Below are 55,988 nucleotides of genomic sequence, written 5' to 3'. Positions count from 1 at the left end.
TTCCCCCCTCACCCCGGCCCTCTCCCCCCGGTGGGGGGAGAGGGAGACAGAGGGCGGGCGGGCCTGCCGATGAGAGGCGATTCCCCCTCCCCTGGTGGGAGAGGGACAGGGGGAGGGGAGAGTGGTATCGGTCTCCTCCGGCCGTCTCCCCCCTGCTGGGGGAGAGGGAGCCAGAGGGCGTGGGGCCTGCCGGTGAGAAGGCGGTTCCCCCTCCCCTGGTGGGAAGGGGACACGGGGAGGGGTAGTGGCACCGGTGTCCCCCGGCCCTCTCCCCCCGGTGGGGGGAGAGGGAGCCAGAGGGCGGGCGGGCCTGCCGATGAGAGGCGATTTCCCCTCCCCTGGTGGGAGAGGGACAGGGGGAGGGGAGAGTGGTATCGGTGTCCTCCGGCCCTCTCGCTGGCTGGGGGGAGAGGGAGCCAGAGGGCGGCGGGCCTGCCGGTCAGAACGCGGTTCCCCCTCCCCCGGTGGGAAGGGGCAGGGGGAGGGGGCAGTAGCACCGGTGCCCCCCGGCTCTTTCCCCGGTTGGGGGAAAGGGAGTCAGACGGCGGGGGTCTGCCGGCGAGAAGGCGGTTCCCCCTCCCCCGGTGGGAGGGGGACAGGGGGAGGGGGAAAAGTGGCACCGGTTCGCTCCGGCCCTCTCGCTCGCGCTGGGGGGAGAGGGGGGCCCATGGCCTGCGGCGGTTGGGACGCGGGGACGTTAGGACGTTGGGACGGTAGGACGGTAGGACGGTAGGACGGCGCTTGAACTACGGGTGTTGCCTCCTGGCCTCCCAGCCTTCTAGCCTCCCAGCTTTCCAGCTTTCCATCCTCCTAGCTTCCCAGCCTCCCAGCCTCCGAGCCTACCTCATTCCCAGCCGTTCCAGCCGGTACCGCAGCGACCGGAAGGTGATCCCCAGGAGCTTGGCCGCCTCGGTCTTGTTCCCGTTGGTGCGGCGCAGGGCCTCCTCCAGGTACCGGCGCTCCACGTCGGCCAGGAACCCCTCCAGGTCGAACCCCTCCGACGGAAGGGGCGGCAGGCCGTCTGCTTCTCCCGTTCGGGGCGCGCCGAGCGCCGGCGGCAGGCTCTCCACCCCCACGTATTCCCCGGTTTCCAGCGCGGCGGCCCGCTCCACCAGGTTCTCGAGTTCCCGCACGTTTCCCGGGAACGGGTACGCCTCGAGCCGGTCCAGGGCCTCGCGGGTGAACCCCTTGAGCGGCCGGCCGAAGGCCCGGGCGTACTTCTGGAGAAAATGGAGCGCCAGGAGCGGGATGTCGTCTCGCCGCTCCCGCAGCGGAGGGATCTCAAGGGCCACCACGTTCAGGCGGTAGTAGAGGTCCTCCCGGAACCGCCCGTGGCGCACCGCATCGGCCAGGTCCCGGTTGGTGGCCGAGACGATCCGCACGTCCACCGGGATCTCCCGGTTCCCCCCCACCCGCTTGATCTTGCCCTCCTGGAGGGCCCGCAGGAGCTTGGGCTGGAGGTGGAGGGGCAGCTCCCCCACCTCATCGAGGAACAGGGTGCCGCCGGCCGCCTCCTCGAACAGACCCGGCTTGTCGGCCACGGCGCCGGTGAACGAGCCTTTTACATGGCCGAAGAGCTCGCTTTCGATCAGCCCCTCGGGGATGGCGGCGCAGTTCACGGCCACAAACGGTCCGGCCCGGCCCGAGAGGGCGTGGAGCCGCCGGGCCACGAGTTCCTTCCCCGTGCCGCTCTCGCCGTGGATGAGCACGGTCACCCCGGTGGGGGCCACCCGCTCCAGGAGCCGGAACACCTCCTGCATCCGGGGGCTTCGGCCGAGGATCTCGCCCCCCGCCTCCACGGCCTCGAGCCGGCGGCGCAGTTCCCGGTTCTCCCGGGCCAGGGCGGTGCGCTCCAGGGCCTTGGCCACGGTGAGCCGGATCTCGTCAGCCTTGAAGGGCTTGGTCAGGTAGTCGTAGGCGCCCCGCTTCATGGCCTCGACGGCGCTCTCGGCCGTGCCGAAGGCCGTGATGACCACCACCTGGGCGTCGGGGTCCCGCTCCCGGGCCGCACCAAGCACGTCGAGCCCGCTTCCGTCCGGGAGCTTGAGGTCGGTGATGACGAGGTCGAACCCGCCGCCGGCCAGGGCGTCCCGTGCCCCGGCCAGGTCGGCCCGCACCTCCACGGCGTGGCCCTCGCGCCGAAGGAGGATGGCGAGGAACTCCCGCATGGAGGGTTCGTCGTCCACCACCAGGATGCGCGCGGTGTCCTTGGGGTCGGTCATGGTCTTGGATCCCGTAGCGACGACGATCGCCGGTCGTCAGGCTTCGCCCGGTCGGTCGAGACCGGCGACCGGTGACCGTGGGCCGTTCCGAAGCGAAACGTGAACCTCGTTCCCCGGCCCGGGGCGGTGTCGAGTTCCACCGTGGCGCCATGGTTCTCGGCGATCCGGTGCACCGTGGCAAGCCCCAGGCCCGTGCCGCCGGGCTTCCCCGACTGGAAGGGCTCGAACGCCCGGGCCGCCACATCGGGCGGCATGCCCGGTCCGTCGTCGGCCACCCGGATCCACGGCGTTCCGGCCTCCTCCCCGGCCTCCACGGTCACCGTGACGCCCCGGGGCGCGGCCTCCACCGCGTTGCGGAAGAGGTTGAGGAGCACCTGCTCCCACTGGGCCGGGTCGGCCTCGATCCGGAACCCCTCGGGGACCCGGTTCTCCAGGCGAAAGGCCTCGTTCCCCTCGCCCTGGGCGAAGAAGAACCCCACCTCCCCCACCAGGTCCCGGAAGGCGACGCTCCTCGGCTCGGCCCGTCCCGGCCGGGCGTAGAGGAGGAAGTTGGCCACCAGGCGGTTCAGCCGGCCCGTCTCCCGGAGGACGATCTCGAAGAGCGCCGCGTCGTCGCCTTCCGGCCGCAGCGACTGGCGCAGCACCTCCACCGACCCGGCCAGGCTCCCCAGGGGGTTTCGGATCTCGTGGGCGAGGCCGGCCGCGAGCCGGCCCACGGCGGCCAGCCGGTCGGCCCGGCGCAGGTCCTCCTCCATCCGCTTCACGCGCGTGAGGTCCTGGAAGATCACCAGGTGCCCGATCGGTCGGTCGTCGCGGTCGGTCAGGGGCGACACCGAGTACCCGAGCACGAGCCCCCCTTCGAGGGTGACCTCGTTTCGGCTTCCGCCGGCCAGGTCGAACACGGGGGTCAGATCGGCTCCGGGGGCCAGGGGCACCCCCGCCCGGCCCAGGAGGTCTTGGGCCGCCCGGTTGTGGAACCGCACCCGGCCCGCCCGGTCGAGGGCCACGAGCCCCGAGCCCAGCCCCTCGAGGATCAGGTCCTTGAGGTGCTCGAGGTCCAGCACCTCGGCCTCGGCCTCCTCGAGCCGCTTGCCCGTGCGGCGAAGCTCCTCGGCCAGGTACCCGGCCAAGAGCGCCACGGCGAAGAACCCAACGATGCTCAGGGCGAGCTGGAAGAGGAGTTTCTCCCCGTCGACCTCGGGCAGCGGAAACGGGTTCAGGGGCCGGAGCCACCCGTAGTACTGGAGGTCCACGAGGAGGCCGTAGGCCAGGCTGGAGGCCGTGGCCGCCACGAGGGCCCCCCGGCGCTGCAGGAGGAGCGCCGCACCCACGATGACCAGGGGGTACAGGGTGACGAAGGGCGAAAACGCACCCCCCGAGAGAAACACGAGGGCCGTGGCGTAGGCCACGTCCCAGGCCGGCTGGATCCGAGCCCAAAGCGCCAGGCTCTTTCGGAGCCGCAGGGGCGCCAGGGACAGGAGCGTGATCCCGAACGAGAGGCCCGTGATTCCGAAGAACCACGAAAACGGCACCGGGGACCCCCCCCGGCGGGCCTGGAACGCCGCGGCCACCGCCAGGAGCACCCCCAGCACGGCGAACCGGCCGGCCAGGTAGCCCTGGTACCGGCCGGGGCTGGGGGCCCTCATGGCCCGCCTCCATCGGGCGTTCCCCTCCACGCCGGATTCCTCCGGCGCACCGGCCTAGCCCCCGCTCACCGCGCCCGCCATCTGGAACACCGGCAGGTACATGGCCACCACGAGCCCGCCGATGGTGCCGCCCAGGAACACCATGAGGAGCGGCTCGATCAGGCTGGTAAGCGCGCCCACGGCCTCGTCCACCTCGGTGTCGTAGAAGTCGGCGATCTTGGTGAGCATCTGGTCCAGGGCGCCGGTGGCCTCGCCCACCGCGATCATCTGGACCACCATGGGCGGGAACACCTTGGTCTCCTTGAGGGGCTCGGCGATGGTGCGGCCCTCGCTGATGGACTCCCGGGTTTTCATGATCGCCTGTTCGATCACGGCGTTCCCCGCGGTTTTGGCCACCACGTCGAGGCCCTCGAGGATCGGCACGCCGGAGCTCACGAGCGTGCCCAGGGTTCGGGTGAACTTGGCCACGGCCACCTTCCGGATGAGGTCGCCGAACACGGGAAGCCGCAGGAACAGCCGGTCGAAGAACATGCGCCCCTTCTCGGCGCGGTAGATCCGCTTGAAGGCGAACGCCAGCACAAAGAGGCAGATCAGGATGAACAGGAAGTACTTCTTGGTGAACTCCGAGAGGGCGATCACGAAGAGCGTGGGCCCCGGGAGGTTCTTGCCCACCCCGGCGAACATCTGCTGGAACACCGGGATCACCCAGATCAGGATGATCGCCACCACGAGCACCGCCACGGCCACCACGGTGGAGGGGTACACCATGGCCCCCTTGACCTTCTTCCGGAGGTTCATGGCCTTTTCGATGTACCCGGCCAGGCGGTTCAGGATGGTGTCCAGGATGCCGCCCACCTCGCCGGCGTTCACCAGGTTCACGTAGAGCCGGTCGAACACCTTGGGGTGCTTCGAGAGGGCGTCGGCGAAGGTGGCCCCGCTCTCCACGTCCTCCTTGACCTTGAGGATCACCTCCTTGAACGTGGGGTTCTCCTGCTGGCTGCCCAGGATCTCGAGGCACTGCACCAGGGGGAGCCCGGCGTCGATCATGGTGGCGAACTGCCGGGTGAACACCACGATGTCCTTGGTCTTCACCTTGGGCTTGAGCCCGGGGATCTTGATCTCGGCCTGGCCCAGGCTCTTCTTGACCTTGGTGGGCGTGATGCCCTGGGCCCGGAGCTGGGCCGTCACCACGGCTTCGCTCGGCGCCTCCATCGTGCCCTTCTGGATCTTGCCGCCCCGGGCCCTTCCTTCCCACTTGTACACCGGCATGGGAACCTCGCTTTAGACCTCGTTCGGTCAACCCTCGGGATGTCGCGCCGCCCTTGTCCTCACGCCCTGGCCCCGGACATGGCCGGCCGGGCCGCCCGGCGGGCGTCCACCACGTCGGGGGTGCCCTTGGCCAACATCTGGCGCAGTTCGGCCGGGTCGGGGCTTCGGATCATGGCGTCCTCGAGCCGGATGATCTTCTTCGTGACCAGGTGGTAGAGCGACTGGTTCATGGTCTGCTGGCCGTACTTCTCCTGCCCCATCTGCATCTGGGAGTAGATCTGGTGGACCTTGTCCTCCCGGATCAGGTTCCGGATGGCGGCGTTGGGCACCATGATCTCCACCGCCAGGGCCCGGCCCCGGCCGCTCGCCCGGGGGATGAGTTGCTGGCTCAGGATGCCCTCGAGCACGAACGAGAGTTGGGCGCGTACCTGGGGCTGCTGGTGGGGCGGGAACACGTCCACGATCCGGTTGATGGTCTGCACGGCGGTGTTCGTGTGCAGCGTGGCGAAGCACAGGTGCCCGGTCTCGGCGACGGTCAGCGCCGCCTCGATGGTTTCCAGGTCGCGCATCTCGCCGATCATCACCACGTCGGGGTCCTGGCGCAGGATGTACTTCAGGGCCTTGCGGAAGCTGTCGGTGTCGGAGTTCACCTCCCGCTGGTTCACCACGCAGTTCTTGTGGGGGTGGAGGTACTCGATCGGGTCCTCGATGGTCACGATGTGCTCGTGGCGCTCGGTGTTGATCTTGTCGATGATCGCCGCGAGGGTCGTCGATTTCCCGGACCCGGTGGGCCCGGTGACGAGCACGAGCCCCCGGGGTTTGGACGCGATCTCGTGGACCACGGGCGGCAGGCCCAGTTCCTCGAAGCTGAACACCTTGAACGGGATGGCCCGGAACGCCCCGGCCACCGAGCCGCGCTGCATGAAGATGTTGGCCCGGAACCGGGAGAGGTCCTTCACCCCGAACGAGAGGTCGAGCTCGTTCTCCTCCTCGAACCGGTGCTTCTGGGCCTCGGTCAGGACCGAGTAACACAGCCGCTTCGCGTCGGCCGGGGTGAGCGGGGGAAGGTCCAGGGGCACCATCCGGCCGTCGATCCTGAGCTGGGGCGGCGAGCCGGTGGTGATGTGCAGGTCGGACGCGCCCCGCTCGATCATGGTCTTGAGGAGTTGGTGCAGGCTGATCATGGCTTCCCTCTTCCGTGTGGGTTCGGCTGGGCGGCCGGGCTGCTCGGCAGCTAGGCGGCTAGGCAGCCAAGAGCACGCGGGATCCCGGCGTCATCGCCTGTGGCAACGGGTAAGACGGCCGCCGTACCAGGGGTCAGAGTTCAGAGGACGGATGCCAAAAGACCTCTGTCTTCTGTCCTCTGGTCCCTGCTCAGTCCTTCACGGTCACCCGGACCACCTCTTCCAGGGTGGTCACGCCCTCCATGAGTTTGGTGATCCCGCTCATCCGCAGGGTCTTCATGCCCTGGCGCACGGCCTCGGCCTTGAGCTCCATGGAGCTCGCCCCGTTCAGGATGAGCTCCTTGATCTCGTCGGTGATGACCATGACCTCGTAGAGGGCCACCCGGCCCTTGAATCCCGTGTCGGCGCAGTTGGCGCAGCCCGTGCCCCGGTAGCAGGTGAAGGTGCCGATCCGGTCCTCGGGCACCCCGATGTCCAGGAGCGCCTGGGCCGGCACCTCGACCTCCTCCTTGCAGTTGGGGCAGATCCGGCGGGCGAGCCGCTGGGCCACGATGAGGTTCGTGGCCGAGGCCACCAGGAACGGCTCCACCCCCATGTTCAGGAGCCGGTTGATCGTGCTCGGGGCGTCGTTGGTGTGCAGGGTGGAGAGCACCAGGTGGCCGGTGAGGGCGGCCTTGATCGCGATCTCGGCCGTCTCGAAGTCCCGGATCTCGCCCACCATGATGATGTCGGGGTCCTGCCGCAGGAAGCTTCGCAGAGCGGCCGCGAAATTGAGCCCGATCTCCTCGTGGATCTGCACCTGGTTGATGCCGGGCAGGTTGAACTCCACCGGGTCCTCGGCCGTGGAGATGTTGGTCTCGGGGGTGTTGAGCTCGGAGAGGGCCGAATACAGGGTGGTGGTCTTCCCCGAGCCCGTGGGCCCGGTCACGAGCACCATGCCGTAGGGCTTGTGGATCGCCTCCTTGAAGTCCTTGAGGGCCTTCTCCTCGAACCCCAGCTTCGTCATGTCGAGCTGGAGGTTCGACTTGTCGAGGAGCCGCAGGACGATCTTCTCCCCGAAGAGCGTCGGCAGCACCGACACCCGGAAGTCCATGTCCTTGTCTTTGGAGATCTTGAGCTTGATCCGGCCGTCCTGGGGGAGCCGCCGCTCGGCGATGTCCAGGCTGGCCATGATCTTGACGCGGCTCGTGATGGCGTTTTTGAGCTTCATCGGCGGCCGCATCTGCTCGTAGAGCACGCCGTCGATGCGGTAGCGGACCCGGAAGCTCTTCTCGTAGGGCTCGATGTGGATGTCGCTCGCGTTCTTCTTGATGGCGTCGGAGAGGATCAGGTTTACGAGCTTGACGACGGGGGCGTCCTCGACGGCGCGCTCGAGATCGGCCACGTCCACGTCCTCTTCGTCCTGGACGAGTTCCAGTTCGTCCAGGTCGAAGTTGCCCATCACGTCCAGCAGCGTGGCCGACGAGTCGTAGTACCGGTCGATCGCCTCCTTGATGGCCGACGGCGCCGCCAGCACCATCTCCACGTTGTAGCCCGTGAGGAACTTGATGTCGTCGAGGGCGAACATGTTGGAGGGGTCGTCCACGGCCACGATCAGGGTGGAGCCGACCCGGTTGATGGGGATGATCCGGTACTTCTGGACCAGATCCTCGGGCACGAGCTTCGTGACCTCGGGATCCACCTCGAAGTTGGCGAGGTCCACCGTGGGCACCCCGTACTGCTTCGAGAGGGTCCGGACGAGGTCCTTCTCGTCCACCAGGCCGAGCCGCACCAGCGCCTCGCTCAGGCGGCCCCCGTTCTTGCGCTGGTCCTCCTTGGCCTTTTCGAGGTCGGCCGGGGTGAGGACGTTTTCCCGGATCAGCAGTTCGCCGAGTCGTTTGGACATGAGATCGTCCTGTGGCTATCAGCTAGGCGGCTAGGCGGCCGCGACGTTTGGCCCCTGCGCGGGGTGGCCGCACCCTCACAGGTGGAAGGCCCCGGCGCGTCTGCCTCGGCGCAGGGGTCCTCCGGGGCCGAGGCTCCGCGCCCGTCACTCCCCCATGGCCCGGGCCATCACCGCCACCGGGGCTTCCCGGCCGGTCCAGAGTCGGAGCGCCTCGGCGCCCTGGTAGAGCAGCATCGACCGGCCGGAGGCGGCCCGGTGCCCGGCGACGCGGGCCTGGTCCACCAAAGCCGTCTCCAGGCCCCTCCGGTAGGCCATGTCGTACACGGCGAGCTCCGGGAGGCTCCCGAGATCCCACGGCCACCGGGCGCCGTCGTCGAGGCCCGCCGGGGTCGCCCCCACCAAGAGGTCCCCCGGCCCGGGCGCGAACGCCGTGATTTCCACGGCTTCCAGGCGACAAGGGGAGATCCGGGGCGCCAGGGCGCGGGCGAGGCCCTCGGCACGGATAGCGTTTCGGTTCATCACGAAGATTTCTTGAGCGCCCCCCGACGCCAGGGCCACCACGGCCGCCTTTGCGGCCCCTCCGGCGCCCCAGATCCAGGCCCGCCGCCCCTGGGGGTCATACCCCAGGTCCTCCGCCAGGGCCCGGGCGAACCCGGCCACGTCGGTGTTGAAGGCGCGCCAGCCCCCCTCCGCCGCCACCAGGGTGTTGGCGGCCCCCACCAGGCGGGCCGTGGGGTCGGCTTCGGCGGCGAGGCGAAGTGCCGCTTCCTTGTGGGGCACGGTGACGTTCAGGCCCGCGACCCCGAGGGCGAGGCAGCCGGCGAGCGCCGCCTCAAGGCCCTCGGGGGCGACGTCGAAGGCCAGGTACACGGCGTCCAGGCCCAGCGCCGCAAACGCCGCGTTGTGCATGGCCGGGGACAGGCTGTGGGCCACGGGGTGGCCGAGGAGGCCGTACAGGCGGGTGCGGGGGGTGGGGCGGGGGATCATGGGGCGGCGCGGGCCGCTTCCTTGGGCGTTCCCAGCAGGCGACGCACCTCCGTGACGTCGGAGCGGATGTGGGCGACGAGGTCGTCCACGGAGCGGAAGGCGATCTCGCCCCGGATCCGTGCCACGGGCTGGATCCGGAGTTCGGCGCCATAGAGATCCCCTGAGAAATCCAGGAGATAGGCCTCGACCCCGCTGGCCGAGGCGCCGAAGGTCGGGTTGGGGCCGATGTTCACCGCCGCGCCGTAGGTGCCCGACGGGGTTTCGGCCCACGCCGCGTACACGCCGGCTGGCGGGAGACACTCCTCCCGCGGCAGCACGTTCGCCGTGGGAAACCCGAGCCGCCGGCCCCGGGCAGCGCCGTGGATCACGGGGCCGTGGAGGGTGTAGGGCCGGCCGAGAAGCCGGGCGGCCGTTTCGAAGTCCGCCGATTGGACCGCCCTTCGGATCCGGGTGGAGCTCACCACCTCCCCGTCGAGGAGGAACTGGGGGAGCACGCGCACCCGGAATCCGGCCCGGCGGCCCTCCTCCTCGAGCAGGGCGATGGATCCCCTGCGCTCCCGGCCGAACCCGAAATCCGGCCCCACCCAGATCTCCCTCGCGCCGAGGGCGTCCACGAGGGTGCGGCGCACGAAGTCCGTGGGGTCCTGCGCCGCGTACTCCCGGTCGAACCGGGCCCACACGAGCACGTCCACCCCCAGTTCCTCGATCCGCGCCACCCGGTCCTCGAACGAGGTGAGCAGGGGGGGGCAGTACGCCGGGTTCAGAACCCGCAGGGGGTGGGGGTGGAACGTGTACACCACCGACGCGACCCCGAGCTCGCCCGCCCGGGCCACGACCCGGCCGATGAGCTCCCGGTGCCCCAGGTGGACCCCGTCGAAGTTCCCGATGGTGACGACCGAACCCCCCAGGGTGCCGGGGGCCAGTTGGTTGTGTTCGATGACGCGCATGGCAGCCGTTGAAGCGCTGGAAGGCGGGGGAGGCGAAACGGCGAAAACGCCGAAACCCCTCTCCACGCCGGGGATGACGGAATCGGGCGGCGATTCGCCGGAGCCTCCACGCCGCGAGGGGCGTGGGGGGCGATCTTCCGATGCCGCCGCAAAGCGCTAACGGTAGGTGGGCCGGGGCGGGGTGTCAAGGCGCGGAAACCCGGCGGCCAGGAGGCATCCGCCCACCACGAGCACCCCACCCACCCACTGGGCCGGGCCCGGGAGCTCCCCCAGGGCCAGGGCCGCCACGAACCCGGCGTAGAGGGGCAGGGTGTTGTAGAATGCCATGGCCCCCGAGGGGCCGAGCCGCCGTACCCCTTCGTTCCAGGCCAGGAAGGCCACGAACGAGGGGCCGGCGCCGATGTAGAGGAGGGCGGCCACGACCCCGGGCGACCAGCGGGGCGGCAGGGCGTCCCACTCCCAGGCGGCCGGGCCGAGGAGCACAAGGGCGCCGAGCACCGTGGACGTGGCGGTGACCCACACCGTGGGGTGGCGTTCGAGGAGCCTGCGCCCGGCGATGGAGTACAGGGCCCAGCACACGACGGCCCCGAGAACGAAGAGGTCGCCCGGGTTGAACCGCAGGGACGTCAGGATTTCCCAGGACCCCCGGGAAAGGATGATGGCGACCCCGACAAGGCTCACCAGCCCGCCGATCACGTGCTGCCGGGCAAGCGGGGTGCCGAGGAGTAGCCGGGCGAGAAACACGGTCACCAGCGGCCCCGCCGCGTTCACGAGCCCGGCGTTCACGGCGGTGGTGGACCGGAGCCCCGCGTAGAGGAGCACCTGGAACCCCACCACCCCGGTCAGGGCCATTGCCGCGATGAGCCCCCAGTCCCTCCGGGTGGCTCCTTTGGGGCCCGCCCGGGTCCGCCACAGGAGCAACCCGAAGAGCACCGAGGCGATCGCGCCCCGGATCGCGGCGAGGGTCCAGGGGCCCACCGCGTCCCGGAGGGCCCGGCCGAGCACGACGTTGCCGGCCCACAGGAGCGTGGCGGCGTTGACGAACAGGTAATCGGTCCACTTGATCACGGGTGCGCCTGAGGATCTATGCTGGGCCGCCGTGCAGTTGAGAGTGTTATTAGCCCGGCGCCAATAGAGGCGCGCAAGGGAGTCGCCAGGGCATGGGGCCTACTTCCGGCCGTGCGTGAGTGCAGCATCCGGCCACGGTAGGAGCCACGCCCGGCGCTCCAGCAGGCCCCATGCCCCGGGCCGTGCCTATTTAGCCGCCGGAGCAATAGCCCCGGCGGGACCATCCCGGGAACCCCCCGGGGCGACCCCTGCGGTTCCGAGCGGACCCTACCGGCGGCCGCGAGGTTGTGGAACCCTACCGGGTCGGTTCTGCCGGTTCAAGCCCGAGGCGGCTCGGGCCGAAAGGAGATGCCGGTGCCCCAGTTCCGGGTACAGCCTGCGGACGTGGACGAACGGGGGGGACGGGCGATCCTCCGGGGGGCCGAGGCGCACCACCTCACCCGGGTGTTGCGGCTGGGGGCGGGCGAGACCGTGCTCCTCTTCGACGGCGCCGGCCGGCGCTGGGCCGGGGTGGTCGAACGCACGGGCCCCGAGGTGGTGGTGGCGGGGCTTACCCCCCAGGCCGCCAACGAATCCCCGGTGCGCCTGGAGCTGGTGGTGGCCCTGCCCAAGGGGGAGCGGTGGGACCGGGTCCTGGAGAAGGGCACCGAGCTCGGGGTGAGCGCGTTTCGGCCGGTGTACACCGAGCGCACGGTGGTGCGCGTGCCGCCGGGCCAGGAGGCCCGGCGCCTCGAGCGGTGGAGGCGGATCGTGGAGGCCGCCGCGAAGCAGTGTGAACGGGGGGCGCTTCCGGAGGTGTTCCCGCCGGTCCCGATCGCGGATGCACTCGGGGTCCTGGGGGCGCCGGGCCCCGACGAGGCGCGGGTGGTGTGGGCCGAGAGGAGCCTCGAACGGTTCGCCCCGCCGCAGGACGTCCGGCGGGCGATTCTGGCATCGGGGCCCGAGGGGGGGTGGACCGAACACGAGCTGGGTCTGCTGCGGCAGGCGGGGTTTCGGCCGGCCGGGCTGGGTCCCCGGATCCTCCGGGCCGAAACCGCCGCGGTGGTGGGCGCGGCCCTGGCCCAGTTCTGGTGGGGGGATCTGAACGGCTAGGAAGCCCGGGAGTTGTGCCGGCTAGAGAAGCGTTTTGGGCGCGGCCGCGGGCGCCGCGGTCTTGTGGGGGGAGAACCCCGGTGATACGGTGACGAGCCGAGGCCCTGAATCCGGAGGTCGATCATGAAATGCCCCAAGTGCGGCTACACCAGTTTTGACCACCTCGACGAGTGCAAGCGGTGCGGCACGGACCTGCGGGACGTGCGGACCCTCCTGGGGTTGATCGTCGTGCGGCCGGAGGACCGGATCGCAGTACCCCAGGAGGCGGCCTTCGAGGAACCCGTGCCGTCGGAGGCCTTCGTCACCGCGGACGAAGAGATCCACGCGGTCGACCTCGGGGGTGGGGAAGACGGGCCCGAGGAGTTCCTGTCGGACATGGACTTTGAGGAATCCTTCGAAGACGTGGTGGAACGCACCAGTTACGAGGCGGTCGAAGAGGCGAACACGGGGACGCCGGTGGCGGACGTCCCGGAGGAGGACGACGGCCTGCTGGACCTGGACTTCTCCGATATCTTCGCCGAGGAGAAGAAAGAGAAGGAATGAATGAGTGCTCAATGTCCGGCCGTTCGTGGGATTCCCTTGACGGGGTGTGGGGCCTCGGGTAGCGTGGGCGCCCGGGGTCGTCCATCGGGCGGCCCCAGGTAGGTCGGGTTCCCACAATCCCCCTCGGGTGTGAAGGAGAGGTCGCCGACCTCTCCTTTTTTTGTTTGTAGGTGCCCCCTGGGGCACGCCAGAGAGCAAGGAGTCGTTCGTGAGCAAGTCGTTGTCCCCGTTTGCCGTGCGCCGTGTGTATTGCGACCGCCCCATCGTTCAGGGGGGCATGGGGGTGGGGGTGTCGTTGGCCGAGTTGGCGGGGGCCGTGGCCCGGGAAGGGGGCATGGGCACGGTGTCGAGCGCGTGCCTCGACCGGTTGGTGAGCCGTCGCCTCGGCCGGGACGTCGGTGCCAGGGAGGCCGCTGCCGCCGAGATCGCCCGGGCCAAGGCGTTGTCGGAGGGCCGGGGCGCCGTGGCCATGAACGTCATGGTGGCGATCCAGGAGTCCTACGCCGAGAGCGTTCTCGGGGCCCTCGACGGGGGGGCCGACGCCATCGTGTCGGGCGCGGGGTTGCCGCTTTCGCTCCCCTCGGTCGTGGCGGGGCATCCCCGGGCCGAGGACGTGGCGCTGATCCCCATCGTGTCCTCGGCTCGGGCGCTCCGGGTGCTGGGGAAACGGTGGGCGGCCGCCGGCCGCCGGCCCGACGCCGTCGTCGTCGAAGGCCCCATGGCGGGCGGACACCTGGGGTGGAAGAGCCGGGACGAGGTGGAGGATCCGGCCCATTCCCTGGAGAACCTGGTGGACGAGGTGCTCGCCGAGGCGGAGCGGCAGGGGGGCATTCCGGTGATCGCGGCCGGGGGGATTTACGACCACGAGGATGTGGCGGCCATGCTCCGGCGGGGTGCCGCGGCGGTCCAGCTCGGAACCCGATTTCTGGCCACCCAGGAAAGCGGGGCCTCCGAGGCCTACAAGCGGGCCGTGGTCGCAAGCACCCTTCAGGATATCGAGGTGGCGGTGGCGCCCGGTAGCCCCTGTGGGCTGCCGTTCCGGGTGCTGCGCTCGTCGAGCATGTACCGGAAGGCGGTCTCCGGGGTGCTGCGGGTCCGGTGCGACAAGGGGTACCTTAGGGGCCCCGCGGGTTGCCTGGCCGTGCGGGAGCAGGGCAAATACTTTTGCATCTGCAACGGGCTTTTGAGCTCGGCCGGGTACAACCCCGACGAGGAAGCGCCCCTGTACACGGTGGGGGCCAACGCCTGGCGGGTGGACCGGGTCGTGCCGGTGAGGGAGTTGATGGCGGAGCTCTCCGGGGAAACCCCTGCTACGCTGGCCCGTGCTGCCAACGCGTGAGCAGGCTGGAAAGCTGGAAGGCTGGAAAGCTGGAAAGCTAGAAGGCTAGAAGGCTAGAAGGCGGGGAGGCTCACCCCCCTGCTACCGGCTTGATAGCGAGACCCACAGGTCGCCGGGAAAAGGGAGAGGAAGCAGGATCCCACCTGCTGTCCCGGCAGGTTCGAGACCTGGGTAGGGCCCAGCGAGGCCGGTGCTCGGGTTCCCGTCGTCCGGTGCTCTGGAAGGGGATTGGGGGTCAGGGACTCCGCCTCCTCTCCGCGAAACCGGCCGCGCCGGCTCGATCCCCGAAGGCCGCTTCGCACTCCCTTCCGTTTCGCGCAACGATACGGATCCGCCGTCGGCGGGTTCTTCCCGCATCCATTTCCAACCCTATGCCATGAACCGACTGCAAGAACTCCTCTCCGTAGTGGCCGAGGCGTTGGGGCCCTACGACGCGGACGAGGCCGTGATCGAGGCCCTGCGCACCCTCCTCGACAACCGCTACGAAGGCCTGATCGTGGTGGATGCCGAGGGCCGGGTCGTGTACATGAACCGCGAGAACGAGCGGTTCCTGGGGCTCGAGCGGGGCGCGGCCAAGGGCCGCCACATCACCGAGCTTATCCCCTCGTCGCGGCTCCACGTGGTGTGCCAGACGGGCCGGGCCGAGGTGGGGCACCTCCAGGAGATCGAGGGGAAGACGAAGGTGGTGGCCCGCATCCCCCTGCGCCGCGACGGCCGGGTGGTGGGCGCCATGGGCTCGATCATGTTCCGGGATCTCCGGGAGGTCGCGCGCCTTAGCCGGAAGGTAAAGGTCCTCGAGGACCAGGTGGCGAGCTACCAGCGAAAGCTCCGGAATCTGCCCCATCGCAACCGGTACACCTTCGACCACATCTTGGGAACGGGGCGAAAGCTCCGGGAAGCCGTGGACCTGGCCAAGCGCGTGGCCCGCTCGGAGGCCGACGTGCTGCTGGTGGGCGAGACCGGCACCGGGAAGGAGCTCTTCGCCCACGCCATCCACAACGAGAGCCCCCGGGCCGACGGGCCCTTCGTCCGGCTCAACTGCGCGGCCATCCCCCGGGAGCTCGCCGAGTCCGAGCTGTTCGGGTACGAGCCCGGGTCGTTCTCGGGGGCCGACCGAAAGGGCCGGATCGGCAAATTCGAACAGGCCCACGGCGGCACCATCTTCCTCGACGAGATCGGGGATCTCCCGCTGGATATCCAGGCGAAGCTCTTGCGGGTGCTCCAGGAGCGGGAGGTGGAGCGCCTGGGGGGCACCGGCCCCCGGTACGTGGACTTCCGTCTCATCGCCGCCTCCAACGTGGACCTGAAGGAGCTGGTCGAGGCCGGGCGGTTCCGTGCGGACCTCTATTTCCGGCTGAACCGGCTCCTGGTGTACCTGCCTCCCCTGCGGGACCACCCGGAAGACATCCCCCTGTACGTGGACCACTTCCTGGACACACACTTTCCGTTTGAGGGGACCGGAAAGCGCCGTATGGCGCGGGAGGCCCTCGAGGCCCTCCGGCGGTACCCCTGGCCGGGGAACGTGCGGGAACTCCAGAACGCCGTGGAGCGGGCCGCCTGGAACGCGGCCGGGCCGGTGATTGAGGTGCGGGATCTGCCGGTCCAACTCTTGACGGCCGATCTCCCTGAGATGCCGGAAAGGGATCCTCCCCTCTTGCGCCAGGCCGTGGAGGAGGCCGAAAAGCGTCTCATCCGCCGGGTCCTGGAGATTACCGGGGGGAACAAGCGGCGGGCCTGCGAGCTGTTGGGAATTCACCGGGCCACTCTGTATCAGAAGCTCGCGCGGTACGGCCTGGGCTGATCCCTGTTGTCTTGTTTGTGCGACATGTCGATTTTTTGAGACACGCCGCGGGCCCTTCTCACCGCGGAGTTCCCCGACGATCTCCCCCGAAGTGTCGGATTTCGTAGACATTCGCCCTGCCGCCTCCCGATCGCATCCCCTGCCCTAGATCCACGAAACGCCTTAAGAAGAAAAGAAAAACAGATCTTCTCCCTGCCCTGGCATGGCCTTTGCTCTCCACTTGGGGCGCGATGGGAGGTGCCCCGCCCCGAGGGGTACGGCACGTGAGGAGGAAGGACCATGGTGGAAGCGGTGCGGATCTTTGCGGCCGGGACGGCCGCGGTGTTCGTCGGTATGGGGCTCGTCTATGTGGCCGTGCGCCTCGTGGCCGCCGGCGTGAGCCGCTGGGCCGAAAGGGAAGGGGGCGAGGCATGAGTGCCGGGGGATGGATCGGCGAACTGGTCCACCAGACGGGATTCCTCGGGCTCACCTGGGGCCACCCGGTGATGTGGCTCGTCGCCGGGTTTTTCCTGTACCTGGCCATCGTCAAAAAGTTCGAGCCCCTGCTGCTCCTGCCCATCGCCTTCGGGATGCTCGTGGTGAACCTGCCGGGCACCGGGCTCATGGAGCCGGGCGAGGGGCTCCTGTGGCGGTTCTTCCACTACGGCATCGAGTGGGAGGTCATTCCTCCCCTCATCTTCCTGGGGCTCGGGGCCCTCACCGACTTCGGGCCGCTCCTGAGCCAGCCGCGGCTCATCTTTCTGGGGGCCGGCGCCCAGGTGGGGGTGTACATCACCTTCTTCTGCGCCCACCTCATGGGCTTCGACCTCAGGGAGGCCGCCACCATCGGCATCATCGGGGGCGCGGACGGCCCGACCACGATCTACCTGGGGTCGAAGCTGGCGCCCCACATGCTCGGGACCGTGGCCGTGGCTGCGTACTCCTACATGGCCATGGTGCCCCTCATCCAGCCGCCCATCATGCGGTTGCTCACCTCCCAGGCCGAGCGGAAAATCCGCATGCGCAAGGCCCGCAAGGTCCATCCGGCCGAGAAGGTGCTGTTCCCTGTGATCGCGGCCTTGGTGGTGATCCTGCTCGTGCCGGCCTCGGCGCCCCTGATGGCCATGTTCATGCTCGGGAACCTGTTCCGTGAGTCGAAGGTGGTCGACCGGTTGGTGGGCGCGAGCCAGAACGAGCTCATGAACATCGTGACGATCCTCCTGGGGATCAGCGTGGGGGCCACGATGAGGGCCGAGACGTTCCTCCAGCCGAAGGTGATTTTCGTGTTCTTCCTAGGGCTTTTTGCATTCATGGTGAGCACCGCGTCCGGGATCCTGCTCGCGAAGTTGATGAATCTCCTGAGCCGGGACAAGGTCAATCCGCTCCTGGGCGCGGCCGGGGTGAGCGCCGTGCCCATGGCCGCCCGGGTAGTCCACAAGGTGGCCTCGGAGGAGGACCGGCAGAACTACCTCCTGATGTACGCTATGGGACCCAACGTGGCCGGGGTGCTCGGCACGTTGATCGCGGCCGGCGTGTTCTTGGCGATGGTGGGGGGATGAGCGTGTTAGGGCGCTGAGATGCGCCCTGCCGCCGGGACGCTGTACGAGGAGGGGGGAGGCGGATCGAGTCGAGAAAGGTGACCCCTCGGACCGCAGAGGGAGAACCTCCGACCGTGGGCCGCGGTTGATGGAATAAGAGTTGCTTCCCCGATCCACCCCGGGAGCCGGGGTGCCAACCCAAGGAGAGTTGTGCCATGATTGAGGTCAAAGCCCCGATGGCCGGAAACGTGTGGAAGGTGGAGTGCGCGCCCGGAGAGGCCGTGGCGGCCAACGACCCGGTGGTGATCCTGGAGGTCATGAAGATGGAGGCCGACGTGTTTGCGCCGGCCGCCGGGGTGGTGAAGGAGGTCCGGGTGAAACCCGGGGATGCCGTGGAGGAGGACCAGGTCCTCGTCGTGTTGGAACCCGCTTGAGGGAAAAGGAGGAGCCATGATCTTCGAACTGACGCCCGAACAGAAGATGGTGCAGGAGCAGGCCCGGCGGTTTGCGGAGAACGAGATCAAGCCGTTCGTCGAAAAGGAAGAGGCCGAGCACGCCTTTCCCCTGGAGCGGGTGCGCAAGATGGGGGAGCTCGGGTTCTTCGGCTGCGGCATCGACGAGAAGTACGGCGGAAACGGCATGGGGCTCCTGGAGAGCGTGCTCCTGGCCGAGCAGATCGCCAAGGTGAGCCCCTCCTGGCGGCTCCCGTTCAACATGCAGAACCTGGGACCGGCGCTGACGGTGCAGAAGTTCGGCACCGAGGAGCAGAAGGAGAAGTACATCCCCGGGTGGGTCAGCGGAGAGAAGATCGGGTTCTTCGCCATCACCGAGCCCAACAGCGGCTCGGACGTGGCCAGCATGAAGACCACGGCCACGGACAAGGGCGACCACTGGGAGCTTAACGGCACGAAGACCTGGATCTCCAACGCCCACGTGGGGGACGTGGGGCTCGTGTACGCCTACACCGATCGGTCGAAGAAGTACCAGGGCATGACCTGCTTCCTGGTGGATCTGAAGAACACCGAGGGCGTCACCACCCGGGCGATCGAGACGAAGCTCGGGCTCCACTGCGCCCCGACCGGTGAGATCTATTTCGACGGGGCCAAGATTCCGAAGGATTCCGTGCTCGGCCAGGTGGGCGAGGGCTTCAAGATCTGCATGTGGCAGCTCAACAACACCCGGCTCGGGTGTGCGGCCGGCGCCCTCGGGTGCGCCGGGGGGCTCATCGATCTCGCCATCCAGTACGCCAACGAGCGCACCCAGTTCGGGAAGCCGATCGGCGAGTTCCAGATGATCCAGTCCACCATTGCGGAGCTCGTGGCCGAGCACCACGCGGCCCAGCTCCTCGTCTACCGGGCGGCCTACCTCAAGGATAAGGGCCTGCCGAACCAGTTTGAGACCTCGATCGCGAAGTACTACTCGGCCGAGGCCGCGGTGCACGCGGCCAACGAGGTGATGAAGATCTACGGCTCCTGGGGGTACTCCACCGAGTACCCGGTGGAGCGCTACTTCCGGGATGCCAAGTCGTACCAGGTGGTGGAAGGCACCTCCAACATCCAGAAGCTCATCATTTCCGGGATCGCTCTGGGGAAGGCGCCCAACCGCTGATCCCCCGAGGGAGGAGGCGCGTTTGCGCGGGGCCCCCGCCGTTCGGTCGGCCGGGGCTCTTTTTTTTCGGCGGGAACCAGGGCCCGGGGGTTGCATACCGACCAAGCGTTTGGTAAACAAGGCGTGGATTTGACCCGGCGTTTTGCCGGGGCGGGCCGGGCCGACCGGGCCGGTTCCGCGGTGGAAAACGGCCGAGGACGTGTGAAACTTTACCGGCCGGAGTCGGGAGCCCCGGCCCGGTCCGGTGCCCTGACACGCGACGTAGGAGCGGACACCATGAACATCGCTGACACCCTGGACCGCAACAACATTTTCTTCCCGGAGCGCGAGGCGATCGTGTGCGGCGATCGCTCATGGACCTATGGACAGTTCTGGGCCGACGCGAACCGGATGGCGAACGCCCTCCAGGGGTTGGGGGTGGAGCAGGGGGACAAGGTGTGCCTGTTCCTCACCAACTGCCCCGAGTTCATCATCGCCTACTACGCCTGCCAGAAGGTGGGGGCCGTGGCCGTGTCCATCTCGAGCATGTGCAAGGCCGACGAGGTCGAGTACATGGTGAACGACTCCGAGGGCGTGGTGCTCATCACCGAGGAAGCCCTCATGGAGCACGTGCCGGCCCGGGACAGGATCCCGAACCTGCGCACGGTGGTTTCGATCGACGGGGAGTCCGGGGACCGGAAGTGGTCGGACCTGCTCGAGGCGGCGTCCCCCGAGTTCCGCACGGTGTACACCGACCGCCACGAGGGGGCGGCCATCATCTACACCTCGGGCACCACCGGCAAGCCGAAGGGGGTGGTGCTCACCCACGGGAACGTGGTCTCCAACACGAACGCCGCCAAGTACATGTGCCAGATGCGCCCCGACGACCGGGCCATCTGCTTCCTGCCGATCTACCACTCCTTCGCCCAGAACTTCATCTTCAACTCGGTGATCCAGGCCGCGTGCACCCTGGTGCTGCACAAGAAGTTCGACCTGGACCGGGTGATCGAAAGCCTTCGGAAGGACCGGATCACCCGGTGGTACGCCGTGCCGGCCATCTACATCATGGTCCTGAACGACCCGCGCTCGGCCGAGGCCATGAAGACGGTGCGGTACTGCTTCTCGGCGGCCTCGTCCATGCCCGGCGAGGTGGCCCGGCAGTGGAAGGAGAAGTTCGGCCTCGTGATCCACGAGGGGTACGGGCTCACCGAGACCACACCGTTCTCCACCTACAACCACGAGTTCCGCCACAAGGAGGGGTCGGTGGGCACGGCCGTCATGGACGTGGAGATCCGGATCGCCGACGCCGACGGCAACGAGGTGCCCCGCGGGGAGTTGGGCGAGATCTGGATCAAGGGGCCCAACGTGATGAAGGAGTACTACCGGAAACCCGAGGAGACCGCCGAGACCATCGTGAACGGGTGGCTGCGTTCGGGGGACATCGGGTACATGGACGACGAGGGGTACGTGTTCATCGTGGACCGCCTCAAGGACATGATCAACTCGGCCGGGCTCAAGATCTGGCCGCGGGAGGTGGAGGAGGTGATCTACAAACACCCCAATGTGCGAGAGTGCGCCGTGATCGGGGTGCCCCACGAGGTGTTCGGCGAGACCGTGAAGGCGGTGATCGCCCTCAAGGAGCCCGGCCGCACCACGGCCGAGGAGATCATCGAGCTCGTCAAGAAGCACCTGGCCGACTACAAAGCCCCGCGGATCGTGGAGTTCCTGGACGAGCTGCCCAAGAACCCCACCGGAAAGATCCTGAAGCGGGAGCTCAAGGAGCGCGAGAAAAAGCTCCGGGGCGGCGCGTAAACGCGAGCCCCCGTGCGATCGAAGACCGGTGACCGACGACCGCTGACCGACGTTTCGAGGGAGGAGGAGACGATGTTCACCAAGGCCTACATTCCGTTCCGCGGGTACTACTCGAGCCCCTTTTCGAAGTGGCAGGGGACCCTCTCGACCGAGCACTCGCTCGTGCTCGGGGCGCAGACGGCCAGCCGCTGGTTCGGCCAGAAGGGGTGGGACCCGAAGCAGTTCGACTACCTGTATCTCGGGTACACGATCCACCAGAAGCAGGCCTTCTACGGCGCTCCCTGGGTGGCCGGCATGATCGGGGCCGAGGAGACCCCAGGCTGCAATGTGAGCCAGGCCTGCTCCACCTCCACCACCTGTCTCTACTACGCCGCCACGGGGCTCGAGTCGGGGGCCATGGGCCACGTGCTCACCCTCATGACCGACCGGTGCTCCAACGGGCCCCACATCCTGTGGCCGAACCCCCTGGGTCCCGGCGGCCAGATGATCGCCGAGGACTGGGTCATGGAGAACTTTAACCGCGACCCCTTCGCCAAGAACGCCATGATCCAGACGGCCGAGAACGTGGCCAAGGCCATCGGCGTCACCAAGGAGGAGTGCGACGATCTCGCCGCGCTGCGGTACGAGCAGTACACCAGGGCCCTGGAGAATGACCGGGCGTTCCAGAAGCGCTACATGTTCCCGGTGGAGGTCCGGGTCAGCAAAAAGAAGACCCTGACCCTCGAGGCCGACGAGGGCATCATCCCCACGAGCCGCGAGGCTCTGGCCAAGCTGCCCCCGGTGCTGGAGGGCGGGGTCCACTCCTTCGGGGCCCAGACCCACCCGGCCGACGGGAACTGCGCCATCGTTGTGACCACCCGCGACCGGGCCCGGGAGCTCTCGGCCGACCCCGGGGTGGAGATCCAGATCCTCTCCTACGGGTTCGCCCGGGTGAAGAAAGGGTTCATGCCCATGGCCCCGGTGCCGGCGGCCCGCATGGCACTGGAGAAGGCGGGGATCACCATCGATCAGGTGGGGGCGATCAAGACCCACAACCCGTTCGTGGTGAACGACATCTACTTCGCCCGGGAGTTCGGGATCGACCCGGCCAAGGCCAACAACTACGGAAGCCCCCTCATCTTCGGCCATCCCCAGGGCCCCACGGCCGGCCGCTGCATCATCGAAATGATCGAGGAGTTGGTGGAGAAGGGCGGGGGCTACGGGCTCTTCACCGGGTGCGCGGCCGGGGACACCGGCGCCGCCCTGGTGGTCAAGGTGGATGCCACATCCTAATCGGTGCCCGAAGGGGCCCCCAACGCCTGAAGGAGTTGCCATGAAAGAGGTCCTGTCCGGAAACGAAGCGATCGCCCGGGGCGCCTGGGAGGCCGGGGTGCGTTACGCCGCGGCCTATCCCGGAACCCCTTCGACCGAGATCCTGGAGACCATCGGGAGCCGGTACAAGCCGGACATCTACAGCCAGTGGTCCCCCAACGAGAAAACGGCCCTGGAGACGGCCGTGGGGGCCTCGATGGCCGGGGTGCGGGCTTTGGCGGCCATGAAGCACGTGGGCGTCAACGTGGCGGCCGACCCCCTGTTCACGGCCTCGTACACCGGGGTGCGGGGCGGGCTCGTTCTCGTGTGCGCCGACGACCCCAATCTCCACTCCAGCCAGAACGAGCAGGACAACCGCAACTACGCCAAGTTCGCGAAGATCCCGCTGGTCGAGCCCTCCGACTCCCACGAGGCCAAGGAGTTCCTCAAGATCGCCTTCGAGATCTCGGAGGAGTTCGACACCCCGGTGCTGTTTCGCTCCACGACCAGGATCTCCCACTCCAAATCCATCGTGGAGTTGGGCGACCGGGCCGAGCGGCCGGCTCCGGACCACCTGGAGCGGGACATCAAGAAGTTCGTGATGCTCCCGGCCTTCGCCCGGCCCAAGCACCCCCAGATCGAGGAGCGGCTCCGGAAGCTCCGGGCCTACGGCGCCTCGAGCCCGCTCAACCGGATCGAGTGGGGGGACCGGTCGGTGGGGATCATCGCCTCGGGCATCGCCTACCAGTACGCCAAGGAGGCGATGCCGAACGCGAGCTTCCTCAAGCTGGGCCTCACCTACCCGATTCCTGACGACCTGGTGAGGGAATTCGCTTCCAAGGTGGACCAGGTGGTCGTGGTGGAGGAGCTCGACCCGTTTCTCGAGGAGCAGGTGCGGCTCCTGGGGATCGAGGTGGCCCACGGCAAGGACTGGTTCCCCATCGTGGGGGAACTCACCCCCGATTTCGTGGCCGAGAAGCTCACGGGTCGGGCCGCCGAGCGCCAGCCCGCGGCCCAGGGGCTTCCGGTGCGGCCGCCCGTGCTGTGCCCCGGCTGCTCCCACCGGGGGGTGTTCACGGTGCTCCGGAAGCTCAAGGTGTTCGTGTCGGGCGACATCGGCTGTTACACCCTGGGAGCGTTGCCGCCGTTCGACGCCATGCACGCCTGCCTGTGCATGGGCGGGTCCATCACCATGGCCCACGGCATCTCCAAGGCCATGGGGGAGGTGACCGACCGCAAGGACAAGACCGTGGCCGTGATCGGCGACTCCACCTTCTTCCACTCGGGGGTCACCGGGCTCATGGACATGATCTGGAACGGCGGCCATTCGGTGGTTCTGATCCAGGACAACCGGATCACGGCCATGACCGGGGGCCAGGTCACCCCGGGGATCGGGAAAACCCTGATGGGCGACGACGCCCCGGCCATCGAGATGGAGAAGCTCGTGCTGGCCCTGGGGGTGAAGCCCGAGAACGTGCGAGTGGTGAGCGCGTACGACCTGAAGGAGGTCGAGACCGTCCTGAAGGAGGAGCTCGACAAGCCCGAGCCCTCCGTGGTGATCACCAAGGACCCCTGTGTGCTCCAGTACAGGGTCCAGAACACCCCCATGGAGGTGGACCCCGAGGCCTGCACCGCCTGCGGCGTGTGCCTCAAAACGAGCTGCATCGCGCTTGGTATGGTGGGCGAGGGCGACGCCAAGCACGCCCAGATCGACCCCAACTTCTGTACCGGGTGCACCGTGTGCGCCCAGGTCTGCAAGTTCGACGCCATTCGGCCCCAGGCGTGAGGGCCGCCATCCTGACCGGAGGATCCAGATGAAGACGGTGAACCTGTTGTTGAGCGGGGTCGGCGGCCAGGGCGTGATCCTGGCGAGCGCGGTCCTTTCCAAGGCGGCCCTGCTCCAGGGGCTGGACATCAAGCAGAGCGAGGTCCACGGCATGAGCCAGCGGGGCGGGAGCGTGGTGAGCCACGTGCGCATCGGGGAGAAGGTGCACTCGCCCCTGGTGGCCGAGGGCGGCTGCGACATCCTCCTGGGGTTCGAGCCCCTGGAGGCCCTGCGGTTCGCCCACTGGGTGCGCCGCGACGGCACCATCGTGTACACCCCGGACCGGGTGAACCCCTCCACCGTATCGGCGGGGCTCGCGGAGTACCCCGACGACGTGGAGGAGCGGCTCAAGGCCTACCCCGTGAAACTCGTGCGGGTGGAGAGCGCGGCGCTCGCCGAGAAGGCCGGGAACCGCAAGGCCGCCAACGTGGTCCTGGTGGGGGCGGCCTCCCGGTTCCTGGATTTTCCCGAGGAGGTCTGGCGCAAGGCGGTGGAGGAGAGCGTGCCGCCCAAGGTGCGTGAGGTGAACCTCGAGGCGTTCCGGCTGGGACGCGAAGCCGGGGCCTGATCGTCTGAGTGGGCGGGGAGGGGCGCGGGTGGCCGCGCCCCTCTTTTTGGTCGCGGGGGTATGGTAGATCGGTGTTTGGCTGCGTACCGGCTGAACCCCGTTTTGTCCAAGCGAACGCCATTTTCCTTCTTGATCCCCAATCGAACGCATGGTAGGTTATCAACCGCGTTTGATTGGAGGGCCCCACAAGGGGCAGGCAAGCGGCGGTTTACCCCCACCCCAGGAAAGGAGAGGAAGCATGCGACACTGGAAGCACCTGACGGCGTTGGTCGTGGCGGTCGGCGTGGCCCTGAGTCTCGGGGTCGGCATGGCGGCCAAGAAAAAGAACCCGCTGGAGGCGTGGAAGCCCAAGTTCGACCCCTCGGGCGCCAAGTACGTGATGAAGGTGTCCAACGTGTCTCACCCGGTGATCGAGGGGATCGCGGTGGGGTACCGGATCCGCGACGAACTCTGGAAGCGCACCAACGGCCAGATCTATTTCGACTACTATCCGCTTTCCCAGCTCGGCGGCGAGGTGGAGGTCTTGAACCAGCTCGTCATGGGAGCGGTGCAGGGGATGCTGTGCTCCTCGGTGGCGGTGACGAACATCGCCCCCCGGATGGGGCTGGTGAACCTGCCGTTCCTGGTCAACTCCTTCGACAAGCTGGACAAGTTTGTGGAGAACAAGGAGCTTTTCGACCACTTCCTCGCCGGCGCCGAGGAAAAGGGCGTGATGGGGGTGGACATCACGGGTTACGGGAACTACGGCTGGGCCACCACCAAGCCCGTCCGCACCTACGAGGACGCCAAACCCCTGAAGTTCCGGATCGCGGAGGCGGCGGTGAACCAAAGCCTCTACAAGGCGTGGGGCCTGAACGCCGTGGTCATGCCTTGGCCCGACGTGCACATCGCGCTCAAGCAGGGCGTGATCGACGCGCTTGACCATACCCCCATGGTGTGCAACATCACCAAGAAGTTTGAGGTGGCCAAGTACTTCACCCAGATCAACTACGCCCAGGGCCTCTTCATCCACCTGATCAACAAGGCCTGGTTCCAGAGCCTGCCCAAGGATCTCCAGAAGACCCTCCTCGACGTGATCCACGAGGAGTGCGCCAAGACCCGCGTGCTCACCCGGCAGCAGGAGGAGCGGGAGATCGAGAAGGCCAAGGCCAACGGGATCCAGTTCTTCACGCTGCCCGAGGCCGACATGAAGATGCTCCGCCAGAAGGGCGACGTGGTCCACCAGGAGTGGGCGGACCGGATCGGGCCCGATTACCTGAAGAAGGTCCAGGACTTCATGGGCTACAAGCTGTAGGGTCATCCAGGGCCGGGGGCGTTCCCGAGTATGACCGGGGCCCCCGGCCCGTTTTGTTTCCTGCGGGAGGAGCCTCCATGGTTCGGAAGGTGCTGTACGGGATCGACCGGGTCCTGACGTTTTTCGAGGAGTGGACCCTGTTTCTCACGGTGATGGCCGCCCTTGTGGCACTGTTTGTGAGCGTGGTCACGCGTTACACCATCACCTACACCATGACCTGGCCCGAGGAACTGGTGCGGGAGGTCATCATGTACACCACGTTCATCGGGTCGGCCGCCGCCGTGAAAAACCGGGCCCTGATCCGGATCGACGCGGTCCCGAACCTCTTTCCCTGGATCCGAAAGCCCCTCGACTTTCTGAACCACGCCGCCGTGCTCGTTTTCGGGGTGTTCATGACCTACTACGGCTGGAAGCTCGTGAAGCTCCAGTACGTGACCAAGCAGACCACGATCATCCTGAAGATCCCCCAGTATTTGCTGTATCTTATGCTGCCGGCCATGGGGATCTTGATGCTCCTGCGGCTTGCCCACGTGCTCTACGAGGATATCACGGGCCGGCCCGTGGCGGGCGGCGACTCCGAATCCGAAGCGGCGGCCGAGTAGGGCGCGGGAGAGCGGACCATGGAAATGGACAACACTATCTACTACGTGCTGCTTCTTTTGCTTGGGGGCCTCGCCGCAACGATCCCGGTGTACATGTGCCTCTTCTTCACAGGGGTGGTGGGCATGGCGTTTTTCGCCATGACGGCGATGCCGTTCGACACCCAGTCGATGCTCTTGGCCCAGGCGTTTTACCGGAGCATGGACAAGTTCGCCTTGGTCGTGGTGCTCTTCTTCATTCTGTGCGGGAACATCATGACCTCGGGGTCCATCGTGGACAAGCTGATCAAGACGGCCAAGGCCGTGGTGGGCTTTTTCCCCGGCGGCCTCGGCATGGCCGGAGTCGTGGCCTGCGGCATGTTCGGGGCGATCTCGGGTTCCACCGTGGCCACCGTGGTGGCCATCGGCGGGTTCATGATCCCGGCGCTCATTGCCGAGGGGTACGACGAGAAGTATACCGTGGGGGTCATGACCTCGGCGCCGATCCTCGGGATCATCATCCCGCCCTCGATCTCGATGATCCTCTATTCGATGATCACCAACGACTCCCTGGCCGCGCTTTTCATGACCGGATTCGTGCCGGGGTTCCTGATTACCCTGGCCCTATGCTTGTACACGTACTACGTGTGCAAGCGCGACGGGTTCAAGATGCAAAAGCCCCCGCCGCTGCGGGAGTTCCTGGCCGTCATCAAGGAGAGTTTCTGGGCCCTGATGCTCCCGGTGATCATCTTCGGCGGAATCTTCTCGGGCATGTTCACCGCCAACGAGGCCGCCGTGGTGGCCTGTGTATACGCCTTCATCGTGGAGATCTTCATCCACAAGGACATGGGGTTCGCGGAGGTAAAAAAGGTCGTCGTCTCTTCGGCCGTGACCTCGGCCACCCTGCTCGTCATCGTGGCCGGGGCCACGGTGTTCGGCAAGTACCTCACCGTGGAGCGCCTGCCCCAGATCATCACCGAGGCGGTCACCGCGAACATCACGAACAAGTGGGTGTTCCTCGCGGTCGTGAACGTGTTCCTGCTGATCGTCGGCATGTTCATGGACATCATCTCGGCCACGCTGATCCTGACCCCGATCTTCCTGCCCATGCTCTACCAGTTCGGGATCAACAGCCTCCACTTTGGTCTCCTGATGACCGTGAACCTGGGCATCGGGTACATCACCCCGCCCATGGGGGTGAGCCTCTACATCACCGGGGCGGTGGCCAAGAAGGATCTGATCTACGTGACCCGGGCCGTGATGCCGTTCATTTTGCTGCAACTCCTCGTGCTCGCGATTCTCACTTACATCCCGGATCTCGTTCTGTTCCTCCCCAAGATCTTCTACCCGCAGAGCTTCTAGGAGGGTGACGCCATGGCGATCCCGACGCTCGTGTGCACGGACGGGTCGGAGCCCAGCGCCCGGACCCTCGACTACGTGATCCGGCTCGGAAAGCGGATTCCCCTGAAGCTCACCCTAGCCCACGCGGTGGACCTAAAAAAGCTCGAGTACCGAATGATCGCGGACATGTATCTCGACCTCATCCGCGAGAACGCGAAAAAGGTCGGGGCCGAGATCCTGGAGCGGGAGGCGGCGCGGGTGCGGGAGGCGGGCCTGGAGGTCGAGACCCGGCTTCTCGACGGCGCCCCCGGGCAGGCCATCTGCGACGCAGCCAGGGAACTGGGCGCCGCCCTGATCGTGATAGGCCGCAGGGGACAGGCGGACCTGGGGGACCTCCTGTTCGGGTCCACCTCGAGCCATGTGGTCCACCACACCGACCGGCCGACGCTTGTGGTGAAACGCACCGGCCGCTTCCCCAAGGGGCCGGAGGAGGAGCGGCCGATCCGATGCCTCGTGGGGCTCGACGGCTCGGACGCCTCGGAACGGTGCATCGACGCCCTGGTGGCCATCCAGGAAGCGGCGCCCGGGATCCACGTGACCCTGATTCACGTGGTGAACCCCAAAATCCACGGACTCGATCATCTGCCGGGGAAGGCCAAGTACGAGGCCCTCACGAAGCTGTTTGCCCAGGGGGAGGAGATCCTGGAGCGGGAGGCCGAGCGCCTCCGGAAGCTCGGGTTCCAGGTGGCCACACGGGTGGAGGAGGGGACCGTGGGCCGTACCCTGTGCCGCATCTACGAGGAGGACGAGCACGAGATCGTGCTCGTGGGCCGCCGGGGCCTCAAGGAGGCGGCCGAGAAGCTCGTGGGCTCGGTGTCCCACTTCGTTATGCACCACTGCCCGGGCCACGTATTGATCGTGCCGTAGAGGTCTCCCCCCTTGCGGCGCCGGGCGGAGCCGGGGCCCCCTGGCGCCGCCCGGCGCACGATCCCCTGCGCTACTAACACCAACGAAAGTATTGTTAGATTACCGACCTTCACAAGGGAACCAGCGGGTGGGGGGCTGGTGGAGAGCCGGGCGCGGCCCCTTACGTCGCCGCGCCCTCACCCGGCTTGGATTGCTTTGGACGTTCAGGAACTTCCGCCACCGGCGTCCTGGCCTACCGGGCTGACAACGGCATGCGAAGGCGCGGCGATCGGGTGCGCACTCGCGCCCGGCCGGAGCCAGCCCCCCACCCGCGGCCGGCACTACCTTCGTAGGCCTTAGTAACGCTGCCCGGGGTCTTCCATGTGGCGCCGCAGAAGGGCCGTCATCCCGACCGCCAGGGCACAGATCCCCCCGAACACTTTCGCCACCCCATCCCACCCGGCCGCCAGGCCGACGAGCTCCCCCAGCAGGATCGGGCCCACCATTACCCCGAGGTTCCGGCCGGTCATGAGGGCGCCGAAGCCCTGGGCCGCCGGGCCGGCGCCCTTGAGCCGGGCCGGAAGGGCGAAGATGCAGGTGGGGATGATCCCCGAGGCGACGCCGTAGATCGCGAGGAGCCCGAGGCCCATCCCCGTATCCGTGGTGGCGGGCGCGGCGAACCACACCGCGGCCTGGGCGACGAGGCCGGACGTGATCAGCGCCAACAGGGGGACCCCGCGGGAGAGCAGGGCGCCGGCAAGGAGGTTGAAGGCGATGATGAGAACCGGCGGCAGGCCGTACACGAGGGCCGCCTGGCCGGCGTCGAGACCGTGGGCGTCCACGAGGAAGAGCGGCAGCCAGGTCATGAACGCGATGAACTGCAGGGCCCAAAGGAGAAAAAGGCCCGAGGCGAGGAGAAGGGGGGCCCGAACCCGAGGGGCGGTTTCCGCTGAGGTCGGAGCCGCTGGCCCCTGGGGCTCGAGCCGAAGGCGGTCCGTTTGGCCCAGCGCGAGCCCCCAGACGGCGAGCGCCGCCGTGGCCACCAGGGAGGCCCACCACAGCCGGTCCCACCGCCCCCCGGCCGCGAGCGCCCTGGCGGCAAGGCTGCTCAACACCTGCCCCGCCGGGATCCAGGTGGCCCAGAGCGCCGTGGCGAGCATCCGCCGGGCCGGCGGGGCCCCCGCGGTGGTGAGCACCCCGCCCACCACCGCCAGCACGGCGAATCCCGTGCCCTCGAGAAAGCGGCCGAGGAGCATCCACCCGGCGCTCTCGGGCCAGCCGAGACCGATCCCGGTGCCGAGGGCCAGGAGGGCGAGTGCCAGGAACACCAGGGGTGCCGGGCCCGCGCGGCGGAACCACCGGCCCACGGGCCAGGAGAACAGGATGCCCGCCAAGGCATAGACCGACATGAGGGCACCCGAAACCAGGGGTGGGTACCCGTAAGCGCGCACCAGGTCGGGCAGGGCCGGGGGTACCTTGAACTGGTGCAGCGCGGCGAGGACGCCGAGGCCCAGGCCGAAGGCGGCGGTTCCCCAGGAGGGGCGGGTCAGCATGGCGGAGCCTCCGGGGCTAAAGGGGTGTTTCGGGATCCGGAGTCCCCCGATCCGTCAACCGTACATGATCCTGGGCAGGAAGGTGATGATCTGCGGCAAGGCGATCAATGAAAGGGTGCCCAGGATGAGCGCGATCAGAAACGGCATGACCCCCTTGAAGATCAGGTGCAGGGGGATGTCCCGGGCGACCCCGTTCACCACGTAGACGTTGATCCCGACGGGCGGGGTGATGACGCCCATCTGGCCCACGAGCACGATGATCACCCCGAACCAGATGAGGTCGTAGCCGAGGTTCGTCACGATCGGGGCGAAGATCGGGATCGTCAGCATCACCAGGGCCATGGCGTCGATAAAGCACCCGGCCACGAGGTAGATCCCCACGATGGCCGCCATGATGAGCCAGCCCGGCAGATCGAGCCCGCCGACCCAAGCGGCCAGTTCGAAGGGGAGTCGGGTCACCGCGAGAAAGTGGCCGAAGATCGTGGCACCGGCGATGAGAAGGAGCACCATGGCCGAAGTGCGCACCGTCTCATACAGGGATTTCACGATTCCGGTGAGGGAAATCTGGCGGCGGACCAGGGCGAGGAGCAGGATCAGGAACGCCCCGACCGCGCCCGCCTCGGTGGGGGTGAAAAAACCCCAGAAGAGTCCCCCCATAACGAGCGCGAACACGAGCAGGGTTTCCCAGAGTTCCAGGAGCGAAAACAGCCGTTCCTTCCAAGGGAGTTTCTCTCCCGGAGGGGCGTGGTCCGGGTGGCGCTTGCAGTACACCCAGATGGCACCGAGGAACCAGAGGGTCATGTAAATCGCCGGGACTACCCCCGCCACGAACAGCGCCCCGATCGACTGCTCGGTCAGGATGCCGTAAACGATGAGAAGGACGGAGGGGGGCATGAGCATCCCGAGTCCGCCGCCGGCCGCTACGCTCCCCGAGGCGAGGGCGGGGTCGTACCCGTACCGGCGCATCTCGGGCAGGCCGACTACCGCCATGGTGGCGGCGGTGGCCGGGCTCGAACCGCACACCGTGCCGAAGGCCGTGCAGGCGGCCACGGTGGCGGCGGCGAGCCCCCCCGGGGTGGCCCCCAGCACCTTGTAGGCGCAGTCGTAGAGCCTTCGGCTGATCCCCGCGTTGAACGCGATCTGGCCCATGAGCACGAAAAGCGGGATCACGGTGAGCCCCTCGGAGGTGAACACCCCCCAGATGTCTCGGGCTGTGAGGTTCAGGGCGGCCGCCGGATTCACCATGTAGGCGAACCCGGCCACGCCGACGAGGGTCATCACGTAGGCGACGGGCATCCCCGTGAAAAAAAACGCAACCAGGATCAGGATCCCGGCCACCCCGACGGCCATGGAGCTCATGACGTCTCCTTCCCGCGGCCGCGGACCACGGTGGCCGCGCGGTCGATCACGTCCAGGGCGTAGGCAGCGGCGAACAGGCAAAAGGCCACCGCGATCAGGTAGATCACCGGGTATGTGGGCATCCGTAGCGTCATCGAGACCTCCCCGGCTTGCTTCATCGTGGTCCCGTACTCCCACATCTCATACGCGACCACGGCAAAGAGGGCTGTCCCGAGGACCCCGGTCACCAGGTCCACGGCCGCCCGAGGCCGGTCGCCAAGGCGCATCACGAGGAGTTCCACGCCCACGTGGGCCCGTTTCTGGTGGGCGTAGGGGAGCGAGAACGCCAACGTGAGGGCCGCGAGCATGCCGGTCACCTCCACGGCTCCGAGAATCGGGTGGCCGACCGCCCGGCCGATCACGTCGGCGCAGGTCAGAAGCATCATGCCCGCGAGGCAAGCGGCGCTAAGGCCGTTCGCCACCGCCGTGGCGCGGTCAAAGAGGGGAAAACGCATGATGGCCGAACTCCGGGAGAAACGGGGGCGGGTGTCCGCCGCGCCGGGCGAACACCCGCCAGGAAAGCGCGACTACTGGTACTTGGCGAGGACGCCCCGAATGATCTCCACGGCCCGCTTGCCCGGCAGGCCCTTGGCCTCCTTCTCCTTCACGTATTCCTCGATTAGCGGTTCCACCGCCTTTTTCCAGCGGGCGGCCTCTTCGGCAGAGAGTTCCACCAGATGGCCACCCTGGTTCTCAAGATAGTTCCTCTTGCCCTCTTCGTCGATCTGATCCCACGCCGCCGCAGTCTTGGGGATGAACTCCTGGCTTACCTCGTCGATCGCCTTCTTGGCGCTGTCGGAAAGCGCGTTCCACTTCTGCTTGTTCATGGCCACGAAAAACCCTGAGGTGTAGGCCGCGGGGTAACTGAGGGTGGTGTACTTCACCACCTCTCCCAGCCGCCAGCCCTTCAAGGCCTCTATGGGAAAAAGGGCCCCGTCCACGACCCCTTTCGCCAGGGCCTGGTACGTTTCGGGCATGGGCATGGCCACGGGCGTGCCCCCGAGCGCCTTCACGATTTTGGCCGCAAACCCGGTGGCCCGGAACTTGAGGCCCTTGAGGTCCTCCATGGTCCGGATGGGTTTCGATTTGCTATGCACGAGCCCCGGGCCGTGGGCGTGGAGATAGAGGACCTTCACGTCGTCGAGTTCCTTAGGCTTCAGTTGGCGATACACCTCGTTGATCGCCTCGGTGGCGGCCTTGGCGTTGGGGTACCCGAACGGAAGGTCTACGGCCTCCATGACCGGGAACCGCCCCGGGGTGTACGCGAACAGCGAAAGGGCCACGTCGGAGATGCCGCTCACCACGCCGTCGTAGGCCTGTTTGCCCTTGGTCAGGGTTTGGCCGTGAAAAAGTTGGAAGGTCACCTCGCCGTTCGTTCGCTTTTCGATCTCCTTCGCCCACTCCTCTGCGAGCTTGCTGTGGATGTGGGTGGGGGGGAAGAAGTTGCTGTACGTCAGGGTCACCCCGGCCCATGCGGCGGCCGGGAGCCAGAGGGCGAGAGCCAGGGGGAGCCAGGCGGTTCGGATGAGACGTTTCATGGCCTTCCTCCTTCCGGGGGCCCGGCGCGGGGCGCCGGGGTTGGGGGGATCACTCCGGTTCACCGCTTCCTTCGTCTGCCAAACCGAGAAACTGGGCCTTGAGGGCCGAGATCGTGCCGGCCGCGCGGCGGACGTTTCGCTCGACGGCGGGAAGATCGTCTCCCGTTTCGGCGAGGGGCGCAGGGCGGCCTCCACCGCCTCGATCGCCCGGACCACTGCCCGGACCCGGTCCTCCGCTCTCACGACGCCCCCTCCTTCGTTCCGAGGACCCCTCCGGGCACCACCTCGGCGCCCAGCTTTTCACAGGCGTAGTGGCCGGCCCAGTAGGCCACGAACACGTTGTAGCCAAAGGGCAGGAACACCCGGTCCGCCGGACGATACCCCTGGGCCCACAGGATGGTGGCCCAGCACTCGCTCCACCACTCCCAGTCCGCCCAGGTGTCCGGCTGGTGCACGGGGGGTCCCCGTGGTCCCGGAGGTCTGGTGAAACACCGTCACCTCCTCCGGGGGCACGCACAGGGTGTCGCCGTAGGGGTAAGGGTCCTTTCCCTGGCACCGATAGTCGTCCTTGGTGAGCAGGGGGACCCGGGCCACGTCGTCCCAGGTGCGCACGTCCTCCGGGCGGAGGCCCGCGGCCTCGTATTTCCGGCGGTACATGGGGCTCCGGTCGTACACCCATCTGAGGACCCGCCGGAACTTGGCGAGCTGTTGATCCCGCAGGCGTTCCGCGGGCAGGGTCTCCGTGAGCGGGTTCCAGTACTCCGTCGGCACGCGACGGACCTCCTTCCCTAGGCAAGCAAGATGTTCAGTGGAATGTTCAAATCAAGGGTCGGTGCTTCTGACACGATGGCTCTGCGGCCAGCCTTGAGCTCCGGCGCGATGGGCGGTGAAGCCAAAAACGCACGGTAAGGTTTGATCTCATAAAACAAACGCGGTTTAGAGTATGCCGGGCTCGGGAAGCGGCGTCAAGGGGGCCGCGTCGCGGGTGCCGCTTTTTTTGGCGGAGTGCCCCTCCTGTCGTTTTGTGGAATGAACAAAAATACCCTTTCCTTCGCTCCAGACCCCTTGGCGCGACCGGGGAACCGCGGTAGGTTTGAACGGGAGGCGACCTCTGAACCGAGGTTTGACAGTTGGGGCCGTTCCGCGTAGACTGAAAACTAAAATTGAATTTTGTTCAATGAAATCATGCCGCGCTCGGGTGTCTGAGCGGAGGTCGTGTCCCCTCGAATCGGGGTTCGGCTCCGCTCGCAGGCTGGGCCGGCCCCCATCTCACCGTCGTGCCGGAGGTGACCCATGGCGAACCCTCAGACGGAACCCCAGGTGATCTACACGGACTGCACCCTGTGCTACCACAGCTGCGGCTGCAAGGTGACCGTACGGGACGGCCGGGCCGTAAAGGTTGAGGGGTTGGAGTCGCACCCTCTCAACCGGGGTCAGCTTTGTCCGCGGGGGGAGGCGGCCCTCGAAAACATCTACCACCCAGACCGGATCCTCCGACCCCTGAAGCGGGTGGACGGGGAGTTTCGGGAGATCCCGTGGGACCAGGCCCTCGACGAGATCGCGGCCAAGCTCGACCAACTCCGACGAGATCACGGTCCCCAGGTGCTCGGGATGTTCAGCGGATCGATCGGGGTCGAGAACCTGGAGATGGCCGGGTTGGCCCAGCGGTTCAAAGCGGCCTACGGGTCCCCCAACTTCTTTTCCGTGGAGAGCGTGTGCTACCGGATGCGGATCCGGGCGCGGCAGATCACGTTCGGAAAGTACCCGGTGGAGGAGCTGGACTCGAAGCTCCACATCCTGTGGGGTCACAACCCCGACGCGAGCGATTTTCCGCTCAAACTCGCGATCGAGGAGAACCTGAAGCGGGGTGCGAAGCTGGTGGTGATCGACCCGCGGCGGATCCCCATGGCCGAGAAAGCGGATCTGTACCTGCGGATCCGGCCGGGTTCCGACGCGGCCATGGCGCTGGCCATGCTCCACGAGATCATCGTGAACGACCTCTATGACAAGGAGTTCGTGGAGAGGCACACGGTAGGCTTCGAGGAGTTGGCCCGGCACGTGAGGGAGTTCACCCCCGAATGGGCCGAGAAGCTCACCTGGGTGCCGGCGGATCAGATCCGCCGGTTGGCCCGGTGGATGGCCGAAACCAAAGGGGCGAGCATCTACCAGGGCACCTGCACCCAAGACCAGACGGCCGCCGGGGTGCAGGCGAGCCGGGCGTTCGCCGCGCTCCAGGTGGTGACGGGCAACGTGAACGTGCCCGGCGGCTGGGTCATCAGCCCGCGCCCCCGGTTCGGGAACGTGGGCCTCGACGCGGGGGGTGATCCCCTGGGCGCCGACGAATACCCCCTGTTCGTGGAGCTGTGGGGCCGGAAGAGTCCCTACGGCGTGGTCACCAAGGTGCCCGAGGCCGTGCCCGAAAAGCTCAAGGCGTTCTGGGTGGTGGGCGGAAACCCGCTGGTCTCCATGCCCGACTCGAACGCGTTCCGGGAAGCGTTCCGGAAGCTCGAGCTCCTCGTGGTGCACGACATGTTCCTCACCGAGACGGCCCGCGAGGCCCATTACGTGCTGCCGGCCTGCTCGCACCTGGAGAAGTGGGGGGTGGCCTACACCTACAACGTGTGCCACGGGCTCCCCTACATGATGCTCCGGAAAAAGTGCATCGAACCCCTGGGGGAGTCGCGCTCGGAGTGGTGGGTGTTCACGGAGCTGGCGCGGCGGCTCGGGCTCGGGGAGTACTTCCCCTGGGCGACCGAGGAGGAGTTCGTGGCGTTCGAGCTCGAGCCCACCGGGCTTTCCTTCGACTACCTGCTCCACGAGAAGCCCGAGGGCGACTTCTATGGGAAGAAGCGCTACGAGATGCCGCCGAATCTTCCCACCCCCTCGGGGAAGATCGAGCTCTACAGCGAGGCCATGGCCCGGGCGGGCGCCGATCCCCTGCCGGTGTACCTGGAGCCCGACCGAAGCCCGGTGAAGGCCGATCCCGAGTACCGGAAGAGGTTTCCCCTCATCCTCACCACGGGGCACCGGAACTATTACTACACCCATAGCCAGTTCCGGAGGATCCGGGGCCTCCGGGAGAAGAGTCCGGAGCCCTACGCGGAGATCGGGCCCGAGACGGCCGCCCGGTACGGCCTGGCGGATGGCGACCTGGCCGAGATCGAAACCAACCGGGGCCGGGTGCGCATGCGGGTGAGGGTGGATCCGAACGTGGCCGAAGGGGTGGTGTTCGTGCCCCACGGGTGGGAGGGGGAGCAGAACGCGAACCGGCTCACCGACGCGTGGTGCCGGGAGCCGATCTTCGGGTACCCCCAGATGAAGGCCCTTTTGTGCGCCGTGCGAAAGGCGGCGTGACGGCCACAGGGTTCGGATCGGGTTCGTGGTGCGCGGGGGAGGGGGCGCCCTCAGAGGCGCCGGTGCCCTCCCCCTGTTTCCCGAAAGTGAGGGTCCCATGCCCCAGCAACCGTTTCCCGCATCGACCTACGACCACCTGGAAGGGCTCACGGTGTGGGCCGCCCTGCGGCGCTCGGCCGAGCGACGGGCCGCCAAGGAGTGCCTCGTGGACGGCGACACCAGGCTCACCTACCGGGCACTCGTGGACGGCGTCGAGTCCCTGGCCAGGGGGCTCCAGCAGCTCGGCGTGCGCCGGGGCGACATGGCCGCGATCTACATGAAGAACTCGGTGGAGCTCGTCCTCGCTTTCTATGCGCTCCAGAAGCTCGGGGCTTCGGTGGCGTGGATCAACCCGAACTACCGGGAAAACGAGCTCACGTTCATCCTGACCGACGCCGGGGCGCGGTGGCTTTTCTCGTGGGACGCGTGGAACGGGTTCGATTACCTGGAACTGATCCGGGCGATCCTTCCCCGGACCCCGGCCCTCGAACGGGTCATCGTGGCGGGGGCGGCGAGGGATCTGCCACGCGGGGACGAGTGGGTGCGGTTCTCCGAACTGGCGGCCCGGGGGGCGGTGGTGGCCGACGCCCCGCTGGGGCCGGACGACCTGTGCATGCTCCTTTACACCTCGGGCACCACCGGGAAGCCCAAGGGGGCGATGATCAGCCAGGCCCAGGCCGTGAGGGGGGGATGGTCGTACTCCCTCGGGGTGGATGCCACCGAGGACGACACGTTCCTGGGGTTCCTCCCCATGACCCACTCCTACGGGTGCGGCGCGATCCTGATCCAGCCGTATCTCCTCGGGGCCCGGGTGGTGCTCCTGGACGCTTTCAGCCCCCGGAGGGCCTTCGAGTGGATCGAGCAGGAGAAGGTGACGCTCCAGCTCGCGGCGCCGGCCCACTACATCATGGAACTGCGCGACCGGGAGCCGGGCCGCGACCGGCTCGACTCCGTGCGGGCGGGGCTCATCGCGGGCCAGATCGCGCCCGAAGGGCTGATCCGCCGGGTGCAAACGGAGATGGGCGTTTACATCTCGTCGTTCCTGGGCGCCTCCGAGGTGGGGCCGGGCCTCTCGTTCATCCTGCCCTACCAGACCCCCCTGGAGGTCCGGGAGCGGGTCGTGGGGTACCCCATCCCCGGCACCGAGGCGAAGGTGGTGGATCCGGCCACGGGCGAGGAGTGCCCGCCCGGGGAGCAGGGGGAGCTCCTGCTCAAGGGGTGGCACGTCACGCGAGGGTACTGGAACCGGCCCGACGAAACCGCAAACCAGATCCGGGACGGATGGCTTCACACCGGGGACGTGGGGCGGTTCGACGGCGAGGGGCGGTTCGCCATCCTGGGGCGCATCAAGGAGTGGATCAACCGGGGCGGGTTCAAGATCTTGCCCTCGGAGATCGAGGTTCACCTCGTCCACCACCCGGCGGTGGAGGAGGTGGCGGTGGTGAGCACCCCGAACCCCGTGCTGGGGGAATCGATCTGCGCGTGCATCCGGGTGGCGCTCGGTGCGGAACCACCGACCCTGGAGGCGATCCGCGAGTTCCTGAAGGACCGGGTGGCCCCGTTCAAGCTGCCGGACGAGCTCCTGATCCTCGACGAGTTCCCCCGGTTGGGGGGCGGACTCAAGCTCAAGCGGTTCGGGGAGGGGGGGCTCGCTCAGATCGCGGCCCGGGCCACAAACAAGCAGACCCGGGTGGGGTGACGGGGGCCACGGCCCCCGCCCTGGGCGGGCCTACAGCACCTCGTAGACCGTGATGAGCACCTCCCGGGCCCGCCGCTCCCCCACGGCGATGCAAACGGTCCGGTTCAGCCATTCGTAGGCGGGGTGGCCGGTTTGGAACCGGGGCGCCGTGCGGAAGTAGTACGCCCCAGGGTCCACCGGTTCGCCGGCCGCCAGCCGTTCGATCACTTCCGGCGTCCCGTGGCGCAACCCCCAGTTGTCCACCTGAACCAAGGCGCCGTCGTCGGTTTGCAGGGTGTACCGGGCCGAGACCTCGGCCACCCCGTCGGCGCGGATGATCTGCCAATCGGCACCGCCCGGAAGCACGGTGCCGCGCAGCCGCGGCCCCTCAAACCTTCCCCCCGTGATCGGGATGATCCGACGAACGCCGACGGGTGTAGCGCCGAGTTCCAGTGGGGGGCCGATGGAAACGGCCGACGCGTACAGGAGCCGCAGGCCGGGCTCGATGGGGACCTTGGGCACCGTCACGGGATGACCTCCTCGATGGTTCGGGACGGGACTCTCCGGCCGCTCCGGACCCCTGGGGGAGCGCCGCCCCCCGCCGGGAACCCGCTCACCGGGCCATCCGCCCCAGGGTGCGGCGGAGTAGGGTCTTCGCGATCTGGATCTTGTACCCGTTGCCCGCCAGGGGTTTCGCCCCGCCCAGCAGGCGGTCGCAGGCGGCCTCGATGTCCTGGTCGGCGAGGGCGGTTTCCCGGAGCGCTTCCTCGGCGCCCTCGTCCCGGTGCGGACCCGGCGCCACGCCCCCCAGCCAGACCCGGGCCTCCCGGCACACGGCGCCGTCCAACGCCACGACCAGCGCGAGGCTCACCACGGCGAAGTCCACGGGACGCCGGAACGTGAACTTCTCGAACGCCTGCCTCGCTTCCCCGGCGGGGCGGGGTACCGTGACCGACACGACGAGCTCGCCGGGGGCGAGGGTGAGCCCCAGGGGCGAGTAAAGCTCGTGGACGGGGAGGAGGCGGGGGCCGGCGGGTCCCTCGATCCGCAGGGTGGCACCGAGGGCCGCGAGGGCCACGGCCGTGTCCGACGGGCAGGCCGCGAAGCACCCCTTGGCGCCGACCACGGCGTGAAACCGGTTGTCCCCCCGCACGGCGTGGCAGGGCCCGCTCCCCTTGCGGCGGCACAGGATCCTTCCGCCCAGGTGGTGGGGGTACCGGTAGTACCAGCACCGGGTGTCCTGGCACAGGTTGCCCCCCAGGGTGCCCATGTTGCGGATCTCGGGGGTCGCCACCGAAAGGGCCGCCGCACGCAGGAGCGGGTAGCGCGCTTTCACCTCGGGGTGCTCCGCAACCGCCGTAAGCCGGGCGGCGGCCCCGATCCGCAAGGCCCCGGGGCCGGGTTCGATCCGGTCGAGGCCGGGGATCGTCTTCAGGTTAACGAGGGTCTCCGGGTACTCGGGGAGGATCTCGTCCTTCAGGACACCGAGGAGGTCGGCGCCCCCGGCGAGCCAGCGGACGCGTCCGGAACGGGCCGCGGCGAGGGCCTCGTCCAGGCTCCGGGCGCTTTGATGGGCGAAGGGCCTCACCCGTTTCCTCCTTTCCGCGCCCGTTCCCAGGCGGCCAGGACCCGGTCGGGCGTGAGGGGGTATCGGTCGAGGCGCACCCCCAGGGCGTTCGAGGCCGCCATGAGAACGGCGGCCGGGCCCGGGGAGGTGGAGATCTCCCCGACCCCGATCGCCCCGAACCGGTGGGAGGGGAGCGGGGTTTCCAGGACCACGGCCTCGAACCGCGGCAACTCCTCGAAGGTCCGCCACTTGTAATCGATCAGGTTGGGGTTGAGCATCCGGCCCAGCCGCCGGTCGATCAGGGTCTCCTCGAACAGGGCCGTGTCGAGGCCGGCCGCGCCCAGGGCCCCGAAGATCTGGCCCTCCAGGGTGGGCGGGTCGATGATCTGCCCCACGTCGGTGGCGGCCACCACCCGCTCCAGGTCCACCCTGCCCGTGCCGGTGTCCACGGCCACCCGCACGAACAGGATGAGGAAATTGGGCATCGAGTAGTCGGGCCGAAAGGCGCCGTGCCCCGTGATGCTCGCGAACACGCCGAACACCTTCCTCCAGGGGACGGCGGCTCCCTCTTCCCCTCGCACGAACACCAGGCCGTCGCGGGTGTCGAGGGTCTCGGGCCGGGCGCCCAGGACCGGGGACGCCCGCTCGAGCAACTGGCGCCGGGCGTCCTCGGCCGCGGCCACCACCGCGGCCCCCACCGCCCAGGTGCCGCGGGACCCGGTGAGGCCGAAATCGAAGGGGTTGACCCGCGAGTCCGGCGGCGTCAGGGTCACGCGCTCGAGGGGCAGGTCGAGTACGTCGGCCACCATCTTGCACAGGCTGCTCCGCTGCCCCATGCCGGATTCGCACACCCCGGCATGGATCACCGCACGCCCGTCGGGCTCGAGCCGCACGTAGGCCTCGGACTCGTCCTCCCCCACGTCGGCGTTCCCGTGGACCCCCACCCCCACCCCCACCCGCACGTCGCCGCGCACCTCGGTGGGAACGAGCCACCCCTTCCACTGCTCGGCCCAGCCGAACCGCTCGGCCCCCTTTTCGATGGCGGTCGAGTAGTCGTGTCCCCGGCACACCCACCACCCGCCCTCCCGCCATAGGTACCCGTCGCCGGGCTTCACGTAGTTCTTCTTGAAGAACTCCACCGGGTCCATGCCGATCGCTTCCACCGCCCCCATGACCACGGGGAGGAGCGAGCTTTCGAGTTCCTGGCCCCCGAACCCCCGAACGATGCCCGAGGGAGCGCGGTTGGTGACCACGAGCCTAGGCTGGAGGTTCCAGTTGGGGCAGCGGAGCACCAGTTGGGCCTCCCCGCACCCGACCGCGATCTGGGTTTGGGCTTGGTCGGAGTATGCCCCCGTGTCCACGAGCCATTCGCCTTCCACCGCCGTCACCGTGCCGTCGCGCCGAAGGCCGATGCGCCCCCGGAACCGCGACCCGAGCCGGAGCACGAACGCTCCGAACTGCTCCTCTTTGGTGTACATCACCTTCACGGGCCGGCCCGTGGCCCGGGCGAGGGCCGCCGCGTAAAAGAACGGAAGCGGCGCGTAGTTTTTCGACCCGAAACTTCCCCCGCACTGGGTGCCGATGGCATGGATGTCGGGGAACCCCATCTTCCCGGTCATCATGAACCGGTACCACTGGGCACTCTGGCTCGCCGCCCACACGGTGAGGGCGTCGGGGCCGTCCCAGCGGACGATCACGCCGGGCGGCTCGATCGGCAGGGGATTGGGGACGGTCTCGTATCCGAACTCCCCCTCGTGGATCACATCGGCCGCGGCAAAGCCCGCCTCCACGTCGCCCAGCACCACCCGGCTCAGGGTGTGGGGACCAAACGCGGTGCTCTCCACGGGCAGGAGGTTGCCGGGAAACTGGTTGTAGAGGGCTGGCGCGCCGGGGGCGGTGGCCTCGTGGAGGGTGTAGACCGCCGGGAGTTCCCGGTAGGTCACCCGGATGCGGTCCAGGGCGGCCCGGGCCTGCTCCCGGGTTTCCGCCGCCACCAGGGCCACGGCGTCGCCCACGTAGCGGACCTTCCGGTCGAGCACCGGCACGACGCGCGGAATGCCGAACCTCCACGGGGGAACGTTCTCGTGGGTGAGCACGGCCCGCACCCCGGGCATCGAGAGGGCCTCCCGGGAGTCCACGGCCACGATCTCGGCGTGGGGGTGGGGGCTTCGGAGCACGGCCCCGTGCAGGAGGCCCGGAATCGAAAGGTCGTCGATGTACTCGGCCCGGCCCGTGACGATGTCCCGGCCGTCCTTGCGGGGGGTGGCCCGGCCCACGTGGCGAAACCGGCGGGCCTCCATCACCGCGCCCTCCGTGCCGCATCGGCCACGGCCCGGAGCACGTGGTAGTGGCTGATACAGCGGCAGTAGTGGCCCGCCAGGGCGGCTCGGATCTCCTCCTCGGTGGGGTCGGGCCGCCGGGCGAGGAGGGCCTTGGTGGCCAGGATCATTCCCGGGGTGCAAAACCCGCACTGGTAGGCCGTGTGGTCGAGGTAGGCCTGCTGGACGGGATCCAGGTCCCCCGTCTCCGGATTGCCGAGGCCCTCGATCGTGGTGACGCTGTGGCCGTCGCATTCCACCGTGAGCGTGAGACAGGCGAGCACGGGGACCCCGTCGAGGAGCACGGTGCAGGCCCCGCAGGACCCCCGGTCGCACCCCACCTTCGTTCCGGTGAGTCCGAGTCGGCCCCGAAGGGTCTCGGCCAGGGTCTCCGACGGCGGCATCTGGCCGGATCGCCCTCCCACCGGAAACTCCCGGGGTTCCCCGTTGACATCGATACGGATCCAGCGGTTTTCCGTCATGGTTTCGACTCCGTCGCGGTCTGCGCGGCCGACGCCGCGAGCCCGAGTTTCTTCGCAAGGCGCGAAAGGGCTTCGAGTTCCTCTGGCGCCAGCACCGACATGTGCTGCACGATCGATGCCTCCATCTTCGGATATACCCGCTCGATCACAGACCGTCCCTCGTCGGTCAGATGGACCGTGACGATCCGGCGGTCCTCGTGGTCGCGCCGGCGGACAACCCATCCCCGCCGCTCCAGGTGGTCCACCACCTGGGTGATGTTGCCCCCGGTTTTGAGGATCTTCGCGGCCAGGTCCCGCCGGCACAGGGGCCCCTTGTGGTAGAGGGCCTCCAGGACCCCGAACTGGGAGGGGGTCAGGCCCTCGGCGGCCAACGGTTCGTGCACCCGGGCCGACACCGCGGCCGCGGCCCGCATAAGCTTCACGAACGCGCCGAGGGGGAGGGAAGGATCGGGTCGACCCATGGTGCCTCCGAACGAAAGAGTTGACTCTAACTCAGTTAGTGGTAACATGATGCACCACTCGTTTGGCCGTGTAAAGCCCCCCGCCCACAAAAGGAAATGAGAAGCGAGAAAGGAGGAAAATCCGATGAGCACGGCGCTTCGCGGTTTCGTCCCCTACGCCCCCGAAGACGTCCGCCGCTACGTGGAAAACGGCTGGTGGCCCGGCATGACGCTGGGGGAGCTCCTCGATCGCGCCGCGGAGCGCCACCCCGACCGGGAGGCCTTCGTGGACGACCGGGCACGCCTGGGCTACGGGGAGGCGAGCGCCCAGGCCGAGGCGGCGGCGCTGGGGCTTCTGGAGGCCGGGGTGAAGCCCGGAGACCGGGTGCTCCTCCAGTTGCCCAACTGGCACGAGTTCGGCGTGGCCTACTTCGCCCTCCAGAAGATGGGCGCCGTCCCGGTGCTCCTCATCGACCGCTACCGGCAGCACGAGATCGGACACCTGATCCGGTTGACGGGAGCCACGGCCTGGCTCGTTCCGGAACGGTTCCGGAACACGGACTTCCGGCCCATCGTGGCCGATGTGCGCCGCGCCCACCCCGAGGTCGAGCGCGTCGTCTGGGTGCGGGCGGCTGGGGCCGTGGAGGACCTGCGGTGGGAGGACCTGTGTCGGGCCGGGGTGTCGGGCGGGGGTGAGCGGCTCGCCCGGGTGCGGCCGGATCCCCAAGCGGTGGCGCACCTGGCGCCCACGGGGGGAACCACCGGGCTTCCGAAGGTGGTGCCCCGCATCCACGAGAGCCTGGTGTGCGCGGTGGAGCACGCGGCCCGGGCCTGGGACTACGACGGCGACGACACCTGCCTCCTCGCCGGGCCCATCGGGCACGACCTCACGTTCACCAAGGGGTTCCTGGGTGGCGTCGCCGTGGGGGCCCGGCTGGTGTTCCTGGACCACCCCGACATGGACGCCGTGTGCCGCACCATCGAGCGGGAGCGGGTCACGGCGGTCGTCTGGGTGCCCACCCTGGCGAACCGGTTCGTCCAGCACTCCCGGCTCGGGGAGTACGATCTTTCGTCGCTGGCCAAGATGCACTCGGGCGGGGCGGCGAGTTCCCCTGAGCTCATCCGCGCCGTGCGGGCGCTCGGCTGCGTGTACTACAACGGGTACGGCGGCACCGAGGGGCAGACCACCATCACGCGGCGCGACGACGACTTGGACACGGTGTGCGCCACGGTGGGACGGCCCACCTGCCCCTACGACGAATACCGCGTGCTCGATCCCCTGGGCCGAGAGGTTCCCCCCGACCACACCGGGGAGTTGGTGATCAAGGGGCCGGGGGTGTTCTCGGGGTACCTGGACAACCCCGAGGAGAATGCCGTGGCCTTCACGCCGGACGGGTGGTTCCGGACGGGCGATCTGGCCCAGATCGACGAGCGGGGCTATGTGACCCTGGTGGGCCGAGTGAAGGAGATGATCAACCGGGGCGGGGAGAGCATCAGCGCCTCGGAGGTGGAGCGGTTGGTCGGGGCCCACCCGGCGGTCGTGGCCGTGGCCGTGGTGCCGATGCCCGATCCGGATCTGGGGGAGCGGGTGTGCGCCTACGTCCAGCTTCGTCCCGGGGAGTCCGCCTCCTTCGAGGACATCGTCTCATTCCTTAAGGAGCGGGGGGCCTCGGTGCTCCACTGGCCCGAGCGGGTCGTGTTCGTGGATGACCTCCCCCTCACCAAAACGGGCAAGGTGGACAAGGTCGCCTTGCGCCGCGACATCGCGGCGCGCCTCGGGGTCGAGGGTTCCCACCCGGGCTAGTGCTCCGTCTCTCAAAAAAGTATGCAAATTGCGGTCGTGGGGCTGGGGGTTCCGACGAAGCGCGACGGCCGAGCAGCTCGGGCCGCCCGGCGCCAGGGGAGCGGCTGCGGTGCGTGCCCTCACGCGCCGCGGCGGACCGCGCCGAGGCGGCCCCTGAGAGGCCGTACAGCGAAGGAGGGGCCCCCAGCCCCACCCCGTGGGAAGCCGTGGGATTTCAGGAACGCCTCACTAGGGGGGCTACCTCCCCTCCCTCCACGCCCCCACCCGGGCCCGGAACCGGAGCGTGTCGCCCCGGCAGATGAACCAGCCCCAGCTCACGGGGCGGTCGCTCCCGCCTCGTGATCCCCCGGGTGGACGACTGCATCGCCCTGTTCCTGGGATCGGCCGGGGCGTACCGCCGGCTTCGGGAAGAGGACCTGGGGACGTACTTCGTCACGAGGGGGTGGATCGAGGCGGGTCTGGGGCCCTTCGAGGAGGCCCGCCGGTGGGCCGAGCGGTGGGGCGACGAGCGGGCCGAGGGGCTCGTGCGGACCATGCTCCGCCACTATCGGCGACTGGTGTTCGTCGCCACCCCGGGGGCAGATCTTTCACCGCACCGGGAGAAGGCCCGGGAATGGGCCGCCCGGTACGGCCTCACCTACGGGGAGGTCCGGGGGGATCCGGGGTTGCTCCGGAGACTGGTCCGGGGTCCCTGGGGCGAGGAGTTCCTGGTGGTGGAGCCGGGGGGCGAGGTGCGGCTGGAGGACCTGTTGACACCGTCCGCCCGCCACGGCCCGGCCGGGTGATGCCAAGTTGCCATTCATCCCATACGGGCTCGGGGCAAGAAAGGGGCCCTGCCTCGGGTCGGGCGCGAAGCCGTGCATTGAGATTCGCCGAGCGGGCACAGGACCGAAGAGCTGCTTTCACGACAGCGCAGCGGAATCCGAGTCCTTTCGCGATCCGAGCGTCGGCGGCGCCGCGCGGCGGACCGAGAAGCCGTGCCCGGTTCTCCGACAGACCCCTTGCCCCTCCGGCAGGCGGCCAAACGGCTTCGGATGCAGCTCGGTAAAACGCTCTGAAGGAGTGGCGGGAAAACAGGGGTCGGTCCGCCGGGGTCCACACGACGACGCCGCGCGGCGGCGACACGAGAGGAGGAACCGATGACGGACGTGGTTCGGTTGATCGCGGATCTGCGAGAGGACGAGGTATTGGCGGCCGTGCGGGAGGCCTTGGACGCGGGGGCGCCGGCCGGACGGGTGGTGTTCGGCACGGTGCAGGGCGACATCCACGACATCGGGAAAAACCTCGTGATCGACCTGCTGCGGGCGGCCAAGTTCGAGGTGACCGATCTCGGGGTCGACGTGCCGCCCGAGCGGTTCGTGGCGGCGCTCCAGGAGACGGGCGCGCGGATCCTGTGCCTGTCGGGGCTCCTCACGATCGCTTTCGACGCCATGAAGGCCACGGTGGAGGCCGTGACGGCGGCCGGGCTCCGGGACCGGGTGCGGATCATGGTCGGGGGGGCGCCGGTGGACGAAAAGGTCTGCGCCTACGTCGGGGCCGACGTGGCCGGCGGCGACGCGCGCAACGCCGTGAAGATCTGCCAGCGCTGGGCCGCGGAACTGGGGTGATCCGATGCTGCTGATCGGCGAAAAGATCAACGGGACCCGGCCCGCGGTGCGGGAGGCCGTGCTGACCCGGAACGAGGCCACGGTGCGCCGGTTGGCCCGGGCCCAGTGGGACGCCGGGGCCGACGCGCTCGACCTGAACGCGGGCACCGAGCCCGACCGGGAGCCCGACGACCTCGCGTGGCTTGTGGAAAACGTGCGAAGGGAAGGAGAGGGGCTCCTCTGTCTCGACAGCGCGAACCCCAAGGCCCTGGAGGCGGGGCTCGCCGCGGCCGGGGGAACGGCGTTGATCAACTCCATCAGCGGCGAGGAAAGCCGGCTCGACACCGTGCTGCCCCTGGCCGCGGCCCGGAACTGCCCGGTCATCGCGCTCGCCCTGGACGACCGGGGGATCCCCCAGGGGGTGGAGGGACGGCTCGCGGCGGTGCGCCGCGTGCTCCGGCGAACCCGGGCAGCGGGCCTCGCCCCGGACCGGGTCTACGTGGACCCGCTCGTCCTCACCGTGGCCACGGACCACCGAAGCGCCGCCGTGGCCCTGGAAACGATGCGGCGGGTGAGGGAAGAGTTCCCCGAGGTCCATCTCACCGTGGGACTCAGCAACGTCTCCTACGGACTCCCCCTGCGAAGCCTCGTGAACCGGGCGTTCCTGACCCTGGCCCTGGCCGCGGGGCTCGACTCGGCGATCCTGGACCCCACCGACCGGGGGCTCATGGGAGCCCTCTACGCGGCGCGCCTCGTCCTCGGGCACGACCGGAATTGCCTGGACTACACCCGGGCGTTCCGGGCCGGGCGTCTGTGGGACGGCCGGTGAACCCCTATCGCGGAGGCACCCGATGTTGACCCCGAACTGGAAGGAACTGACGGCGGACGAGAAGTACCGGGAGAGGATGCGGGTGTGGCAGGAGGGCGAGGGGCTGGCGTTCCCCTCGGCCGAGGCGCGGGAGGCGTACCGGGAGCGGGCCTCGCGCATCCGGGCGGCGGTCGAGCTCGGGAAGCCCGAACGGGTCCCCGTGTGTCCGTTTGTGGGGCTCTACCCGGCCCGGCACGGCGGGGCCACCATGCGCGAGGCCATGTACGAGTACGAGAAGCTCGGGCAGGCCCAGCGCCGGTTCTACGAGGACTTCGACGTGGACGCCTACCTGAGCGCGGCCTCCTACACGCCGGGCCGGGTTCTGGAGATCCTCGACTACCGCCTCTACGAATGGCCGGGGCACGGGGTGGGCGAGGACCAGTGCTATCAGACCGTGGAGGGGGAGTATCTCAAGGCCGAGGAGTACGACCTGCTCCTGCAGGATCCCACGCGGTTCTGGGTCACCCGGTACATGCCCCGGATCTTCGGCGCCCTGAAGGCCTGGGAGACCCTTCCGGACCTGACGAGCCTCCTGGAAATCCCCAACGTGGGCCCGGTGCTCTCCGCCTTTGGCGCCCCCGAGGTGCAGGAGGCGTTCCAGAGGCTGCTCGAAGCCGGCCGGGCCGCCGCCGAGTGGCGGCAGGCGGTCACGGCAATCGACCGGGGCATCGTGGCCGAGCGGGGGCTGCCCACGTTCCGGGGCGGGTTCAGCAAGGCCCCCTTCGACATCGTGGCCGACACCCTCCGGGGCACCAAGCCCATGATGTTCGACCTGTTCCGGCGGCCGGACAAGGTGCTCGAGGCGGTGGAGCGGTTCGTGCCGAAGGCGATCGAGCTCGGGGTGCGAACGGCGACCCTGGCCCGGAACCCCATGGTGTTCATGCCGCTCCACAAGGGCGAGGACCCCATGATGTCGCCCCGGGACTTCGAGCGGTTCTACTGGCCGAGCCTCAAGGCCGTGATCCTGGGGCTCGTGGAAGAGGGCTGCGTGCCGATGCTTTTCGCCGAAGGCGCCTACACGCGGCGGCTCGACACCCTGGCCCGGGAAGACCTGCCCGAGGGGCGCACCCTGTGGGTGTTCGAGAACACCGTCATGCGAAAGGCCAAGGAGGTCCTCGGCGGCCGCGCGTGCATCAGCGGAAACGTCTCGGGGGCGCTGCTCACGACCTCCACCCCGGCCGAGGTGGAGGCCTACGTCCGGGATCTCCTCGACGCGGTCGCCACGGACGGGGGGTTCATCCTGGGAACCGGGATCTCCCTCTGGGACGCCAGGCCGGAAAACCTCCACGCCATGATCCGGGCGGCCCGGGAGTGGAGGGGGTGACGGGGCCTCATCGCGGAGTTGGATCCTAGTACTCCGGCCGCCACGAACACCAACGGAAGTGTTGTCAGATCCCCATGGTTGCTACGGAAACCAGCGGGTGGGGGGCTGGTGGAGAGCCGGGTGCGGCCCCTCACGTCGCCGCGCCCCAAGAGGCTTGGATTGCTTTTGAGGTTCCGGAACTTCCGCTGCCGGCGCCCCGACCTGCCGAGTCGGCAACGGCATGCAGAGGCGCGGCGATCGGGCATCGCACTCGCGCCCGGCCGGAACCAGTCCCCCACCCGCATCTGGCAATACGTTTGAAGGTACCAGGAATAGGGCACGCGCGGGTCCCCACGGGGTGGGGCAGCGCCGTTCGCCGGGAACCGAAGGGAGGTCAGCGGCCTCGCCGCCCGGCCGCCGGGCCGTCAGGCCCGGGGGCACGGGGGACCGTCACCGTGACCCGGGTACCCCGGGGGTGGCGGGGCTCGATCCGGAGGGTCCCCCCCATGAGCTCGGTGAGGTGCTTCACGATGGCGAGGCCGAGGCCGGTGCCGCCCGTGGCCCGGGACCGGCCCGGGTCCACCCGGTAGAACCGCTCGGTGACCCGGGGGATCTCGGAGGGCGGAATCCCGATCCCGGTGTCCTCCACCACGAAGGCGAGCCGACCGTCCCCCACCTCGAGCCTCACCCGGGCCCGGCCCCCGGCCGGGGTGTAGCGCACCGCGTTTTGCACCAAGTTGATCAGAACCGACTCCACCTTGTCGGCGTCGAGTTCGGCCTCCACCGGGCCCTCCGGCACCTCGGCCACCAGCTCCACCCCGGCCCGCTCGGCCTCGGCCGAGAACGTCTCCACCACGGCACGCACCGGGGCCCGGGCGTCCACGCGCTCGGGCCGCACGGGTGCGGCGCCGGCCTCGATCCGGGCGAGCTCGGCCACGTCCTGCAGGAGCGCCTCGAGCCTCCGGGCATTGCGGCGGATCGACTCCAGGAACCGGGCCGCGGCCTCGGGGTCCTCGTCCAGGGCCTCGGGCAGGGTTTCGGCCGCCCCCCGGATGGCGGTGAGCGGGGTGCGCAGCTCGTGGGCCAGGTTCGCCACGAAGTCCCGCCGCATCCGCTCCAGCTCGTGCTGCCGGGTCACGTCGCGGAGCACCACGAGAACCCCGTCTCCCCCCTCGTCGTCGGGATGGGGGACGAACCGGGCCAGAAGCCGGCAGGGCGGGTCGGGCCAGGTCACGGCCACGGGGTCCGGCGGGTTCGTGGGGTCGGCCTGGCACCGCGCCAGCGCGGCCTGAAGGTCCGGGTGGCGAAGCGCCTCCGCCCCCGTTCGGTCCTCGGCCGGGTGCCCCAGCCGCAGGATCCGGCGTGCCGCCGGGTTCGCCATCCGGATGCGGCCGTCGCGGCCGAGCACCAGGATGCCGTCGGGAAGGTGATCGAGGAGGGAGTGGAGCCGGGCCCGCTCGGCCCGAAGGAGCCGGAGTTCCTCCCGGAGGGCGTTCCGAAGGTCCCCGAGGGCGCGCTCGAGGTCGGCCAGTTCGTCGGCCCCACCCACGGCCAAGGGCGCCTCCAGGTCCCCGGCCCCGGCCCGGGTCGCGAACTCGGTCATCCTCCGAAGCCGCTGCGCCGTGCTCCGGGAAAAGACGGCCGCGAGCCCGAAGGCCACCCCGAACCCGAGGACCGCAGCGATCCCCAAGCGCTTCCGGAGTTCCCGCTGTAGGGCCGCCACCGAGGCCAAAGAGCGGGCTACCCGCACCACCGGGGTGGCCGGCACGGCGATGTACACGAGGGGCTCCCCGATGGAGGCGCTGCGGCGCACGGCGTGGCCCACCCGGCCGGCCAGGGCCTCCCGGACCTCCGGCCGGCCGGCATGGTTCTCCATAGTGGCCGGATCACGGTGGCTGTCGGCCAACACGACGCCATCGGCGCGGATCACGGTCACGCGGAGGCCGGTGCGTTCGGCGAGCCGGCGCACCTCGGCCTGCAGGGCGCCGCCGGCGAGCTCGACCAGCCGGGGAGCGGCCGCCCACGCCACGCCCTCGAGGTCGCGGCCCACCCGTTCCGTTTCCCACCGGTCGACGAACCGGCTGCCCGCCATCCCCGCCACCGCCAAGAACACGGCCAACACGGCGACGGAGTGGAGGAGCAGGCGGCCGAACAGGGTGCGGGGCACGGGCTTACCTCCCCCCGTTGAAGCGGTACCCGGCCCCCCGGACCGTCTCGATCCACCGGGGGCGGCCGGGGTCGGGCTCGATCCGAGCCCGGAGCCGGCGCACGTGCACGTCCACGGTGCGGGGATCCACCACCACGTCCGGGTCCCACGCGTGCTGGAGCAATGCCTCTCGGGAGTACACCCGGTCGGGGTGGGTCGCCAGGAACTCGAGGAGCCGGTACTCCTGGGGGGCGAGCACGATCTCGGCGCCGTCGCGCCACACCCGCCGGGCCCCGGTGTCGATCTCGAGGGCCCCGTACCGGAGCCGTCTTCCCCGGCCTTCGTCCGGCGCCGCCCGCTTCAACACGGCCCGCACCCGCGCCACGAGCTCTTTGGGGCTGAAGGGTTTCACCACGTAGTCGTCGGCCCCCAGTTCGAACCCGGCGAGCCGGTCGATCTCGCCGCCCCGGGCCGTCAGCAGGATGACGGGAAGCTCCCGGGTGTCGTCCCGGGCGCGCAGGAGGCGCAGCACCTCAAACCCCTGGAGGTCGGGGAGCATCACGTCGAGCACGACGAGGTCCGGCCGGAGGGCCTCCACCCGCTTCAGGGCTTCGCCGCCCGTGAAGGCCCGGTCCACCTCGTACCCGGCCTTGGCCAGATGGTAGGTCACGAGGTCGACCAGATCCTCCTCGTCGTCCACGACCAGGATGCGCATGGGGGCCTCCGAGGGCGGATCAGCTCGCGCCGGCGTCCTCCGGCACGTGGGTGTGGCGGATGTCCTTGCCCTTCACGAGGTAGATCACCATCTCCGAGATGTTCGTGGCGTGGTCGGCGATGCGTTCGAGGTACCGGGCGATCAGGATGAGCCCCAGCGCCCGGGAGATGTTGGCCGGGTTCTCCAGCATGTAGGTCAGGAGTTCCCGGAAGATCTGGTCGTTCAGGCGATCCACCTCGTCGTCGCTCTCGCACACCGCCTTGGCGGCGTCGGCGTCGCGGTTCACGTAGGCGTCGAGGCTTCGGCGCACCATCGCCTGGGCGGCCTCGGCCATGCGGGGCAGGTCGATGAGGGGTTTGAGCGGGGGCTCCGCCACGAACTCCAGGGCGCGCTCGCTCATGTTGACGGCGAGATCCCCGATCCGCTCGAGATCGGTGGAGATCTTGAGCCCGGTGATGATGAGCCGAAGGTCCCCCGCGGCCGGCTGGCGCAGCGCCAGAAGCTCGATGCACCGCTCGTCGATCTCCACCTCGTGGCGGTTGATCTCGTGGTCCCGGGCGATCACGGCCCGGGCCCGCTCGGGGTCCCGGTCCACGAGCGCCGCCATGGCGTCGCCGATGGCCTGCTCCACCAGGGCGCCCATCCGGAGGATCTGCTGCTGGAGCCGCTCCAGGTCGGCCTCGTAGGCCCTGCTCGTGTGGGGTTTCATCGGTGCCTCCGGGGCCGGCTCAGCCGAACCGGCCGGTGATGTAAGCCTCGGTTTGCTCCTGGGCCGGCGAGGTGAAGATCTTCTGGGTCCGATCGTACTCGACGAGCCGGCCCATGTAAAAAAAGCCGGTGTAGTCCGAGACCCGAGCGGCCTGCTGCATGTTGTGGGTCACGATCACAATCGTGTAGCGCCCCTTGAGCTCGGCGATCAGGTCCTCGAGCCGGGCCGTGGAGATGGGGTCGAGGGCGCTGGCGGGCTCGTCCATTAGAAGTACCTCGGGCTCCACGGCCAGCGCCCGGGCGATGCACAGCCGCTGCTGTTGGCCCCCCGAGAGCTCCAGGGCCGAGGCCCGCAGGCGGTCCTTCACCTCGTCCCACAAAGCGGCTTTGCGCAGGGCGTCCTCGACTATCTCGGCCAGCCGGGCCTTGTCGCGCACGCCGTGGATCCGGGGGCCGTAGGCCACGTTATCGAAGATCGACTTGGGAAACGGGTTCCAGCGCTGGAACACCATGCCCACCCGCCGGCGCAGGTCCACCACGTCGGTCGAGGGCGAGAGGATGTCCTCGCCGTCGAGGACGATGCGGCCCCGCGTGCGGGCCCCGGGCACCAGGTCGTTCATGCGGTTCAGGCACCGAAGAAACGTGCTCTTGCCGCAGCCCGACGGGCCGATCAGGGCCGTGACCCGGTTCGAGGGGATGCGGATCGTGATGTCGTGCAGCGCCTGTTTGGGGCCGTACCAGACGCTGACGTCCTGGCAGTCGAGGCGAACGGGGGTGTCCATGGGGGTCCTCTGGGCTCTCAGCGGGCCGACTCGAGCCGGCGCCGCATGCGGCTTCGCACGGCAAAGGCCGTGAGGTTCAGGCTGAACACCAGGCCCACCAGGACGAGCGCGGTCCCGTAGGCCAGCGGGCGGACCTTGGTCAGCGAATGGTGCTGGGTCGAAAGGATGTAGAGGTGATACGGCAGGGCCATGAACTGGTCCGAGAGGCTCTGGGGCACGAAGGGGAGGAAGAAGGCGACGCCCGTGAACAGGATGGGCGCCGTCTCCCCGGCCGCCCGGCTCAGGCCCAGGATCGCCCCGGTGAGGATGCCGGGGAGCGCCGGGGGCAGCACCACCGTGCGGATGGCCTGCCAGCGGGTGGCCCCCAGGGCCAGGGCCCCGTCCCGGTACGCCGAGGGCACGCTTTTTAAGGCCTCTTCGCTCGCCGTGATGATCCAGGGGAGCGTGAGAAGCCCCAGGGTGAGCCCGGCCGAAAGGAGGCTTGTGCCCAGCCCCAAGAGGTCCACGAACAGCACCACGCCGAAGAGCCCGTACACGATGCTGGGCACGCCCGAGAGGTTCCGGATGGCGAGCCGGATCCACCGCGTGGTGCGGTTCTCCGGGGCGTACTCGACCAGGTAGATCGCGGCCCCCACCCCCAGGGGGAGCGAGAACGCCACGGTCAACAGGCTCACCAGGGCCGTGCCCGCGATGGCCGGGAAGATGCCGCCCGCCGTCATGCCCTTGCGCGGCCGGTCGGTCAGGAACTCCCAGCCCATCACCTGCCATCCCTCGTAGGCGATGTGGGCCAGGAACGCCACGAGCACGGCCACGACGACCAGGGTGCTCAGAAGAAGCCACGACCGGCCCAGGGCTGACCAGATCCGTTTCGCCCTCATCCCGACCGCCTCCCCCGCCGGATGAACGCGTCGGCGACCCAGTTCACGGCGAACGAAATCACGAACAGCACGAGCCCCACGGCGAACAGGGCGAAGTAGTGGGCCGTGCCGTGGGGCACCTCCCCGAGTTCGATTGCGATCGTGGCCGTCATGGTCCGTACGGGCGACAGGAACCCGCCGGGGAACGCCGGGGCGTTTCCGCAGGCCATGAGCACGGTCATGGTCTCCCCGATGGCTCGGCCCATGGCGAGCATCATGGCCGCCAGGATCCCCGGAGCGGCCGACGGGATCGTGACCTTGATCAACGTCTCCCAGGGGTTGGCCCCCAGTGCCAGGCTGGCGAGTCGGTAGTCCCGGGGCACGGCTCGCAGGGCGTCCTCGGCGAGGCTCACTGCCGTGGGGAGCGCCATCACGGTCAGGAGCACCGCGCCGTTTAGGGCCGTGAGCCCGTGGGGCAGGCCGAACAGCTTCGCGATCGCGGGTCCCACGACGACGATCCCGATAAACCCGACGACCACGCTGGGGATGCTGGCGAGCATCTCCACCGCGGGTTTGAGGACCTCGCGCACCCGGGCCGGGGCGAACTCCGAAAGGTAGGCGGCCACCCCGAGCCCCAGGGGCACGGTGAACGCCATGGCCCCCAGGGTCACGAGAGCGGTGGAGGCCACCATGGAGAGGATGCCGTACCGGGCGCCCTCCGGGCTCGTGGGGTCCCACCGGGCCGAGGTGAGGAACTCCCAGAGGGGGATTTCCCGAAACGCTTTGGCCCCCTGCCACAGAAGGAGCGCGAAGATCCCGGCGAGCACCAGGATCGAGGCGTACCCGCAGGCGGCCAGGCTCCACTCGATGAACCGCTCCCCGAAGCGGTTCCGCCGCCGTGCCGGGCCGGAGACGGTCAAGACCGTGGTTTTGTTCATGGATGTCATCCGGTCAGGGGAAGGATCGGGTGGGAGTGTAGCAGCGAAATGTTACGGGCGGGTTACGACCGCGTTGCGAAAAGATGACAAGCGGGACCGGAGGAATTCGACCGGTCGCCTTCACCGAACCGTAATCGGGTCGTAACCCGGCCGTAACATCGGGGGGCTAATCTGGGCGCCGTCGAAGCGAACCCGAAACGAGAAGGAGGCGAACGACATGCGAAGGATTCTGGTGACAGTCGCGGCGGTGGCCCTGGCGCTGGCGGGTCCGGCCTGGGCCGGACGGAAGATGGTGCAGGTAAAGGGGTCCGACACCCTGGTGAACCTGGTCCAGTCCTGGGCCGAGGCGTTCCTGGACGAGACGGGGCAGTTCGTGGCCGTGACCGGGGGAGGCTCCGGCACGGGGATCGCGGCCCTGATCGACGGCAAGGCCGACATCGCAAACTCGTCCCGGTCGATCAAGCCCAAGGAGGTCGAGCTGGCCCGGAAGAACGGGGTGGAGCCGGTGGAGTTCGCGGTGGCCGTGGACGGGCTGTGCGTGATCGTAAACGAGAACAACCCGATCGAGGCGCTCACTCCCGACGACGTGGGCCGGCTTTTCCGGGGCGAGATCAAGAACTGGAAGGCCTTGGGCGGGCCCGACCGGCCGGTGACCCTCTACGGCCGGCAGTCCAACTCGGGCACCTACGTGTTCTTCCAGGAGCACGTGCTCGGAAACAAGGATTACGCCGCGACCATGAACCGGATGAACGGGAACGCCCAGATCCTGGAGGCCGTCGCCCGGGACGCCTCGGCCGTCGGGTACGTGGGCATCGGCTACGTGGTGGACGAAAACGGAAAGGTCCGAAAGGGCATCAAGCCCCTCAAGATCAAGACCCCCGACGGTGCCGCCGTGAGCCCGCTGGACCGGGAGGCCGTGAAGTCGGGCCGGTACCCTCTCTCGCGCCCCCTGTACCAGTACACCAACGGAACCCCCAAGGGGGTCGTGGCCGAACTGCTCAAGTTCGAACTCTCCGAGGCGGGGCAGAAGATCGCCGAGGAGCAGGGGTTCTACCCGGTGGGCGGGGAGCTCCTGGAGAAGAACCGGAAGGCCCTGGGCGAGTAGCCCGAGAACGCAGGCGCCTGACGAGAAACGGCCCCGCCTCGGCGGGGCCGTTTCTCGTTGGTACGCCCGGCATGGGCCCTGGCTTGGAGGTGAAAGTCCTCCCCCGAA

At 68.7% G+C, this 55,988-nt stretch carries 48 protein-coding genes; 24 read left to right on the top strand and 24 right to left on the bottom strand.

Annotated elements, in window-relative coordinates:
- Positions 1-839: 839 nt before the first annotated feature.
- The 8 genes from ACYQ8L_RS07630 to ACYQ8L_RS07595 all read right to left on the bottom strand — a co-directional run bounded on the left by ACYQ8L_RS07630 (position 840) and on the right by ACYQ8L_RS07595 (position 11,208).
- The gene (locus tag ACYQ8L_RS07630; protein WP_459941192.1) at positions 840-2,222 is read right to left on the bottom strand and encodes a sigma-54-dependent transcriptional regulator; all 1,383 of its coding nucleotides are present in this window, start codon (positions 2,220-2,222) and stop codon (positions 840-842) included.
- The gene (locus ACYQ8L_RS07625; protein ID WP_459941191.1) at positions 2,219-3,868 is read right to left on the bottom strand and encodes a sensor histidine kinase; all 1,650 of its coding nucleotides are present in this window, start codon (positions 3,866-3,868) and stop codon (positions 2,219-2,221) included. The genes ACYQ8L_RS07630 and ACYQ8L_RS07625 overlap by 4 nt, the downstream gene beginning before the upstream one ends.
- A 54-nt stretch (positions 3,869-3,922) precedes the next feature.
- On the bottom strand, positions 3,923-5,137 hold the full coding sequence (locus ACYQ8L_RS07620; RefSeq protein ID WP_459941190.1) for a type II secretion system F family protein: 1,215 nt from the start codon (positions 5,135-5,137) through the stop codon (positions 3,923-3,925).
- 59 nt (positions 5,138-5,196) lie between these two features.
- Entirely contained in the window at positions 5,197-6,321 is a 1,125-nt protein-coding gene (locus tag ACYQ8L_RS07615) for a type IV pilus twitching motility protein PilT (RefSeq protein WP_459941189.1), read from the bottom strand.
- 190 nt (positions 6,322-6,511) lie between these two features.
- Positions 6,512-8,206 carry a type IV-A pilus assembly ATPase PilB gene (gene pilB / locus ACYQ8L_RS07610; RefSeq protein ID WP_459941188.1) on the bottom strand — a complete coding sequence of 565 codons (1,695 nt, stop codon included), beginning with the start codon at positions 8,204-8,206 and terminating at the stop codon, positions 6,512-6,514.
- 144 nt (positions 8,207-8,350) lie between these two features.
- Positions 8,351-9,193: a shikimate dehydrogenase gene (gene aroE / locus ACYQ8L_RS07605; protein ID WP_459941187.1), complete on the bottom strand. Its 843-nt coding sequence runs from the start codon at positions 9,191-9,193 to the stop codon at positions 8,351-8,353.
- A complete protein-coding gene (locus tag ACYQ8L_RS07600; RefSeq protein ID WP_459941186.1) occupies positions 9,190-10,140 on the bottom strand; it encodes a bifunctional riboflavin kinase/FAD synthetase in 951 nt (316 codons plus the stop codon). The genes aroE and ACYQ8L_RS07600 overlap by 4 nt, the downstream gene beginning before the upstream one ends.
- 156 nt (positions 10,141-10,296) lie before the next feature.
- Positions 10,297-11,208 (bottom strand): DMT family transporter, encoded by a 912-nt coding sequence (locus tag ACYQ8L_RS07595; RefSeq protein ID WP_459941185.1) that lies wholly within the window; start codon positions 11,206-11,208, stop codon positions 10,297-10,299.
- A gap of 354 nt (positions 11,209-11,562) precedes the next feature.
- On the opposite strand from ACYQ8L_RS07595, the gene ACYQ8L_RS07590 reads away from it, so the two are divergent.
- From ACYQ8L_RS07590 to ACYQ8L_RS07515, 16 genes are all read left to right on the top strand, one after another.
- Entirely contained in the window at positions 11,563-12,300 is a 738-nt protein-coding gene (locus tag ACYQ8L_RS07590; protein WP_459941184.1) for an RsmE family RNA methyltransferase, read from the top strand.
- Positions 12,301-12,423: 123 nt separating this feature from the next.
- Positions 12,424-12,843 (top strand): hypothetical protein, encoded by a 420-nt coding sequence (locus ACYQ8L_RS07585; protein ID WP_459941183.1) that lies wholly within the window; start codon positions 12,424-12,426, stop codon positions 12,841-12,843.
- 208 nt (positions 12,844-13,051) lie between these two features.
- A complete protein-coding gene (locus tag ACYQ8L_RS07580; protein ID WP_459941182.1) occupies positions 13,052-14,182 on the top strand; it encodes an NAD(P)H-dependent flavin oxidoreductase in 1,131 nt (376 codons plus the stop codon).
- A gap of 376 nt (positions 14,183-14,558) precedes the next feature.
- Positions 14,559-15,983, top strand: coding sequence for a sigma-54 interaction domain-containing protein (locus ACYQ8L_RS07575; RefSeq protein ID WP_459941181.1), 1,425 nt, complete (start codon positions 14,559-14,561; stop codon positions 15,981-15,983).
- A 279-nt stretch (positions 15,984-16,262) separates the two neighbouring features.
- On the top strand, positions 16,263-16,397 hold the full coding sequence (locus ACYQ8L_RS07570) for a hypothetical protein (protein WP_459941180.1): 135 nt from the start codon (positions 16,263-16,265) through the stop codon (positions 16,395-16,397).
- Complete coding sequence (locus tag ACYQ8L_RS07565; protein WP_459941179.1) at positions 16,394-17,521, top strand: sodium ion-translocating decarboxylase subunit beta; 1,128 nt, start codon at positions 16,394-16,396, stop codon at positions 17,519-17,521. Before ACYQ8L_RS07570 ends, ACYQ8L_RS07565 begins: the two co-directional genes overlap by 4 nt.
- A gap of 194 nt (positions 17,522-17,715) precedes the next feature.
- Positions 17,716-17,934 carry a biotin/lipoyl-containing protein gene (locus ACYQ8L_RS07560; protein ID WP_459941178.1) on the top strand — a complete coding sequence of 73 codons (219 nt, stop codon included), beginning with the start codon at positions 17,716-17,718 and terminating at the stop codon, positions 17,932-17,934.
- Positions 17,935-17,950: 16 nt separating this feature from the next.
- Positions 17,951-19,108 (top strand): glutaryl-CoA dehydrogenase Acd, encoded by a 1,158-nt coding sequence (gene acd / locus ACYQ8L_RS07555; protein WP_459941177.1) that lies wholly within the window; start codon positions 17,951-17,953, stop codon positions 19,106-19,108.
- 276 nt (positions 19,109-19,384) lie between these two features.
- Positions 19,385-20,899: a long-chain-fatty-acid--CoA ligase gene (locus ACYQ8L_RS07550; RefSeq protein ID WP_459941176.1), complete on the top strand. Its 1,515-nt coding sequence runs from the start codon at positions 19,385-19,387 to the stop codon at positions 20,897-20,899.
- A gap of 72 nt (positions 20,900-20,971) precedes the next feature.
- Positions 20,972-22,171: a thiolase family protein gene (locus tag ACYQ8L_RS07545; RefSeq protein WP_459941175.1), complete on the top strand. Its 1,200-nt coding sequence runs from the start codon at positions 20,972-20,974 to the stop codon at positions 22,169-22,171.
- A gap of 40 nt (positions 22,172-22,211) precedes the next feature.
- Complete coding sequence (gene iorA, locus ACYQ8L_RS07540; RefSeq protein WP_459941174.1) at positions 22,212-23,975, top strand: indolepyruvate ferredoxin oxidoreductase subunit alpha; 1,764 nt, start codon at positions 22,212-22,214, stop codon at positions 23,973-23,975.
- Between the two features lie 28 nt (positions 23,976-24,003).
- A complete protein-coding gene (locus ACYQ8L_RS07535; protein ID WP_459941173.1) occupies positions 24,004-24,582 on the top strand; it encodes an indolepyruvate oxidoreductase subunit beta in 579 nt (192 codons plus the stop codon).
- 238 nt (positions 24,583-24,820) lie between these two features.
- Positions 24,821-25,876, top strand: a complete 1,056-nt coding sequence (locus ACYQ8L_RS07530; protein WP_459941172.1) for a TRAP transporter substrate-binding protein — start codon at positions 24,821-24,823, stop codon at positions 25,874-25,876.
- Between the two features lie 77 nt (positions 25,877-25,953).
- The gene (locus ACYQ8L_RS07525; protein ID WP_459941171.1) at positions 25,954-26,478 is read left to right on the top strand and encodes a TRAP transporter small permease; all 525 of its coding nucleotides are present in this window, start codon (positions 25,954-25,956) and stop codon (positions 26,476-26,478) included.
- A 24-nt stretch (positions 26,479-26,502) separates the two neighbouring features.
- A complete protein-coding gene (locus ACYQ8L_RS07520; RefSeq protein WP_459941170.1) occupies positions 26,503-27,816 on the top strand; it encodes a TRAP transporter large permease in 1,314 nt (437 codons plus the stop codon).
- A 12-nt stretch (positions 27,817-27,828) separates the two neighbouring features.
- Positions 27,829-28,722, top strand: a complete 894-nt coding sequence (locus tag ACYQ8L_RS07515; RefSeq protein ID WP_459941169.1) for a universal stress protein — start codon at positions 27,829-27,831, stop codon at positions 28,720-28,722.
- Between the two features lie 335 nt (positions 28,723-29,057).
- Here the strand turns inward: ACYQ8L_RS07515 and ACYQ8L_RS07510 are convergent, their stop codons facing one another.
- The 5 genes from ACYQ8L_RS07510 to ACYQ8L_RS07490 form a co-directional block, all read right to left on the bottom strand.
- Complete coding sequence (locus ACYQ8L_RS07510) at positions 29,058-30,254, bottom strand: MFS transporter (RefSeq protein ID WP_459941168.1); 1,197 nt, start codon at positions 30,252-30,254, stop codon at positions 29,058-29,060.
- 54 nt (positions 30,255-30,308) lie between these two features.
- A complete protein-coding gene (locus ACYQ8L_RS07505; RefSeq protein WP_459941167.1) occupies positions 30,309-31,613 on the bottom strand; it encodes a TRAP transporter large permease in 1,305 nt (434 codons plus the stop codon).
- Positions 31,610-32,107 (bottom strand): TRAP transporter small permease, encoded by a 498-nt coding sequence (locus ACYQ8L_RS07500; protein ID WP_459941166.1) that lies wholly within the window; start codon positions 32,105-32,107, stop codon positions 31,610-31,612. Before ACYQ8L_RS07500 ends, ACYQ8L_RS07505 begins: the two co-directional genes overlap by 4 nt.
- Positions 32,108-32,179: 72 nt before the next feature.
- Entirely contained in the window at positions 32,180-33,190 is a 1,011-nt protein-coding gene (locus ACYQ8L_RS07495; protein ID WP_459941165.1) for a TRAP transporter substrate-binding protein, read from the bottom strand.
- A 239-nt stretch (positions 33,191-33,429) separates the two neighbouring features.
- Positions 33,430-33,645: a hypothetical protein gene (locus ACYQ8L_RS07490; RefSeq protein ID WP_459941164.1), complete on the bottom strand. Its 216-nt coding sequence runs from the start codon at positions 33,643-33,645 to the stop codon at positions 33,430-33,432.
- Between the two features lie 838 nt (positions 33,646-34,483).
- On the opposite strand from ACYQ8L_RS07490, the gene ACYQ8L_RS07485 reads away from it, so the two are divergent.
- Both ACYQ8L_RS07485 and ACYQ8L_RS07480 read left to right on the top strand, forming a co-directional pair.
- Positions 34,484-36,544 carry a molybdopterin-containing oxidoreductase family protein gene (locus ACYQ8L_RS07485; protein WP_459941163.1) on the top strand — a complete coding sequence of 687 codons (2,061 nt, stop codon included), beginning with the start codon at positions 34,484-34,486 and terminating at the stop codon, positions 36,542-36,544.
- A 97-nt stretch (positions 36,545-36,641) separates the two neighbouring features.
- Entirely contained in the window at positions 36,642-38,282 is a 1,641-nt protein-coding gene (locus ACYQ8L_RS07480; RefSeq protein WP_459941162.1) for a class I adenylate-forming enzyme family protein, read from the top strand.
- Positions 38,283-38,312: 30 nt separating this feature from the next.
- Here ACYQ8L_RS07480 and ACYQ8L_RS07475 read toward each other — a convergent pair whose 3' ends face one another.
- From ACYQ8L_RS07475 to ACYQ8L_RS07455, 5 genes are all read right to left on the bottom strand, one after another.
- Entirely contained in the window at positions 38,313-38,789 is a 477-nt protein-coding gene (locus ACYQ8L_RS07475; RefSeq protein WP_459941161.1) for a DUF3237 domain-containing protein, read from the bottom strand.
- Between the two features lie 85 nt (positions 38,790-38,874).
- Positions 38,875-39,849 carry an FAD binding domain-containing protein gene (locus tag ACYQ8L_RS07470; protein WP_459941160.1) on the bottom strand — a complete coding sequence of 325 codons (975 nt, stop codon included), beginning with the start codon at positions 39,847-39,849 and terminating at the stop codon, positions 38,875-38,877.
- Positions 39,846-42,128, bottom strand: coding sequence for a xanthine dehydrogenase family protein molybdopterin-binding subunit (locus tag ACYQ8L_RS07465; protein WP_459941193.1), 2,283 nt, complete (start codon positions 42,126-42,128; stop codon positions 39,846-39,848). The genes ACYQ8L_RS07470 and ACYQ8L_RS07465 overlap by 4 nt, the downstream gene beginning before the upstream one ends.
- A complete protein-coding gene (locus ACYQ8L_RS07460) occupies positions 42,128-42,628 on the bottom strand; it encodes a (2Fe-2S)-binding protein (protein WP_459941159.1) in 501 nt (166 codons plus the stop codon). The genes ACYQ8L_RS07465 and ACYQ8L_RS07460 overlap by 1 nt, the downstream gene beginning before the upstream one ends.
- Positions 42,625-43,089, bottom strand: coding sequence for a MarR family winged helix-turn-helix transcriptional regulator (locus ACYQ8L_RS07455; protein ID WP_459941158.1), 465 nt, complete (start codon positions 43,087-43,089; stop codon positions 42,625-42,627). Before ACYQ8L_RS07455 ends, ACYQ8L_RS07460 begins: the two co-directional genes overlap by 4 nt.
- A gap of 124 nt (positions 43,090-43,213) precedes the next feature.
- On the opposite strand from ACYQ8L_RS07455, the gene ACYQ8L_RS07450 reads away from it, so the two are divergent.
- The 5 genes from ACYQ8L_RS07450 (at position 43,214) to ACYQ8L_RS07430 (ending at position 48,650) form a co-directional block, all read left to right on the top strand.
- On the top strand, positions 43,214-44,872 hold the full coding sequence (locus ACYQ8L_RS07450; protein WP_459941157.1) for an AMP-binding protein: 1,659 nt from the start codon (positions 43,214-43,216) through the stop codon (positions 44,870-44,872).
- 338 nt (positions 44,873-45,210) lie between these two features.
- Positions 45,211-45,657 (top strand): DUF1638 domain-containing protein, encoded by a 447-nt coding sequence (locus ACYQ8L_RS07445; RefSeq protein WP_459941156.1) that lies wholly within the window; start codon positions 45,211-45,213, stop codon positions 45,655-45,657.
- A 354-nt stretch (positions 45,658-46,011) separates the two neighbouring features.
- Positions 46,012-46,479, top strand: coding sequence for a cobalamin B12-binding domain-containing protein (locus tag ACYQ8L_RS07440; RefSeq protein ID WP_459941155.1), 468 nt, complete (start codon positions 46,012-46,014; stop codon positions 46,477-46,479).
- Positions 46,480-46,483: 4 nt separating this feature from the next.
- Positions 46,484-47,287, top strand: a complete 804-nt coding sequence (locus tag ACYQ8L_RS07435; RefSeq protein ID WP_459941154.1) for a dihydropteroate synthase — start codon at positions 46,484-46,486, stop codon at positions 47,285-47,287.
- A 22-nt stretch (positions 47,288-47,309) separates the two neighbouring features.
- Complete coding sequence (locus ACYQ8L_RS07430) at positions 47,310-48,650, top strand: uroporphyrinogen decarboxylase family protein (RefSeq protein WP_459941153.1); 1,341 nt, start codon at positions 47,310-47,312, stop codon at positions 48,648-48,650.
- A gap of 373 nt (positions 48,651-49,023) precedes the next feature.
- Here ACYQ8L_RS07430 and ACYQ8L_RS07425 read toward each other — a convergent pair whose 3' ends face one another.
- Genes ACYQ8L_RS07425 through pstC form a run of 6 tightly spaced genes read right to left on the bottom strand, consistent with a single transcriptional unit; the run spans position 49,024 to position 54,775 of the window.
- Complete coding sequence (locus ACYQ8L_RS07425; RefSeq protein WP_459941152.1) at positions 49,024-50,796, bottom strand: ATP-binding protein; 1,773 nt, start codon at positions 50,794-50,796, stop codon at positions 49,024-49,026.
- 4 nt (positions 50,797-50,800) lie between these two features.
- Entirely contained in the window at positions 50,801-51,490 is a 690-nt protein-coding gene (locus ACYQ8L_RS07420) for a response regulator (protein WP_459941151.1), read from the bottom strand.
- A 19-nt stretch (positions 51,491-51,509) separates the two neighbouring features.
- Entirely contained in the window at positions 51,510-52,199 is a 690-nt protein-coding gene (gene phoU / locus ACYQ8L_RS07415) for a phosphate signaling complex protein PhoU (RefSeq protein ID WP_459941150.1), read from the bottom strand.
- A 19-nt stretch (positions 52,200-52,218) separates the two neighbouring features.
- Positions 52,219-52,980: a phosphate ABC transporter ATP-binding protein PstB gene (gene pstB / locus ACYQ8L_RS07410; protein ID WP_459941149.1), complete on the bottom strand. Its 762-nt coding sequence runs from the start codon at positions 52,978-52,980 to the stop codon at positions 52,219-52,221.
- A gap of 17 nt (positions 52,981-52,997) precedes the next feature.
- A complete protein-coding gene (gene pstA / locus ACYQ8L_RS07405) occupies positions 52,998-53,858 on the bottom strand; it encodes a phosphate ABC transporter permease PstA (RefSeq protein ID WP_459941148.1) in 861 nt (286 codons plus the stop codon).
- Positions 53,855-54,775, bottom strand: a complete 921-nt coding sequence (gene pstC, locus ACYQ8L_RS07400; RefSeq protein ID WP_459941147.1) for a phosphate ABC transporter permease subunit PstC — start codon at positions 54,773-54,775, stop codon at positions 53,855-53,857. The genes pstA and pstC overlap by 4 nt, the downstream gene beginning before the upstream one ends.
- A gap of 217 nt (positions 54,776-54,992) precedes the next feature.
- Between pstC and ACYQ8L_RS07395 the strand changes: the two genes are divergently transcribed.
- A complete protein-coding gene (locus tag ACYQ8L_RS07395) occupies positions 54,993-55,880 on the top strand; it encodes a PstS family phosphate ABC transporter substrate-binding protein (RefSeq protein ID WP_459941146.1) in 888 nt (295 codons plus the stop codon).
- Positions 55,881-55,988 lie beyond the last annotated feature (108 nt).

It is taken from the genome of Deferrisoma palaeochoriense, from assembly GCF_054656955.1.
This window is presented reverse-complemented; position numbering and strand designations above follow the sequence as displayed.

What these genes read in the sequence shown, in the direction of transcription:
- phoU (WP_459941150.1), bottom strand. Translation starts at nt 52,199, where the DNA reads ATGAAACCCCACACGAGCAGGGCCTACGAGGCCGACCTGGAGCGGCTC.
- ACYQ8L_RS07515 (WP_459941169.1), top strand. Translation starts at nt 27,829, where the DNA reads ATGGCGATCCCGACGCTCGTGTGCACGGACGGGTCGGAGCCCAGCGCC.
- ACYQ8L_RS07455 (WP_459941158.1), bottom strand. Translation starts at nt 43,089, where the DNA reads ATGGGTCGACCCGATCCTTCCCTCCCCCTCGGCGCGTTCGTGAAGCTT.
- aroE (WP_459941187.1), bottom strand. Translation starts at nt 9,193, where the DNA reads ATGATCCCCCGCCCCACCCCCCGCACCCGCCTGTACGGCCTCCTCGGC.
- ACYQ8L_RS07395 (WP_459941146.1), top strand. Translation starts at nt 54,993, where the DNA reads ATGCGAAGGATTCTGGTGACAGTCGCGGCGGTGGCCCTGGCGCTGGCG.
- ACYQ8L_RS07570 (WP_459941180.1), top strand. Translation starts at nt 16,263, where the DNA reads ATGGTGGAAGCGGTGCGGATCTTTGCGGCCGGGACGGCCGCGGTGTTC.
- pstC (WP_459941147.1), bottom strand. Translation starts at nt 54,775, where the DNA reads ATGAACAAAACCACGGTCTTGACCGTCTCCGGCCCGGCACGGCGGCGG.
- ACYQ8L_RS07585 (WP_459941183.1), top strand. Translation starts at nt 12,424, where the DNA reads ATGAAATGCCCCAAGTGCGGCTACACCAGTTTTGACCACCTCGACGAG.
- ACYQ8L_RS07565 (WP_459941179.1), top strand. Translation starts at nt 16,394, where the DNA reads ATGAGTGCCGGGGGATGGATCGGCGAACTGGTCCACCAGACGGGATTC.
- ACYQ8L_RS07615 (WP_459941189.1), bottom strand. Translation starts at nt 6,321, where the DNA reads ATGATCAGCCTGCACCAACTCCTCAAGACCATGATCGAGCGGGGCGCG.
- ACYQ8L_RS07560 (WP_459941178.1), top strand. Translation starts at nt 17,716, where the DNA reads ATGATTGAGGTCAAAGCCCCGATGGCCGGAAACGTGTGGAAGGTGGAG.
- ACYQ8L_RS07465 (WP_459941193.1), bottom strand. Translation starts at nt 42,128, where the DNA reads ATGGAGGCCCGCCGGTTTCGCCACGTGGGCCGGGCCACCCCCCGCAAG.
- ACYQ8L_RS07485 (WP_459941163.1), top strand. Translation starts at nt 34,484, where the DNA reads ATGGCGAACCCTCAGACGGAACCCCAGGTGATCTACACGGACTGCACC.
- ACYQ8L_RS07535 (WP_459941173.1), top strand. Translation starts at nt 24,004, where the DNA reads ATGAAGACGGTGAACCTGTTGTTGAGCGGGGTCGGCGGCCAGGGCGTG.
- ACYQ8L_RS07495 (WP_459941165.1), bottom strand. Translation starts at nt 33,190, where the DNA reads ATGAAACGTCTCATCCGAACCGCCTGGCTCCCCCTGGCTCTCGCCCTC.
- ACYQ8L_RS07545 (WP_459941175.1), top strand. Translation starts at nt 20,972, where the DNA reads ATGTTCACCAAGGCCTACATTCCGTTCCGCGGGTACTACTCGAGCCCC.
- ACYQ8L_RS07500 (WP_459941166.1), bottom strand. Translation starts at nt 32,107, where the DNA reads ATGCGTTTTCCCCTCTTTGACCGCGCCACGGCGGTGGCGAACGGCCTT.
- ACYQ8L_RS07620 (WP_459941190.1), bottom strand. Translation starts at nt 5,137, where the DNA reads ATGCCGGTGTACAAGTGGGAAGGAAGGGCCCGGGGCGGCAAGATCCAG.
- ACYQ8L_RS07575 (WP_459941181.1), top strand. Translation starts at nt 14,559, where the DNA reads ATGAACCGACTGCAAGAACTCCTCTCCGTAGTGGCCGAGGCGTTGGGG.
- ACYQ8L_RS07430 (WP_459941153.1), top strand. Translation starts at nt 47,310, where the DNA reads ATGTTGACCCCGAACTGGAAGGAACTGACGGCGGACGAGAAGTACCGG.
- ACYQ8L_RS07450 (WP_459941157.1), top strand. Translation starts at nt 43,214, where the DNA reads ATGAGCACGGCGCTTCGCGGTTTCGTCCCCTACGCCCCCGAAGACGTC.
- ACYQ8L_RS07630 (WP_459941192.1), bottom strand. Translation starts at nt 2,222, where the DNA reads ATGACCGACCCCAAGGACACCGCGCGCATCCTGGTGGTGGACGACGAA.
- pilB (WP_459941188.1), bottom strand. Translation starts at nt 8,206, where the DNA reads ATGTCCAAACGACTCGGCGAACTGCTGATCCGGGAAAACGTCCTCACC.
- ACYQ8L_RS07525 (WP_459941171.1), top strand. Translation starts at nt 25,954, where the DNA reads ATGGTTCGGAAGGTGCTGTACGGGATCGACCGGGTCCTGACGTTTTTC.
- pstB (WP_459941149.1), bottom strand. Translation starts at nt 52,980, where the DNA reads ATGGACACCCCCGTTCGCCTCGACTGCCAGGACGTCAGCGTCTGGTAC.
- ACYQ8L_RS07505 (WP_459941167.1), bottom strand. Translation starts at nt 31,613, where the DNA reads ATGAGCTCCATGGCCGTCGGGGTGGCCGGGATCCTGATCCTGGTTGCG.
- acd (WP_459941177.1), top strand. Translation starts at nt 17,951, where the DNA reads ATGATCTTCGAACTGACGCCCGAACAGAAGATGGTGCAGGAGCAGGCC.
- ACYQ8L_RS07600 (WP_459941186.1), bottom strand. Translation starts at nt 10,140, where the DNA reads ATGCGCGTCATCGAACACAACCAACTGGCCCCCGGCACCCTGGGGGGT.
- iorA (WP_459941174.1), top strand. Translation starts at nt 22,212, where the DNA reads ATGAAAGAGGTCCTGTCCGGAAACGAAGCGATCGCCCGGGGCGCCTGG.
- ACYQ8L_RS07440 (WP_459941155.1), top strand. Translation starts at nt 46,012, where the DNA reads ATGACGGACGTGGTTCGGTTGATCGCGGATCTGCGAGAGGACGAGGTA.
- ACYQ8L_RS07460 (WP_459941159.1), bottom strand. Translation starts at nt 42,628, where the DNA reads ATGACGGAAAACCGCTGGATCCGTATCGATGTCAACGGGGAACCCCGG.
- ACYQ8L_RS07510 (WP_459941168.1), bottom strand. Translation starts at nt 30,254, where the DNA reads ATGCTGACCCGCCCCTCCTGGGGAACCGCCGCCTTCGGCCTGGGCCTC.
- ACYQ8L_RS07480 (WP_459941162.1), top strand. Translation starts at nt 36,642, where the DNA reads ATGCCCCAGCAACCGTTTCCCGCATCGACCTACGACCACCTGGAAGGG.
- ACYQ8L_RS07550 (WP_459941176.1), top strand. Translation starts at nt 19,385, where the DNA reads ATGAACATCGCTGACACCCTGGACCGCAACAACATTTTCTTCCCGGAG.
- pstA (WP_459941148.1), bottom strand. Translation starts at nt 53,858, where the DNA reads ATGAGGGCGAAACGGATCTGGTCAGCCCTGGGCCGGTCGTGGCTTCTT.
- ACYQ8L_RS07435 (WP_459941154.1), top strand. Translation starts at nt 46,484, where the DNA reads ATGCTGCTGATCGGCGAAAAGATCAACGGGACCCGGCCCGCGGTGCGG.
- ACYQ8L_RS07420 (WP_459941151.1), bottom strand. Translation starts at nt 51,490, where the DNA reads ATGCGCATCCTGGTCGTGGACGACGAGGAGGATCTGGTCGACCTCGTG.
- ACYQ8L_RS07625 (WP_459941191.1), bottom strand. Translation starts at nt 3,868, where the DNA reads ATGAGGGCCCCCAGCCCCGGCCGGTACCAGGGCTACCTGGCCGGCCGG.
- ACYQ8L_RS07520 (WP_459941170.1), top strand. Translation starts at nt 26,503, where the DNA reads ATGGACAACACTATCTACTACGTGCTGCTTCTTTTGCTTGGGGGCCTC.
- ACYQ8L_RS07530 (WP_459941172.1), top strand. Translation starts at nt 24,821, where the DNA reads ATGCGACACTGGAAGCACCTGACGGCGTTGGTCGTGGCGGTCGGCGTG.